The 57,380-nt window shown below is 66.1% G+C and carries 49 protein-coding genes, 1 tRNA gene and 2 pseudogenes (1 of these 52 running past the window's edge); 29 read left to right on the top strand and 23 right to left on the bottom strand.

Going from position 1 to position 57,380, the window contains the following annotated elements; translation table 11 throughout:
• The 6 genes from BW970_RS17035 to BW970_RS17010 all read right to left on the bottom strand — a co-directional run.
• On the bottom strand, window positions 1-346 hold the 5' portion of the coding sequence (locus BW970_RS17035) for a GNAT family N-acetyltransferase (RefSeq protein WP_076533694.1). It extends 107 nt beyond the left edge of the window; 346 of the gene's 453 nt are visible here — the first part of the coding sequence; the start codon lies at window positions 344-346; its stop codon lies off the left edge, out of view.
• Window positions 339-1,127, bottom strand: coding sequence for an ABC transporter ATP-binding protein (locus tag BW970_RS17030; protein ID WP_076533693.1), 789 nt, complete (start codon window positions 1,125-1,127; stop codon window positions 339-341). Before BW970_RS17030 ends, BW970_RS17035 begins: the two co-directional genes overlap by 8 nt.
• Window positions 1,124-1,546, bottom strand: a complete 423-nt coding sequence (locus tag BW970_RS17025; protein WP_076533691.1) for a VOC family protein — start codon at window positions 1,544-1,546, stop codon at window positions 1,124-1,126. The genes BW970_RS17030 and BW970_RS17025 overlap by 4 nt, the downstream gene beginning before the upstream one ends.
• A complete protein-coding gene (locus tag BW970_RS17020) occupies window positions 1,546-2,241 on the bottom strand; it encodes an SDR family oxidoreductase (protein WP_076533690.1) in 696 nt (231 codons plus the stop codon). Before BW970_RS17020 ends, BW970_RS17025 begins: the two co-directional genes overlap by 1 nt.
• Window positions 2,242-2,334: 93 nt before the next feature.
• On the bottom strand, window positions 2,335-3,786 hold the full coding sequence (gene hydA, locus BW970_RS17015) for a dihydropyrimidinase (RefSeq protein WP_076533688.1): 1,452 nt from the start codon (window positions 3,784-3,786) through the stop codon (window positions 2,335-2,337).
• A 117-nt stretch (window positions 3,787-3,903) separates the two neighbouring features.
• Window positions 3,904-5,154: a Zn-dependent hydrolase gene (locus BW970_RS17010; protein WP_076533687.1), complete on the bottom strand. Its 1,251-nt coding sequence runs from the start codon at window positions 5,152-5,154 to the stop codon at window positions 3,904-3,906.
• A 127-nt stretch (window positions 5,155-5,281) separates the two neighbouring features.
• Here BW970_RS17010 and BW970_RS17005 point away from each other — a divergent pair, with 127 nt between their 5' ends.
• The 9 genes from BW970_RS17005 to BW970_RS16965 all read left to right on the top strand — a co-directional run bounded on the left by BW970_RS17005 (window position 5,282) and on the right by BW970_RS16965 (window position 15,592).
• Window positions 5,282-5,914: a TetR/AcrR family transcriptional regulator gene (locus BW970_RS17005; RefSeq protein WP_076533685.1), complete on the top strand. Its 633-nt coding sequence runs from the start codon at window positions 5,282-5,284 to the stop codon at window positions 5,912-5,914.
• 85 nt (window positions 5,915-5,999) lie between these two features.
• A complete protein-coding gene (locus BW970_RS17000) occupies window positions 6,000-7,070 on the top strand; it encodes a patatin-like phospholipase family protein (protein WP_076533684.1) in 1,071 nt (356 codons plus the stop codon).
• Between the two features lie 101 nt (window positions 7,071-7,171).
• Entirely contained in the window at window positions 7,172-7,807 is a 636-nt protein-coding gene (gene maiA, locus BW970_RS16995; RefSeq protein ID WP_076533682.1) for a maleylacetoacetate isomerase, read from the top strand.
• 4 nt (window positions 7,808-7,811) lie between these two features.
• Entirely contained in the window at window positions 7,812-8,987 is a 1,176-nt protein-coding gene (locus BW970_RS16990) for an acetyl-CoA C-acyltransferase family protein (RefSeq protein WP_076533681.1), read from the top strand.
• Between the two features lie 158 nt (window positions 8,988-9,145).
• Window positions 9,146-10,732: a gamma-glutamyltransferase family protein gene (locus BW970_RS16985; RefSeq protein WP_076533679.1), complete on the top strand. Its 1,587-nt coding sequence runs from the start codon at window positions 9,146-9,148 to the stop codon at window positions 10,730-10,732.
• A gap of 112 nt (window positions 10,733-10,844) precedes the next feature.
• A complete protein-coding gene (locus tag BW970_RS16980; protein ID WP_076533678.1) occupies window positions 10,845-12,278 on the top strand; it encodes an FAD-linked oxidase C-terminal domain-containing protein in 1,434 nt (477 codons plus the stop codon).
• A 63-nt stretch (window positions 12,279-12,341) separates the two neighbouring features.
• Window positions 12,342-13,409, top strand: a complete 1,068-nt coding sequence (locus tag BW970_RS16975; RefSeq protein WP_076533676.1) for an FAD-binding protein — start codon at window positions 12,342-12,344, stop codon at window positions 13,407-13,409.
• 4 nt (window positions 13,410-13,413) lie between these two features.
• A complete protein-coding gene (gene glcF, locus BW970_RS16970; protein WP_076533675.1) occupies window positions 13,414-14,706 on the top strand; it encodes a glycolate oxidase subunit GlcF in 1,293 nt (430 codons plus the stop codon).
• 73 nt (window positions 14,707-14,779) lie between these two features.
• Entirely contained in the window at window positions 14,780-15,592 is an 813-nt protein-coding gene (locus BW970_RS16965) for a trypsin-like serine peptidase (RefSeq protein ID WP_076533759.1), read from the top strand.
• 4 nt (window positions 15,593-15,596) lie between these two features.
• On the opposite strand, the gene BW970_RS16960 is transcribed toward BW970_RS16965, so the two are convergent.
• From BW970_RS16960 to BW970_RS20945, 5 genes are all read right to left on the bottom strand, one after another.
• A complete protein-coding gene (locus BW970_RS16960; protein ID WP_076533673.1) occupies window positions 15,597-15,974 on the bottom strand; it encodes a hypothetical protein in 378 nt (125 codons plus the stop codon).
• A gap of 10 nt (window positions 15,975-15,984) precedes the next feature.
• Window positions 15,985-16,758: a DUF6478 family protein gene (locus tag BW970_RS16955; RefSeq protein ID WP_076533672.1), complete on the bottom strand. Its 774-nt coding sequence runs from the start codon at window positions 16,756-16,758 to the stop codon at window positions 15,985-15,987.
• A 91-nt stretch (window positions 16,759-16,849) separates the two neighbouring features.
• Window positions 16,850-17,509, bottom strand: coding sequence for a hypothetical protein (locus BW970_RS16950; RefSeq protein WP_144038998.1), 660 nt, complete (start codon window positions 17,507-17,509; stop codon window positions 16,850-16,852).
• Window positions 17,490-19,226, bottom strand: a complete 1,737-nt coding sequence (gene ilvD / locus BW970_RS16945) for a dihydroxy-acid dehydratase (RefSeq protein WP_076533668.1) — start codon at window positions 19,224-19,226, stop codon at window positions 17,490-17,492. Before ilvD ends, BW970_RS16950 begins: the two co-directional genes overlap by 20 nt.
• A gap of 84 nt (window positions 19,227-19,310) precedes the next feature.
• Window positions 19,311-20,039 (bottom strand): hypothetical protein, encoded by a 729-nt coding sequence (locus BW970_RS20945; protein WP_188475573.1) that lies wholly within the window; start codon window positions 20,037-20,039, stop codon window positions 19,311-19,313.
• A 122-nt stretch (window positions 20,040-20,161) separates the two neighbouring features.
• Here BW970_RS20945 and BW970_RS16935 point away from each other — a divergent pair, with 122 nt between their 5' ends.
• Window positions 20,162-21,025 (top strand): peptidoglycan DD-metalloendopeptidase family protein, encoded by an 864-nt coding sequence (locus BW970_RS16935; protein ID WP_076533664.1) that lies wholly within the window; start codon window positions 20,162-20,164, stop codon window positions 21,023-21,025.
• A 102-nt stretch (window positions 21,026-21,127) separates the two neighbouring features.
• On the opposite strand, the gene BW970_RS16930 is transcribed toward BW970_RS16935, so the two are convergent.
• From BW970_RS16930 to BW970_RS16915, 4 genes are read right to left on the bottom strand one after another with little or no spacing between them, the layout of a single operon-like run.
• Window positions 21,128-23,197 carry a DUF7408 domain-containing protein gene (locus tag BW970_RS16930; RefSeq protein WP_076533663.1) on the bottom strand — a complete coding sequence of 690 codons (2,070 nt, stop codon included), beginning with the start codon at window positions 23,195-23,197 and terminating at the stop codon, window positions 21,128-21,130.
• On the bottom strand, window positions 23,194-25,947 hold the full coding sequence (locus tag BW970_RS16925) for a DUF4159 domain-containing protein (protein ID WP_076533757.1): 2,754 nt from the start codon (window positions 25,945-25,947) through the stop codon (window positions 23,194-23,196). The genes BW970_RS16930 and BW970_RS16925 overlap by 4 nt, the downstream gene beginning before the upstream one ends.
• On the bottom strand, window positions 25,947-26,816 hold the full coding sequence (locus BW970_RS16920) for a DUF58 domain-containing protein (RefSeq protein WP_076533662.1): 870 nt from the start codon (window positions 26,814-26,816) through the stop codon (window positions 25,947-25,949). Before BW970_RS16920 ends, BW970_RS16925 begins: the two co-directional genes overlap by 1 nt.
• Window positions 26,813-27,814 (bottom strand): AAA family ATPase, encoded by a 1,002-nt coding sequence (locus tag BW970_RS16915; protein ID WP_076533661.1) that lies wholly within the window; start codon window positions 27,812-27,814, stop codon window positions 26,813-26,815. The genes BW970_RS16920 and BW970_RS16915 overlap by 4 nt, the downstream gene beginning before the upstream one ends.
• A gap of 71 nt (window positions 27,815-27,885) precedes the next feature.
• Here BW970_RS16915 and BW970_RS16910 point away from each other — a divergent pair, with 71 nt between their 5' ends.
• Both BW970_RS16910 and BW970_RS16905 read left to right on the top strand, forming a co-directional pair.
• Complete coding sequence (locus tag BW970_RS16910) at window positions 27,886-28,473, top strand: DUF1285 domain-containing protein (RefSeq protein WP_076533660.1); 588 nt, start codon at window positions 27,886-27,888, stop codon at window positions 28,471-28,473.
• A 200-nt stretch (window positions 28,474-28,673) separates the two neighbouring features.
• On the top strand, window positions 28,674-28,910 hold the full coding sequence (locus BW970_RS16905; RefSeq protein WP_076533659.1) for a DUF2798 domain-containing protein: 237 nt from the start codon (window positions 28,674-28,676) through the stop codon (window positions 28,908-28,910).
• 6 nt (window positions 28,911-28,916) lie between these two features.
• On the opposite strand, the gene BW970_RS16900 is transcribed toward BW970_RS16905, so the two are convergent.
• Both BW970_RS16900 and BW970_RS16895 read right to left on the bottom strand, forming a co-directional pair.
• Window positions 28,917-29,570, bottom strand: coding sequence for a YggS family pyridoxal phosphate-dependent enzyme (locus tag BW970_RS16900; RefSeq protein WP_076533658.1), 654 nt, complete (start codon window positions 29,568-29,570; stop codon window positions 28,917-28,919).
• Window positions 29,571-29,648: 78 nt separating this feature from the next.
• Window positions 29,649-30,848, bottom strand: a complete 1,200-nt coding sequence (locus tag BW970_RS16895; protein ID WP_159441459.1) for a porin — start codon at window positions 30,846-30,848, stop codon at window positions 29,649-29,651.
• A gap of 46 nt (window positions 30,849-30,894) precedes the next feature.
• On the opposite strand from BW970_RS16895, the gene BW970_RS16890 reads away from it, so the two are divergent.
• The 5 genes from BW970_RS16890 (at window position 30,895) to BW970_RS16870 (ending at window position 36,237) form a co-directional block, all read left to right on the top strand.
• Window positions 30,895-31,446, top strand: coding sequence for a DUF3576 domain-containing protein (locus BW970_RS16890; RefSeq protein ID WP_076533656.1), 552 nt, complete (start codon window positions 30,895-30,897; stop codon window positions 31,444-31,446).
• 83 nt (window positions 31,447-31,529) lie between these two features.
• Entirely contained in the window at window positions 31,530-34,085 is a 2,556-nt protein-coding gene (leuS, locus tag BW970_RS16885) for a leucine--tRNA ligase (RefSeq protein ID WP_076533655.1), read from the top strand.
• Window positions 34,072-34,557 carry an LPS assembly lipoprotein LptE gene (gene lptE, locus BW970_RS16880; protein ID WP_076533654.1) on the top strand — a complete coding sequence of 162 codons (486 nt, stop codon included), beginning with the start codon at window positions 34,072-34,074 and terminating at the stop codon, window positions 34,555-34,557. The genes leuS and lptE overlap by 14 nt, the downstream gene beginning before the upstream one ends.
• Entirely contained in the window at window positions 34,554-35,582 is a 1,029-nt protein-coding gene (locus BW970_RS16875) for a DNA polymerase III subunit delta (protein ID WP_076533653.1), read from the top strand. The genes lptE and BW970_RS16875 overlap by 4 nt, the downstream gene beginning before the upstream one ends.
• A gap of 67 nt (window positions 35,583-35,649) precedes the next feature.
• Window positions 35,650-36,237: a glutathione S-transferase family protein gene (locus BW970_RS16870; RefSeq protein WP_076533652.1), complete on the top strand. Its 588-nt coding sequence runs from the start codon at window positions 35,650-35,652 to the stop codon at window positions 36,235-36,237.
• Between the two features lie 142 nt (window positions 36,238-36,379).
• On the opposite strand, the gene BW970_RS16865 is transcribed toward BW970_RS16870, so the two are convergent.
• Complete coding sequence (locus tag BW970_RS16865) at window positions 36,380-38,920, bottom strand: hybrid sensor histidine kinase/response regulator (protein ID WP_076533650.1); 2,541 nt, start codon at window positions 38,918-38,920, stop codon at window positions 36,380-36,382.
• Window positions 38,921-39,062: 142 nt separating this feature from the next.
• Here BW970_RS16865 and BW970_RS16860 point away from each other — a divergent pair, with 142 nt between their 5' ends.
• Together BW970_RS16860 and pbpC are read left to right on the top strand one after the other, a co-directional pair.
• Complete coding sequence (locus BW970_RS16860; protein WP_076533648.1) at window positions 39,063-44,486, top strand: alpha-2-macroglobulin family protein; 5,424 nt, start codon at window positions 39,063-39,065, stop codon at window positions 44,484-44,486.
• Window positions 44,483-46,522 (top strand): penicillin-binding protein 1C, encoded by a 2,040-nt coding sequence (gene pbpC, locus BW970_RS16855; protein WP_076533646.1) that lies wholly within the window; start codon window positions 44,483-44,485, stop codon window positions 46,520-46,522. The genes BW970_RS16860 and pbpC overlap by 4 nt, the downstream gene beginning before the upstream one ends.
• Before the next feature lie 54 nt (window positions 46,523-46,576).
• Here the strand turns inward: pbpC and trhO are convergent, their stop codons facing one another.
• Entirely contained in the window at window positions 46,577-47,497 is a 921-nt protein-coding gene (gene trhO / locus BW970_RS16850; protein ID WP_076533644.1) for an oxygen-dependent tRNA uridine(34) hydroxylase TrhO, read from the bottom strand.
• A gap of 120 nt (window positions 47,498-47,617) precedes the next feature.
• Here trhO and pncA point away from each other — a divergent pair, with 120 nt between their 5' ends.
• From pncA to BW970_RS16830, 4 genes are all read left to right on the top strand, one after another.
• Window positions 47,618-48,226, top strand: a complete 609-nt coding sequence (gene pncA / locus BW970_RS16845; protein ID WP_076533642.1) for a bifunctional nicotinamidase/pyrazinamidase — start codon at window positions 47,618-47,620, stop codon at window positions 48,224-48,226.
• On the top strand, window positions 48,227-49,516 hold the full coding sequence (gene pncB / locus BW970_RS16840; protein ID WP_076533639.1) for a nicotinate phosphoribosyltransferase: 1,290 nt from the start codon (window positions 48,227-48,229) through the stop codon (window positions 49,514-49,516).
• A 149-nt stretch (window positions 49,517-49,665) separates the two neighbouring features.
• Window positions 49,666-51,633: an aspartate--tRNA ligase gene (gene aspS, locus BW970_RS16835; protein ID WP_076533637.1), complete on the top strand. Its 1,968-nt coding sequence runs from the start codon at window positions 49,666-49,668 to the stop codon at window positions 51,631-51,633.
• Complete coding sequence (locus BW970_RS16830; protein ID WP_076533635.1) at window positions 51,633-52,403, top strand: BglII/BstYI family type II restriction endonuclease; 771 nt, start codon at window positions 51,633-51,635, stop codon at window positions 52,401-52,403. The genes aspS and BW970_RS16830 overlap by 1 nt, the downstream gene beginning before the upstream one ends.
• Before the next feature lie 63 nt (window positions 52,404-52,466).
• Here the strand turns inward: BW970_RS16830 and BW970_RS16825 are convergent, their stop codons facing one another.
• Window positions 52,467-53,099, bottom strand: a complete 633-nt coding sequence (locus BW970_RS16825) for an MT-A70 family methyltransferase (protein ID WP_076533755.1) — start codon at window positions 53,097-53,099, stop codon at window positions 52,467-52,469.
• A gap of 237 nt (window positions 53,100-53,336) precedes the next feature.
• Window positions 53,337-53,915, bottom strand: a pseudogene (istB, locus tag BW970_RS16820) (IS21-like element helper ATPase IstB); the annotation flags it as partial.
• 37 nt (window positions 53,916-53,952) lie between these two features.
• Here istB and BW970_RS16815 point away from each other — a divergent pair.
• Genes BW970_RS16815 through BW970_RS16800 form a run of 4 tightly spaced genes read left to right on the top strand, consistent with a single transcriptional unit; the run spans window position 53,953 to window position 56,171 of the window.
• Window positions 53,953-54,849, top strand: coding sequence for a S49 family peptidase (locus tag BW970_RS16815; protein ID WP_229740546.1), 897 nt, complete (start codon window positions 53,953-53,955; stop codon window positions 54,847-54,849).
• Between the two features lie 53 nt (window positions 54,850-54,902).
• Window positions 54,903-55,226: a head decoration protein gene (locus BW970_RS16810; RefSeq protein WP_083701343.1), complete on the top strand. Its 324-nt coding sequence runs from the start codon at window positions 54,903-54,905 to the stop codon at window positions 55,224-55,226.
• Window positions 55,227-55,237: 11 nt separating this feature from the next.
• Entirely contained in the window at window positions 55,238-55,552 is a 315-nt protein-coding gene (locus BW970_RS16805; protein WP_076533633.1) for a head-tail joining protein, read from the top strand.
• Window positions 55,553-55,556: 4 nt separating this feature from the next.
• The gene (locus tag BW970_RS16800) at window positions 55,557-56,171 is read left to right on the top strand and encodes a DUF6441 family protein (protein ID WP_076533631.1); all 615 of its coding nucleotides are present in this window, start codon (window positions 55,557-55,559) and stop codon (window positions 56,169-56,171) included.
• Here BW970_RS16800 and BW970_RS21140 read toward each other — a convergent pair.
• A pseudogene (locus BW970_RS21140) lies at window positions 56,087-56,335 on the bottom strand (phage tail tube protein); the annotation flags it as partial. The gene BW970_RS16800 and the pseudogene BW970_RS21140 overlap by 85 nt on opposite strands.
• Window positions 56,336-56,578: 243 nt before the next feature.
• Between BW970_RS21140 and BW970_RS16790 the strand changes: the two are divergent.
• Together BW970_RS16790 and BW970_RS16785 are read left to right on the top strand one after the other, a co-directional pair.
• On the top strand, window positions 56,579-56,833 hold the full coding sequence (locus tag BW970_RS16790) for a ribbon-helix-helix domain-containing protein (RefSeq protein WP_076533753.1): 255 nt from the start codon (window positions 56,579-56,581) through the stop codon (window positions 56,831-56,833).
• A 4-nt stretch (window positions 56,834-56,837) separates the two neighbouring features.
• Window positions 56,838-57,149, top strand: a complete 312-nt coding sequence (locus BW970_RS16785; RefSeq protein ID WP_076533629.1) for a type II toxin-antitoxin system RelE/ParE family toxin — start codon at window positions 56,838-56,840, stop codon at window positions 57,147-57,149.
• 138 nt (window positions 57,150-57,287) lie between these two features.
• On the opposite strand, the gene BW970_RS16780 is transcribed toward BW970_RS16785, so the two are convergent.
• Window positions 57,288-57,364 (bottom strand) — tRNA-Met (locus BW970_RS16780).
• Window positions 57,365-57,380 lie beyond the last annotated feature (16 nt).

The following is a 57,380-nucleotide window of genomic DNA, read 5'->3' as shown; positions in this document are numbered from 1 at the left end:
CAGCGCCATTGGCGGCAAAACACCACAGACTCAGCCCTGCCGTGCTGCGCACCCGCGCAAGCGCCAGCAACCGATGCCCCACCCTCTGCCCGCGCGCGCCTTCGGCCACCTGCAACTGCAGCACCTGTCCATCGGCATCCACGGCGACAAATCCGACAAGCCCGGCCTGCCCCTGCGCGACGATGACCTGCGTGGAGGGGAACAGATGGCCCGTCACCCAGCCGTGCGTCGCATCGCGGCCATGCAGGTCGGGCATCCAGTCGGTTGCCTCCAGCCAATCCTGCAACAGGTCGGCGCAGGCCGGTGCATCGGCAGGCGTCGCATCGCGGTAGAGCACCTCAGTCATCGACATGCCCCGCCCGCAGCCCCTCGCGCACACGATGTGCAATCTCGATGAATTCGCGGCTGTCGCGGATATCCAGCGGGCGCTCGCGCGGCAGGGGGCTGTCGATCACATCGGTGATCCGGCCTGGACGCGGCGACATCACCACGATCTTGGTCGACAGATACACTGCCTCGGGGATCGAATGGGTGACAAAGCCCACCGTCTTGCCGGTGGCAGCCCACAGCTTCAGCACCTCTTCGTTCAGACGGTCGCGGACGATTTCGTCCAGCGCGCCAAAGGGTTCGTCCATCAGCAGTATATCGGCATCAAAGGCCAGCGCCCGCGCGATGCTGGCGCGCTGCTGCATTCCGCCCGAAAGCTGCCAGGGGTATTTCTTGCCAAAGCCCGACAGTTCGACCAGATCCAGCACGCGCTCGACCCGACGGTTCTGCTCTGCGCGGTCAAAACCCATGATCTCCAACGGCAGACGGATGTTGCCAGCGATGGTGCGCCACGGATAGAGACCCGCCGCCTGAAAGACATACCCATAGGCCCGCTTGCGCCGCGCCTCGTCCGGGGTCATGCCGTTGACGGTCAACGTACCGCCCGTGGCGGTTTCCAGCGCCGCGACACAGCGCAGAAAGGTGGTCTTGCCACAGCCCGACGGCCCTATGAACGACACGAAATCGCCTTTGCGGATGGTCAGGTCCACATCCTTGAGCGCATGGACCGGCCCGTCGGCGGTCTGGAACACCAGGTTCAGGCCCTTGGCCTCGATCACCGGCGGGGCGGTCGTCGTCATTCAGGCATCTCCCACAGCTTCGGTGAGGCAAATTCGACCGAATTCCCTGCCGGATCGCGGACATAGACGGACCGCGGCCCCCAGGGCCAGCAAAAATCGCTCTCGATGTCCACGCCGGCCCCGGTCAGGCGGTGCACCATGGCCGCAAGCGCCGCCTCGGGCACGGCAAAGCAGACGTGACCCGCGCCCACGGTGCCATGGGGAGGCACCGGAAGGGCGTCGGGCGCAGGCGGTTCGCGCGTGGCCTCGGCCCGGAACACCAGCAGCACGGTCGATCCGCAGCGGAAAAACACGTGCCGCCCGTCCTGAGCCATGATCTCGGACAGACCCAGCACCGCGCCATAGAACCGCCGCGCGGCGTCCAGGTCATCGACATAGACCGCCGTTTCCAGAACGCCGGTGATCGGGCTGCCCACCATCACACCCCCCGCATCAATCCGCCATCGACGCGGATGTTCTGCCCGGTGATATACCCCGCCCCGTCCGAGGCCAGAAAGGCGACCGTCCGCCCGATCTCCTCTGCCGTGCCATAGCGACCCAATGGAACGGCAGCGGCACGCTCGTCCTTTTGCGGCAGGCTGTCGATCCAGCCGGGCAGGACGTTGTTCATGCGAATGTTCCGGGCGCCATAGGTGTCGGTGAAGATCTTGGTAAAGCTGGCCAGCCCCGCCCGTGCAAAGGCCGAGGTCGGGAACATGTCCGACGGTTCGAACGCCCAGGCGGTCGAGATGTTGATGATCGCGCCGCCGCCCTGCCATTCCATCACCGGCGTCACGGCCCGCACCGCCCGCACGACATTGAGGAAATAGACCTCGACCCCCTCGTGCCAATCGGCATCGGTCAGGTCCAGCAGCGGCCCCTTGGGGCCGTGGCCTGCGCTGTTGACCAGCACATCGACGCGGCCCCATTTTTCCTGCATCGCCTCGACCAGGCCCTTGATGTCGGCTTCGGACCGATTTGTGCCGGTCATGCCGATGCCGCCCAGTTCCTCGGCTAGTGCCACGCCCTTGCCCGACGACGACAAGATGCCCACTGCAAACCCGTCCTCGGCCAGTGCGCGCGCCGAAGCGGCGCCCATGCCCGAGCCACCGCCGATGATCAATGCCGTTTTCATGTTGCTCTCCTTTTGGGGTCTGGCGCAACATGGCATCGGTATGGTTGGCTCGGCCAGTCGGAAACGTGGCTTGGCTGCGGGATCATGGCCGGATCAGACCCCCGTCGCCGGAATCCCGCTGCGCTTCACGGGGCGCGGTGCGGTCAGCTCTTTCCACTGGCTCAGCGCGCGGTTGACGGCGGGGCGCGGGGCGCGCGGGGTGAACTGGCCCCAGCCCTCTTGCGGCTTCATGGCGCCGTCTTCCACCGCGACGCGACCGCGCGTCAGGGTATAGCGCGGCATCCCCTTGAGCTTTTGGCCCTCGAACACGTTGTAATCAATGGCGGACTGCTGGGTCGCGGCGGAAACCACGCCCGTTTTCTCGGGGTCCCAGACCACAAGATCGGCATCGGCCCCCACCAGAACCGCACCCTTCTTGGGGTACATGTTGAGGATCTTGGCAATATTGGTGCTGGTCACCGCAACGAATTCGTTCGGCGTCAGCCGCCCGGTGTTCACCCCTTGCGCCCAAAGCACTGGCAGCCGGTCCTGCAACCCGCCGGTTCCATTGGGGATTTTCGAGAAATCGCCCACGCCATAGCGTTTCTGGTCGGTGGTAAAGGCGCAGTGATCCGTCGCCACGCAGGACAACGACCCAGATTGCAGCCCGGCCCACAGGCTGTCCTGATGCTGCTTGTTGCGGAACGGCGGCGACATGACCCGGCGCGCGGCATGGTCCCAGTCGGGGTGGAAATATTCGCTTTCATCCAGCACCAGATGCTGGATCAGCGGCTCGCCCCAGACGCGCTTGCCCTGTTGGCGCGCGCGGCGGATCGCCTCGTGGCTGTCCTCGCAACTGGTGTGCACGACATAGAGCGGCACGCCCGCCATGTCTGCAATCATGATGGCGCGGTTGGCCGCCTCGCCCTCGACCTGCGGCGGGCGGGAATAGGCGTGGCCTTCGGGGCCGGTGTTGCCCTCGGCCAGCAGGCGGGCGGTCAGTTCGGCCACCACGTCGCCGTTCTCGGCATGGACCATCGCAATACCGCCCAGATCGCCCACCCGGCGGAACGACTGGAACATCTCGTCGTCGTTCACCATCAAGGCGCCCTTGTAGGCCATGAAGTGCTTGAAGCTGGTCATGCCGGCCTTGACGCTGGCCTCCATGTCTTCCCACACCTTTTCACCCCACCAGGTGATGGCCATGTGATAGCTGTAGTCGCAATGGGCGCGGCCCGACTTGTTGTGCCACATCTGCGCGGCATCCATCAGGCCCTGGCCCTGACCGGGCAGCACGAAGTCCACCACCATCGTGGTGCCCCCCGCCAGCGCGGCCCGCGTCCCGGATTCGAAATCATCCGCCGAATATGTGCCCATGAAGGGCATCTCCAGATGGGTATGCGGATCAATCCCGCCGGGCATGACATAGCAGCCGGTGGCGTCAAGCTCGGTGCCACCTGTCAGGTTCTGCCCGATCTCGGTGATCACGCCGTTCTCGATACGGACGTCGGCCTTGGTGGTCAGGTCTGCGGTGACGATGGTGCCGTTACGGATGATGGTGGTCATGTGCGGCCTCTGCTGGATGAAGGGCAACCCGCCCCGGCCCGGAGCCGGGGCCTCTGGTACGATCGGGCGCGGAATGCGGGACGAGGCATCGGGCCGGGGCGGGGTTGGTGTGTCCGATCACCCCACAACCTCCGCCACCTCAAGCGCCGCATGAAGCAGCACATCGGTGCCCGCCGCCGCCCATTCCGGCGAAATCTCCTCGGCCTCGTTGTGGCTGAGGCCGCCGACGCAGGGGCACATGATCATCACGGTCGGCGCCACGCGGTTGATCCAGCAGGCGTCGTGGCCGGCGCCGCTGACAATATCCATGTGGCTGTAGCCCAGCCGTTCGGCCGCGCCGCGCACCACCTGGACCAGACCGGGGTCGAACGTCACCGGATCGAAATGCCCGACCGCCTCGATCTCGCATCCCAGGCCCAGTTCGGCCGCCACGGCATGGGCGGCGCGTTCGACCTCGGCGCGCATGGCGTCAAGCTTGGCCTGATGCGGGGTGCGGATGTCAACGGTGAACACCACCTTGCCGGGGATCACGTTGCGGCTGTTGGGGAACACCTGCACATGGCCAATGGCGCCCACCGCATCGGGCTGATGGCTCATGGCGATCTGGTGGACACGTTCGGTCACCCGCGCCATGCCAAGGCCCGCATTCACCCGCATGGCCATCGGGGTGGACCCGGTATGCGCATCCTTGCCGGTCAGGGTGATCTGCAACCACCACAGCCCCTGGCCATGGGTCACCACGCCGATATTCTTGCCCTCGGCCTCCAGGATCGGGCCCTGTTCGATGTGCAGCTCCAGCATGGCGTGCATCTTGCGCGCGCCGACGGATTCCTCGCCGACCCAGCCGATACGGGCGAGTTCGTCGCCGAACCGCTTGCCTTCGGCATCGACGCGGTCATAGGCATAGTCCTGCGTGTGCATTCCGGCAAAGACGCCACTTGCCAGCATGGCCGGGGCAAACCGCGTGCCCTCTTCGTTGGTCCAGTTGGTGACAACGATGGGGCGGCGGGTCTGCACCCCCATGTCATTCATCGTGCGCACGACTTCCAACGCCCCCAGAACGCCCAGAACGCCGTCATATTTGCCGCCCGTCGGCTGGGTATCCAGATGGCTGCCCATATAGACCGGCAGGGCCTCCGGGTCGGTCCCCGCCCGCGTGGCGAACATGTTGCCCATCGTGTCGACGCCCATCGTCATGCCCGCATCGGCGCACCAGCGGGCGAACAGGTGGCGCCCCTCGCCATCGGCATCGGTCAGCGTCTGGCGGTTGTTGCCGCCCGCAACACCCGGCCCGATCTGCGCCATCTCCATCAGGCTGTTCCACAGCCGCGCGGAATCGATCCGCAGATTCTGTCCTGCTGGCGTCATCGCTTGCTCCCTGTCGACAGGGGTCTTTGCGCCCCTTGCCTGGAATCTGTTCCTGACCGTATGGTCAGATAGGAAGGCACCATAACCTGACCATCCGGTCAACGACTTTCTTGAACCGCGAGGCGCCATGACCGAAACCGCACGCCCCATGCGCCGGCAAGAGATCCGCGAGCAGAATGAACGGCTCATTTTGCAGGCAGCCGAAAAAGTCTTTGCCGAGGCGGGGTTTGGCGGTGCAACCATGCAGTTGATCGCGGATATGGCCGGGTTGCCCAAGGCAAATCTGCACTATTATTTCACCACCAAGGAAGATCTCTATCGCCGTGTCGTGCAGGAGATCTTCGAGATCTGGCTGCACGCCGCCGATGCCATGGACCATGCCGAAGACCCCGCCCAAGGCATCGCAGCCTATATCGACGCCAAAATGGAGATCAGCCGCCAGCATCCGCACGGATCCAAGGTCTGGGCCTCCGAGGTGATGCACGGCGCCCCCGTGATCCAGGACTACCTGGAAACAACCTTGCGCGATTGGACAGAAGGGCGCGTCGCAGTGATCAACCGATGGATCGCGGACGGACGCATGGCCCCCGTCGATCCGCGCCATCTGCTGTACATGCTGTGGGCCACGACCCAGCACTATGCCGATTTCGGCCATCAGATCGAAACCCTGAACGGTGGCCGGGCCTTGACGGATCAGCAATGGAGCGATGCCAAACAAAGCGTCAAGGATATCGTCCTGCGCGGAATCGGGGCACTCTGAAATTTGCTGCGCCGCAGCATTTCCTTGTTGTGCAGGTCGGTTTCGGGCATGGTGGTGCCAGACATGCCCGCAGGAGTCGCAATTCATGGCAAAGCCAGAAAACCAGCTTCCGATCCGCCTTGCCCTTCAGGGTGGCGGCTCGCATGGCGCCCTTGCCTGGGGCGTGCTGGACCGCTTGCTGGAGGATTCCCGCCTGCGGATCGACCAGATCAGCGGCACCAGCGCAGGCGCAATGAATGCGGTGGTTCTGGCCGCCGCCTATGAAACCGGCGGGGCCGAAGGGGCCCGCGCGGCGCTGACCCGCTTTTGGCAAGCGGTCAGCGAGGCGGCGCGGTTTTCCCCCATGCAACCCTCGCCATGGGACCGGCTGATGGGCAACGATTCGCTAGACAATTCGCCCGCCTATCTGATGCTGGATGGCCTGAGCCGGATGTTCTCGCCCTATGAATTGAACCCGCTTGGGCTGAACCCCTTGCAGGATCTGGTTGCCGAACAGGTGGATTTCGCCGTCCTCAACCGCTGCGAAGCGATCAAGGTGCATGTCACCGCCACCAGCGTGCGCACAGGACAGGCCCGCACCTTTTCCACTGGCGACCTTTCGACAGAGGCGGTCATGGCCTCGGCCTGTCTGCCACAGATGTATCAGGCGGTGGAAATCGACGGCGAGGCCTATTGGGATGGCGGGTTCTCCGCCAACCCCGCCTTGTTCCCGCTTGTCATTGACCGGGGCGAGCACGACGTGCTGATCGTCCAGTTGAACCCGATGCTGCGGGACGAGATCCCGCGTTCCGCGCGCGAGATCATCAATCGCATGAACGAGATCAGCTTCAACACCAGTCTTATCAAGGAACTGCGCACGCTGGACCTGTTGCGCCAGCTTGCCGATCAGGGCCGGGTGGATCTGCAAGGCGAGGTCCGTCTGCACATGATCCACTGCGCCGAGGATCTGCGGGATCTGGCTGCGTCCAGCAAGCTGAATGCCGACTGGGCCTATCTGCAAAAGCTGTTCGAGCGCGGGCGGGAATGGGCGGACGACTGGCTGAACCGGCATTTTGACGATCTCGGCAGGCAATCCTCCTTCAGCCTGGAAAAGCTGTTCACCCCCCATACGCGCCCCTCCGGGCTGGCGCCGCTCAGCGACAGCGACGCGGCCTGAGTGTTCCAAGTGGCGCAACGTCGTTTGCACATGCAGCACGGCGCCCCTTGACGCTGGGTCCGGCCCCGCCAATGATCCGCGCCGGGCAAAGGGGGGAGATCATGGGCGTCGTGCTTTACGACTACTGGCGATCATCGGCCAGCTACCGGGTCCGCATCGCGCTGGGGCTTGCCGGGCTGGACTGGCAGGCGGTCTCGGTGAATCTGCTGACCGGAGAACATCGGGATACGCAAAACCTGGCGCGCAATCCGCAAGGGCTGGTTCCGACGCTGGAGATTGACGGCCAGACGCTCACCCAATCGCTGGCCATCCTCGAATATCTGGACGAAACCCGCGGGCTGGGCCTCTTGCCCGCCGATGCGGCCGGGCGTGCACGGGTGCGTGCCCTGGCTCATGCCGTGGCGATGGAGATCCATCCGGTCTGCAATCTTTCCGTCGCGCGCCATGCGGTCGACGCCTCGGGCGGGGCGATCACCATGGAAAGCTGGATGCAGCGGTTCATTCCTCCCGGCCTTGCCGCAGTCGAGCGGATGCTGGGGGATACGGCCACCGGCCGGTATTGCCACGGCGATACGCCCACCCTGGCCGACCTGTGCCTTGTGCCGCAAATGTATAATGCGGCGCGCTGGGGCATCGACACGTCTGCCCTGCCGCGCATCACCGCCATCATGGCGGCGCTGAATGACATCCCGGCCGTTCAGGCGGCCCACCCCGACCATTTCAAACCAGAAGGCTGAACCCATGTCCGATATCGTCATCCTCTCCGGCGCACGCACCGCCATTGGCACCTTTGGCGGCAGCCTGGCGGGCCTTGCGCCCATCGACACCGCAACCGTCGCCACCAAGGCCGCGCTGGCCCGCGCCGGGGTCGAGGCCGGGCAGATCGGCAGCGTGGTCTTTGGCCATGTCATCAACACGGAACCGCGCGACATGTACCTGTCGCGCGTCGCAGCCATCCAGGCCGGCATCCCCGAAGCGACGCCTGCAATGAACGTGAACCGCCTGTGCGGATCGGGCGCGCAGGCCATCGTTTCGGCAGCGCAGGCCCTGATGCTGGGCGATGCCGAGTTCGCCGTGGCCGGTGGTGCCGAGGCCATGAGCCGCGCGCCCTATGCCCTGCCCGCCGCGCGTTTTGGCCAGAAGATGGGCGATACCAAGGCGGTCGACATGATGACCGGCGCGCTGTCCTGCCCGTTTGGCACCGGCCATATGGGCGTCACGGCGGAAAACGTGGCCGCCGAACATGGCATCAGCCGCGCCGATCAGGATGCCTTTGCGCTGGAAAGCCAGAAGCGGGCGGCAGCAGCCATCGCAGCCGGGTATTTTGCCGATCAGATCGTGCCGGTAGAGTTGAAGACACGCAAAGGCGTCGAAGAGTTCAAGGTTGACGAGCACCCCAAGGCCACGAGCGCCGAGGCGCTCGCGGGACTGAAGACCGTGTTCCAGAAAGATGGCACCGTGACCGCAGGCAACGCCAGCGGCATCAACGATGGTGCGGCGGCGCTGGTTCTGGCCCGCGCGGATGCCGCCGAAAAGGCCGGGCTGAAACCCCGCGCGCGGATCATCGGCTATGCCCATGCGGGCGTTGCACCGCGCATCATGGGGATCGGCCCGATCCCCGCAGTGGAAAACCTGCTGGCCCGCACCGGCCTGACCATCGGCGATTTCGATGTCATCGAATCGAACGAAGCCTTTGCCGCTCAGGCCATCGCCGTGAACCGCGCCCTGGGACTGGATGCCGCCAAGGTCAATCCGAACGGCGGCGCCATTGCCCTTGGGCATCCGGTGGGTGCCACCGGCGCGATCATCACCGTCAAGGCGATGTACGAGCTGGAGCGTATCGGCGGCAAACGCGCCCTGATCACCATGTGTATCGGCGGCGGTCAGGGCATTGCACTGGCCATCGAGCGGCTCTGACGGCGAAAGGGGGGCTGTCTGCCCCCCTCTGGCCCGTACCGGGCCATTCACCCCCCGAGGGTATTTGATGCAAGATGAAAGGCAGGTCGGGAGTACCGATCTGCCCTTTTCGCGTGATCAACCGCTGGCTAGTCTGCCCGCGAAACACGGAGGACAGGATGCGGGATTTCCAGAAGCCGGGACGGTCGGCGGTATATGCGTTGAACGGAATGTGCGCGACCTCGCATCCGCTGGCTGCACGGGTGGCGGTGGATGTGCTGCGCGACGGGGGCAATGCGGCGGATGCGGCGATTGCGGCCGGGGTGGTGCTCGGCCTGTGCGAGCCGCAGATGACGGGGTTGGGCGGCGATTGCTTTGTGCTGCTGAAACCGGCGGGGGAGGAGCGGATCGTCGCGCTGAACGGTTCGGGCCGCGCGCCTGCCGCGCTGTCGGCCGCCGAGATGCGCGGGCGGGGTATGTCGACGGTGCCGCTTTATGGCGTCGAGGCGGTGACGGTGCCGGGCGCGGTGGATGCCTTTTTCCGGCTGAACGCCGACTGGGGCCGGATGGAGATGGCGCGGCTGCTGCAACCTGCCATCGACGCGGCGGAGCAGGGCGTGCCGGTGGCCCCCCGCACGGCGCGCGACTGGGGCGAAGCCGCGCATCTGCAAGGCGACGGACGGCGGCATTTCCTGCCCTGGGGTCGGGCGCCGCAGGTGGGCGAGGTGTTCCGCGCCCCAGGCCAGGCCGAGGTGCTGCGCCGGATCGCGCAACAGGGCCGGGCCGGATTCTACGAGGGTGAGGTGGCCGAGGACATGGTCGCCAGCCTGCGCGCTCTGGGGGGCGTGCATACGATGGAGGATTTCGCCGCCACCGCCTGCGATTATACCGACCCGGTCAGCGGCGGCTACAACGGCGGCGAGGTGGTGGAGCATCCGCCGAATGGCCAGGGCGCGACCGCGCTGCTGATGCTGAACATTCTGGCGCAGTTCGATCTGGCCGCGATGGACCCGTTCGGCGCCGACCGCGCACATCTGGAGGCCGAGGCGACCAAGCTCGCCTATGATGCGCGCAACCGCTTTCTGGCCGATGCCGATCATACCACGCGGCTCGACCATATGCTTGGGTCCGAAACCGCTGCGCGGCTGGCCGCATTGATCGACATGCGCCGCGCAATGCCCGCAGCGGCCCCGCTGACCGAGGCCATCCACCGCGACACGGTCTATCTGACGGTAGTGGACCGTGACGGCATGGCGGTGTCGCTGATCTATTCGGTGTTCCATGCCTTCGGGTCGGGGCTGGCCTCGGGCCGGTTCGGGATCGGGTTCCAGAATCGGGGCGCCGGCTTTGTGCTGACCGCGGGCCATCCGAACGAGGCCGCAGGCGGCAAGCGGCCGATGCATACGATCATTCCGGGGATGCTGCGGCAGGGCGGGCGGCTGGTGATGCCGTTCGGCGTGATGGGCGGGGCCTATCAGCCGGCGGGCCATGCCCGGCTGGTGTCGAACCTGCTGGACCACGGCATGGACATGCAAGCCGCCATAGACGCGCCACGCAGCTTTACCGGGCCGTTTTCGGGGCGTGACGGGCTGCGGCTGGAAACCGGCTATTCCCGCGCGGTGTTTGACGATCTGGCTGGCCGGGGCCATGCCGTTTCGTGGTCCGAGGAACCGCTGGGCGGGGCACAGGCGATCTGGCTTCATGGCAGCGGCGTGCTGGAAGGCGCATCCGACCCGCGCAAGGATGGCTGCGCGCTGGGATACTAGGCCTCAAGGGCGGCAAGGGAGGTGCATGGCGGTCAGGCGGCCTGCGGGTTTGCGCTTGCCGATCTGGCAAAACTGGTTATTTAATCTTACCAGTTAGCCTGAGAGGCCCGCCATGGACATGCCTGCCCCGAATGCCGTCGTGCTGGCGCGCAAGGACCGGATCGTCGAGCGTCTGCGCGCCGTGCTGCCCGCCGATGCGGTGATCTCGGCCGAAGCCGAGTTGCGGGTCTATGAATGCGATGCGCTGACCGCCTATCGCTGTGCGCCGTTGGCCGCCGTGCTGCCCCGGACGACCGCCGAGGTCGCGGCTGTGCTGAAGGTTTGCCATGCCGAGGGGGTGCCGGTGGTGCCGCGCGGGTCGGGCACCTCGCTGGCCGGGGGGGCGATGCCGACGGCGGATGCGGTGATCCTGGGGGTGGCGCGGATGACCGGCGTGCTGGAGGTGGATTATCCCAACCGCTTCATCCGGGTGCAGACCGGGCGCACCAACCTGGCCGTGACCGGCGCGGTCGAGGCAGACGGGTTCTTTTACGCCCCCGACCCCAGCAGTCAGCTTGCCTGCGCGATAGCCGGCAATATCGCGATGAATTCGGGCGGAGCGCATTGCCTGAAATACGGGGTGACGACGAACAATCTGCTGGGGGTGACGCTTGTGCAGATGGATGGCACCGTGGTGGAACTGGGCGGCCCGTTCATGGATGCGGGCGGGATCGACCTGCTGGGGGTGATCTGCGGTTCGGAAGGCCAACTGGGCGTAGTGACCGAGGCGACCTTGCGCATTCTGCCCAAGCCCGAGGGCGCGCGGCCGGTATTGATTGCCTTTGACTCGAGCGAGGTGGCCGGGGCCTGTGTGTCGGACATCATAAAGGCGGGTGTGCTGCCCGTGGCGATCGAATTCATGGACCGGCCCTGCATCGAGGCCTGCGAAGCCTTTGCCAAGGCGGGCTATCCGATGACCGAGGCGCTGCTGATCGTCGAGGTCGAGGGATCGGAAGCCGAGATCGCCGCGCAACTGGAGCTGATCGGAGAGATTGCCCGCCGACACGCGCCGGTGGAGTTCCGCGAAGCGCGATCCGAGGACGAGGCGAAACGCATCTGGCTGGGCCGGAAATCGGCGTTTGGCGCCATGGGACAGATCAACGATTACATGTGCCTGGATGGCACGATCCCGGTATCGGAACTGCCGCGTGTCCTGCGTGGAATCGGCACGCTGAGCCGCGAATTCGGGCTGGATGTGGCGAATGTCTTTCATGCCGGCGATGGCAACATGCACCCGCTGATCCTGTTCAACGCCAATACGCCCGGCGATCTGGAACGATGCGAGGCGCTGGGGGCCGAAATCCTGAAGCTGTGCGTGGAGGTAGGCGGTTGCCTGACCGGCGAACATGGAGTTGGGATTGAAAAGCGCGATCTGATGGGGGTGCAATATGCACCCGACGATCTGGAGGCGCAGATGCAGGTCAAGGACGTGTTCGATCCGGGCTGGTTGCTGAACCCGGCCAAGGTGTTTCCGCTGGCCGCCTCGGCCGGGCGGCGCGCGGGTTGAGCGCAGGCGGGGGCCCTGCCCCCGCACCCCCGGGGTATTTGGAGCAAGATGATGAGGCAGCCGATGCGGCCCGAGACCGAAGACGAGATCGCCGCTGCGCTGCGCGATGCGACAGGCCCGCTGGTGCTGCGTGGCGGGGGGACGCGGGCGCTGGGGGCGGCTTCGGGTACAGTGCTGGAGACTGGCGGGCTGTCGGGGGTCACGCTCTATGATCCTGGTGCGCTGACGCTGGTGGCGCGGGCCGGAACACGGCTGGCCGAGCTCGAGGCGCTGCTCGCGTCGGAAGGGCAGCGGCTGGCCTTTGAGGTGCCGGATCTGCGCGGGGTGCTGGGGCGGCAGGGCGACAGCACGCTGGGCGGGGTGATCGCGACCAATGCCAGCGGACCGCGCCGGGTGCAGGCGGGGGCCGCGCGCGATTTCCTGCTGGGGGTGCGGTTCGTGGATGGCACCGGCCGCATCGTCAAGAACGGCGGACGGGTGATGAAGAATGTCACCGGCTATGATCTGGTCAAGCTGCTGGCGGGTAGTCACGGCACATTGGGGGTGCTGACCGAGGTCAGCCTCAAGGTGCTGCCTGCCCCGGCCGCGCAGGCCACGCTGGTGCTGGAGGGTCTGGACGATGCGCAGGCGGTGGCCGCCATGGCGCAGGCGCTGGGGTCGCCGTTTGACGTGACCGGGGCCGCGCATTGGCCCGGACGCGGCACGTTCTTGCGGGTCGAGGGGCTGGCGGCGCAGGTTGCCTATCGCGCGGGCCGGTTGCAGGCGCTGCTGGGCGGGCAGATCGCGCCAGACGGGCCATGGGCCGAGATCCGCGATGTGGCGCCGTTTCACGACCAGCCCGGCGATGTATGGCGGCTGTCGGCAAAGCCTTCGGATGCGCCGGGGCTGGTGGTCCGCGCCGGCGCAGAGGCGGTGCTGTATGACTGGGGAGGCGGGCTTGTCTGGCTGCGGATGGCGCAAGGGACCGACCTGCGGGCGCGGCTGGGCCGCTTTCAGGGCCATGCCACGCTGGTGCGCGGCACCGGCTGGCCGGTCTTTCACCCGGAACCGGCCCCTGTTGCGGCGTTGACTGCGGGCCTGCGGGCGCAGTTCGACCCGCGCGGTATTCTGAACCACGGCCTGATGGGGTAGCGCGATGCAGACATTCTTTACCCCCGATCAGTTGGCCGATCCCGGAATCGCCCGCGCGAATGACATCCTGCGGTCCTGCGTGCATTGCGGGTTCTGTACGGCGACCTGTCCCACCTATCAGGTGCTGGGCGACGAGCTGGACAGCCCGCGCGGCCGCATCTACCTGATCAAGGACATGCTGGAACAGGATCGCCCGGCGGATGCGGACACGGTCAAGCATATCGACCGTTGCCTCTCCTGCCTGGCCTGCATGACCACCTGCCCCAGCGGCGTGCATTACATGCATCTGGTGGACCATGCGCGCGCGCATATCGAACGCACCTACAAGCGGCCGCTGATGGACCGGATGCTGCGCGCGGTGCTGGCGCGGATCATCCCCTATCCCACGCGGTTTCGGCTGGCGCTGGGGCTGGCCAGGCTGGGGCGCCCCTTTGTGGCGCTGCTGCCCGATGCGCGTTTGCGCGCGATGATCGCCATGGCGCCGAAGACGATCCCCCCGGTCAGCCGCAACGACGATCCGCAGAGCTTCCCCGCGCAGGGCGCGCGCCGGATGCGGGTGGCACTGATGACAGGCTGCGCCCAGAAGGCGCTGAACACCGACATCAACGATGCGACCATCCGCCTGCTGCGCCGTCTGGGCTGCGAGGTGGTGGTGGCCAAAGGCACGGGATGCTGTGGGGCGCTGACGCATCACATGGGCAAGGCCGACCTGTCCCATGCCAGCGCCGCCGCCAATATCCGCGCCTGGATGGCCGAGAGACAGGCCGGTGGCCTGGATCACATCGTCATCAACACCAGCGGCTGCGGCACCACGGTCAAGGATTACGGCCATATGTTCCGCACCGATCCGGCGATGGCGGCAGATGCGGCCACCATCGCGGGCATGGCGCTGGATATCTCGGAGCTGCTGGTCCGGCTGGACATTCCCGAAGGTGGGGCCAAGGGGCTGCGCGTGGCCTATCATGCCGCCTGCTCGCTGCAACATGGCCAGCAGATCAAATCCGCGCCCAAGGATCTGCTCACGCGCGCCGGGTTCGACGTGGTGGAACCAGCCGACAGCCACCTGTGCTGCGGCAGCGCGGGGACGTACAACCTGTTGCAGCCCGAGATTTCGGCCGAACTGAAAACCCGCAAGGTGGCCACGCTTGAGGCCAGGCGCCCCGACATCATCGCCGCAGGAAATATCGGTTGCATGATGCAGATAGGATCTGGCACCGGAGTGCCGGTCGTGCATACGGTGGAATTGCTGGACTGGGCGACCGGCGGCCCAAAGCCGCGCGCCTTGACTGCGGGCTGAACCTGCCCAACTTTTGCCATGCCGGATCTATACCCCGGCCGGTGAAAAGCCGGAGAATGTGATGCCGTCCGTGATGCGCCTTGCCCTGATCATCGCCCTGACGGCCCTTGCCCAACCCGCTTGCGCCGACGGGTTGCGCCGGCTGGAGACGGGTACCGACAGCAAGGGATGGGAGGCCGTGGGGCGCCTGAACCTGGGCGGCAAGGGCTTTTGCACGGGGGCGTTGATCTCCCCCAACCTGGTGCTGACGGCTGCCCACTGCCTGTGGGACCGCAAGACAGGCGAACGGCTCGATGCCTCGGCGATCGAGTTTCTGGCCGGATGGCGCAATGGCCGCGCCGCCGCCTACCGCAATGTGCGCCGCGCAGTGGCGCATCCCGACTATGTCTACGATGGCAGCGAGAGCATGGAGCGTGTGCAGTACGATCTGGCGCTGCTGGAGCTGGACACGCCGATCCGGCTGCCCTCGATCAGGCCCTACGCCACCGGGGGCCATCCGCAAAAGGGCGATGCTGTCGGTGTCGTCTCTTATGCCAGAGACCGGGCAGAAGCACCCTCACTGCAAGAGGTGTGCCATGTCCTTGGGCACCAGCCGGGCGTCATGGTGTTGTCGTGCGATGTGGACTTCGGCTCCTCCGGTGCGCCGGTCTTCAGCATGACGGGTGGGGCGCCGCAGGTGGTGTCCGTCGTCGCCGCCAAGGCGGAGATGACCGGGCAGAAGGTTGCCTTGGGCAGTGACATGACCGGCACGCTGGAAACCTTGCGGGCCGCGCTGGAAACCACGCCCGCGATGCGACTGAACGGTTCCGCCCTGCCCCAGATCGGCGCAGGTGGCGGGGCGCGCAAGGATGGCGCAAAGTTCCTCCGACCAGCGGCGGCGCCCTGAGCGGCTACATCGTTTCCAGGCAATGCCGACGGAACGCGCGTTTGAGCATGTCGAGTTCTGCGCGCAACAGATCGACCTCGGCGCGCAAATCCTCGCCACGATCCGCCCCTGTCACGATGGTGAAATGCCCCAGCGTTGCGCCACTGGTCGTGGAAAGGATGACAAAGGTCTGCACCCCGTCCGACAACGCCTGGACAGGCACCGGCACGCGCAATGCCCAGTGCCCCGGTTTGTCGGGGATAGAGGCCAGGGTCGCCCCTTCGACCCGGCGGTCCAGATGGCGCACCTCGACCTCGGGCACGGGACCGGCAGGATCGGCGCGCAGCACGCCCTCCCAAAGTCCGGCACGGATGCGGGTTTCGGTCAGCACGGGTTCTGCCATGACGGGCTCCCTACAATTCTGCGCGCGGACGGCGGCTGAGCGTGACATCGCGCAGCACGATCTGGTTAAGCTGCGGCCCTTCGAAGATCAGATCGACCCACGCCTTTTCGACACGCTTTTCGTTCAGCTTGGTATAGAACAGATCGAATTCGACCATCACTTCGGGGTCGTGCAAGGGCATTTCGCGCACGACCTGTTCCACATTCGGCCCGTGTTTCACATTCAGCCGCGCGAAAATCTCCAGCGGTTTTTCCATTTCCACGATCGTGTCCAGCCGTATCAGATGTTTGGTTCGCAGGCCGTTCACCGCCTCGGACGGCAGATCGAGAACAATGGACAGGAAGCTGCCGTCAAAATGGAACACATCCATACGCAAGCCAAAGGGCGCGATATCCTCCTCGCGGCGGTTGCGGATCTGGCGGGTGGTGATTTCCGATACCCGGCAATCGTGAAACAACGTGGCGCCATCGCACAGCGGGGTGCGACTCTCGATTCCCGCATGGCCTGCGGCGGGGACCGGGCCGCGCCACAAATCCGGGCGCCAGGCCCAGTCAGAACCTGGTGGGCGACGGATCGGGTTGGGGCCGATCACCGGAAGCGCAAGCCGGCCTTCGGCGCTGTGCAGCACGCGGTCGATGTGGTGGCGGTGCTGGCGGGCAATTCCGCGCAGCCTGCGCAGGGATTCCAGATCCTGCGTTTCGGCAGCATCAGCCGCCTTTCGCCAACGGCGCAGCGCGCGCCGCATCACCAACCGGTCAAGAACACCGTCCAGCCTGCCCGCCATACCCATTACCCATTTGCCCCGTTGCACCTGCGCCGAGGACAGTCCTTCGCCTAGTATAGAACATGCTTCCATGCGGAAACAGTAAACGGTGTCAGGCTTTCGGAATTGCCGCAGTCTCCGTGGCATTGCGCAACGAAGCGATGAATTCACGCAACAGCGACAGGCCCGCATCGCGCGAAAGCGGGCTTTCCGGTACGGCAAGGACTGCCACCGTCACCATACGCCCGCCGACCTGCAACAGCGCGCGCCAGTACTCGGGCTGAACGGCCCCCCACGAAAAGGCGGTACTATCGGTCAGGTAAAGCAGGAATGCGCCATTCTCGGCAAAGCCTTCCCGGATCCGGATCGTCGCGGCCTTGCCCGACCGGCTGAGTGCGGCGCGTCCGCGGTCCGACTGGAAATACCTGTCCAGCCCTGCCGCCGCCGCATCAATGTCGATCAGCCGCCCCTTGGCGGCAACCGCGGCGGTCAGCACGGCGGACTGCGACGGGGCAGGGCCGAGCAGGCCGCCGCCCAGACCCCGGCAAGCCGACAATACCGCCAGCGCAGCCCCGCCCTGGGCATCGCGGCTGACCTCACGGTCGATACAGAACCCGCGCGGCCCCGCCACGATCACCTGTCCCCCCGCCACGCCCATCCGGGCCGGTGGCGGGCCGGAAAACCGCGATGGCGGCGGATCGGTCATCTGGCAGGCCGCCAGCGCCATCAGCGCGGCGGCCCCCAGCAGGGATTTACTGATCCATATAGACATGCGTCTCGGCTTTGGCGCCCGGATGGGTGGTGGCGCCATAGCGCGCCTTGCCCACCAGTTGGGCATACTTCCAAAGCGCACCCGAGGCGTATTCGGTCTTGCGCGGTCCTTTCCATTCAACCTTGCGGCGGGCAAATTCCTCGTCCGACACATCGGCAGAGATTTCGCCGGTCAAGGCGTTGATGGTGATCATGTCGCCGGTCTTCAGCAGGGCGATGGGGCCGCAATGCGCAGCCTCGGGGCCAACGTGACCCACGCAGAACCCGCGCGTCGCGCCAGAGAACCGGCCATCGGTGATCAGCGCCACTTTCTTGCCCATGCCCTGCCCCGACAGGGCTGCCGTCGTGGCCAGCATCTCGCGCATACCGGGGCCGCCTGCCGGGCCCTCGTTGCGGATGACGATCACTTCGCCTTCCTTGTAGGTGCGGGCCTTGACGGCCTCGAACGCCTCTTCCTCGCATTCAAAGACGCGGGCGGGGCCGGTGAACACCTGTTCCTTTTCCGACATGCCTGCAACCTTCACGATGGCACCATCGGGGGCGATGTTGCCCTTCAGGCCCACAACGCCGCCGGTGGCCGTGATCGGGGTTTCCACCGGATAGATCACGCGGCCATCAGCCTTGCCCTCGATCATCTCCAGCTCTTCGCCGATGCTGCGGCCGCTGGCGGTGATGCAGTCCAGATGCATCAGACCGGCCTTGGCCAGTTCCTTCATCACCACCGGCACGCCGCCGACCTCGTACAGATCCTTGGCCACATATTCACCGCCCGGACGCAGATTCACGAAATAGGGGGTGTCGCGCATGATGTCGGCCACATCGAACAGGTCGAAATCAATACCCGCCTCATGCGCGATGGCCGGCAGGTGCAACGCGCCATTGGTGGATCCGCCGGTGCAGGCCACCACGCGGGCGGCATTTTCCAGCGACTTGCGCGTCACGATGTCCCGTGCGCGGATGTTCTTTTCGATCAGATCCATGACGGCCTGACCCGAATAGTCGCAATACTGGTCGCGGCTTTCATAAGGCGCCGGGGCACCCGAGGAATTCAGCAAGGCCAGGCCGATCGCCTCGGACACGCAGGCCATGGTGTTGGCGGTATACTGCGCGCCGCAGGCCCCGGACGACGGACAGGCGATGCGCTCCATCACGTCCAGCTCGGCTTCGGACATGGTGCCGGCCTGCACCTTGCCCACACCCTCGAACAGATCCTGCACCGTCAGGTCGCGGCCCTGATAGCGACCCGGCAGGATCGACCCGCCATAGATGAACACCGACGGCACGTTCAGCCGCACCATGGCCATCATCATGCCGGGCAGCGACTTGTCGCAGCCCGCAAGGCCGACGATGGCATCATAGCAATGCCCCCGCATCGTCAGTTCAACCGTATCGGCAATGGCATCGCGGCTGGCCAGCGAGGACCGCATCCCCTCGTGCCCCATGGCGATGCCGTCGGTCACGGTGATTGTGGTGAACTCGCGGGGCGTGCCGCCATTTTTCTTGACGCCCATCTTCACCACCTGCGCCTGCCGGTTCAGGGCGATGTTGCAGGGCGCGGCCTCGTTCCAGCAGGTTGCGACACCGACCAGCGGCTGATGGATTTCCTCTTCGGACAATCCCATCGCGTACAGATAGCTGCGATGCGGTGCGCGCGCCGGGCCCTCGGTCACATGGCGGCTGGGAAGTTTCGACTTGTCGAAACGCTGGTTGGTGCTCATGGGGTGATCCTCCGCAACTGGCTGGACATGGGATAATGGGCCGGGCCAGCTACGGCAAGGCGCAACGGACGCGAGCCCGCGGGTTCAGGGACAGGGTTGCCGCAACGCCTCGGCCAGCGGCGGGCAACTGGCGGCCAGCGCACCAAGGCCGACAGCCAGCCCCAGAACCGGAACGTGGCGCGTGCCGGGGAAACGCGCCTGCACTTCGGCGCCCGTCGCCACCGTTACCTCGCCCGAGGGAAGGGTCAGGCCAAAGCCCTGCCCCGCCCCTTTCGGCACAACCGGCACATCGACCAGAACCAGCGCAGTGGCCGCCGACAGGCCCGGCACTCCCAATGCACAGGCGGATCCGCGGATCTCCGAATGGACCGCACCGGGCGTGGGCTGGATCGTGCCCCCCGCGCTGCCGGTATCCGTGATCCAGCCCAGAACCGGCGCGCGGAACATTCCGTTCGTCACACGGATCGCCACCCCTTCGGGCGCGCAGGCCACGCCGATCAGGCCGTCTTCGGTCTGGACATGCACCGAAACGCCCAGCGCATCATGGGTATCCAACGCCCATTGTCCGGCCGGAGCCGCAGGCGCAACAGGTGCAGCGGCGCGGCGGGAGGGCGCGGCCCGGCGCGGCGCCTGACCCTCGCACCGGGTGCGCACACAGGCGCCATAGCGCGGATCGCTTGCGTCGCGGGCGCGGGACATGCACTGCTGGCGGCAGATCTCCATGTCGCGCGCGTCCAGTTGCGCCCGTGCGTCAGGAGCCAGCATCAATGCGCTCAGGGTCACGAGAATGGCAACGACAGCATGGCGCGGCATCAGGGCCTCCGGAATATGCGGCAAGGACGGCGCCATGGTGCCCCAATCCATCCGCGGTGCCAAGGCTTGAGGTCTGCGCCGCTCCGGCCCATGCTGCCGCCGGAACGAACCCGAGGTGCCAGATGACCAACCCGCTGCCCGACCAACCCGACCTTTACGCAGCCCTGCGCGCCAGCGGCGCCCCTGCCGAGGATCTGCCCGCGCTTCTGGCAGCCTCGTCCCCCGAGGTTCAGGCGCGTCTCGCGCAGGTGGACCAGGCCTTGCTGCGCGCAGTGCTGCGCGCGGGTCAGGGCCAAGAGGCGATTGCCGGTTCCAGCGTGATCTGTGCCGCCTTGCACAAGGCCGAGATCGCGCCGATCCTGCGCCCGGCCCCGTCGCACAGCGATACCATCGTCCTGCGGGCGGACGGCACGGATCCGGCAATGCCTGCCTATTCGGATCCGGCCTTTGACGCCTGGTTCGGCGCCACCGGCGCGCGCTATGGCCTTGGCCCCTATGGTGAAAAGCGCAGCGTCTATGCCAGTGCCCAGTTCGCCGATGCCGCCAGCCCCGAACGCCGGACGCTTCACATGGGGATCGACGTCTTTGCCCCCGCGATGACGCCGCTCTATGCCCCGCTGCCCGGTGTGGTGCGGCTTGTGCATTACAACGCCGACCCGCTGGACTATGGCCATACGCTGATCCTGGAACATGAGGTCGGCAGCCTGCCGGTCTACACCTTGTATGGCCATCTTGCCGGGACATTGCCAAGCCTGCTGCAACCCGGCGATACCGTAGTGGCCGGCGAACCCATCGCGCATCTTGGGCATTGGCACGAAAACGGGGGCTGGGCACCGCATGTGCATTTCCAGATCATGACCGACATGCTGGCACAGACAACCAACTTCTTCGGAGTGGCGCATGAAAGCCTTTGGGATGTCTGGCAATCCATCTGCCCGGACCCCGACCTGATGTTGCGGCTGCCAGCGGGGCTGTTGGACCGCTGACAGCCGCGGCGCGACGGCCCTGTCGCGGAGCCAAGGGGGCACGCCCCCTTGGAAACCCCGTGGGTATTTGGGGCAAGATGAACAGGCACCCGTCGGCCCGGACTACGCCTTGCGTGCGGGCTGCCGCCCCTCCCACAACCAGGCCGCAAGGGCGAGGCCCGCGACCAGCAGCAAAAGCGCCCAGGGCGGCAGGAAAGGACTGATGCGGATGTCCTGCGTCACGAACGCCTCGCGCGGGGTGATGCCCAGCCAGCCGCGCCCTGCGGCGACGCGGCCTTCGGCGACGCGGCGAATGTCGGGCAGACCATCAGAGAGCCGCACCACCCCGCCCCCGGTTGCGTCCAGGACCGGCTGCATGGGGACGGAGGCCGCGATGGTCTGTTCGAACTCGCGCGGGGCGGCCGGACCAAGGGCGGCCACGGCCGTCATCTCGCCTTCGGTCAGACGATACAGCCCCATGCCCGGCGCGTCCCAGGTGCCTTGCCACAGGCCCGGTCGGGTTTCGCTCAAATCCAGGCGGCTCTCGGCGCCATCGGGCGCAGTGATCGTCACCTGCCCCGGCGCATCGCCCAGAGTGCGGCGGGAAACGGTCAGCCGCAGTCCCTGTGCATCGGCGCCCAGGGTTTCCTCTTCCAGCTCGGGTTCCTTCATCGTCCAGTGCGCAAGGCGGCGGAGCAATTCCAGTTGCGGCCCGCCACCTTCGTAGCCGCGACCCCAGAGCCAGATATGATCCGACCCCAGCATGGCAACGCGCCCTTCGCCTTCGCGGTCCAGCACCAGCAGCGGGCGGTTGCCGATCCCTTCCATCACCACCTGTCCGCGAGTCGCGGTCATGTCGATCTGGCGGAACCACCGCCCCCAACCCTCTTGCGGCGCCTGTGACTGCAACCCTTCGGTGACGGGGTGCTTGCGGCCCGTATCGGTCAAGGTCGGACGGAACCCTTCCTCCAGAACCCGGCTGGTCGGGGAGATCGGCAGTATCTCGGCCAGGGGCGACCGCCACAGGCTGTCGGCAGATCCGAATTCGGGCCCGGCAGCGATCAGCACGGCCCCGCCGTTGCGCACGTAATCGCGGACGTTTTCCAGATAGGACATCGGCAGGATGCCGCGCCTGCGGTAGCGATCGAAGATGATCAGATCGAATTCGTCCACCTTGTCGACGAACAGTTCCTTGGTGGGAAAGGCAATCAGCGACAGTTCCGTCACCGGCACCCCATCCTGCTTTTCCGGCGGTCGCAGGATGGTGAAATGCACCAGATCGACCGAGGCATCGGATTTCAGCAGATTGCGCCAGACACGTTCCCCCGCATGGGGTTCACCGGACACCAGCAGCACGCGCAGCCGATCCCGCACCCCGTTGATGCGCAGCACGGCAGCATTGTTGGCGGCCGTCAACTCGCCCTCCTGGGCCGCTACGGACAGTTGCAAGACGTTGATCCCGCCATGTGGCAGGTTGACCGGAAGCTCCAGATCCTCGCCCACCGGAACGGTGAAGGTCTGCGCGGGCTCGGCCCCGATCGACACCGTCAGTTCGGCATAGCCGGCCAATGCGGCGGGAACCGCGCCCTGATCCTCGATCCGCAGGATCAACGAGACAGGCTCTCCCATGATGGCGAAAGCAGGTGCCGTCTTGACCAGCAGCCGACGGTCCCAGTCCTGTGGCTCGCCGGTCAGCAGCAGATGCAGGGGCGCGGGCAGTTCGGGCGCCAGCGCCGCATCATGGACATGCCCGTCCGAGATGACAAACACACCTGCGAGGCGCGCGCGCGGGATGTCGGCCATTGCCTCGGCCAGCCGGGCCATCGCCAACGTGCCCCCATCGGCATCGTCATCGGGCACACGAATGACCTGCGCCTCGGTCGCAGGCATCCGGGCAATGCGCGCCAGCATCCCCTCCAGCGCCGTTTCGGTCTGCGCGGGGCGGTCGGCGATGCGCTGGCTGGCGCTGTCGTCCACCACCACCAGCACGATATCGGACAGCGGCGCCCTGTCCTCCTGCTGCCAGGAGGGGTTGAGCAGCGCCACGAGGATCGCGGCCAGTGCCAGAGCGCGCAAAAGCCCCCCCGACATGCGCTGCCAGATGGCAAGGGCCAGCAGCAGCGCGGCAAACCCGGCCAGGCCCCAGATCATCGGCCATCCCAGCAGGGGGTCGAGAACCACGGCGCCCGTCATTGACCGAGCCTTTCCAGCAGCGCGGGCACATGGACCTGATCGGATTTGTAGTTGCCGGTCAGCACATGCATGATGAGGTTGACGCCGAAGCGCCAGGCGAATTCGCGCTGACGCTCTCCGGCAAAGCCGCGGCCCACCGGCATCATCGGGACGCCCCGGTCATCGACGGCCCAGGCCGAAGCCCAGTCGTTGCCACCGATCACCACGGGCGTGACACCATCGTTCAGGTTGCGAAACGGCATTCCTTCGGCCTGTTCGGCATCTGGGGGCGCGGCCTCGACCCAGACGGGTCTGCCGACATGGCGGCCAGGAAAATCCTGTAACAGATAAAACGTGCGGGTCAGCACATGATCTGCGGGGATCGGCTCCAGCGGCGGAATGTCCAGCGGCTGGGCCAGCATCTGCAACTTGCGGCCTTCGGGCGTTGCGCCACCGAATCCCGCGACATCCGCGTCGCGAGTGTCAAACAGGATCATCCCCCCGGTGCGCAGATACTGGTTCAGTTTGCGATACGCCGCAGGCGATGGCATTTGCTGGTCTGCCGTGACAGGCCAGTAGATAAAGGGAAAGAAGGCCAGTTCGTCGCGTTCCAGATCCACGCCGACGGGTTCCGCCGGTTCGATCGTCGTGCGGTTGTAGAGCACATCGCCCAAGCCCCGCAGACCCGCCCGCGCCACCTGATCCACCTGAGGCGATCCCGTAAGCACATGGGCCAGGACCACATCGACGGTGGCGCGCATGGCGAACGCATCATCCGCGCGAGCCGCGCCCGGCGCCAGCATGACCAGGGCCAGCACAACGGCAACCCCACGCCGCAGGCGGCCGGTCAACCACAGCGTCGCCAGAATGTCGGTCATCAGCATCACCAGCGCCGCAGCAAGCAGCGCACCTTTCAGCGAATGTTCATGGAGTGCCACGATCCCCTCGACAACAATCCGGTCGGGCCATTGCGTGGCCTCCAGCACGCGGTCGGGACCGATGGCATTCAACGCCAATCGACGGTCGCCGTCGGAATACAGCCCTGGCGGCAATTCTGCCGAAACGGCCCCCGATGGCAGCGCCGCGGCCAGGTCCGGGCCGGCCACCGCCCCAAGCCGCCCGCCATCGCCCAGACGGCCGAACGCATCCAGCACCTGCACGGGCTGCCATGTCGTGCCTTCCAGGTCTGCGGCAGAGGGGTGGGCGGTCCGCGCCGAAACGGCCAGACGTTCCAGCATCTGCACAAACAGCCCCGACAACGGCAGGGACGACCATTCCGCATTGGCGGTCACATGGATCAGCACCACCTGGCCATCGCCAACCGGCTTGCGTGTCACAAGGGGGGTACCATCGGCCAGCGTTGCAATCGTACGCTCGCCCAGTTCGGGGTCAGGCTGCGCCAGAACCTGTGCCGTCACCGTCACCTCCTCGGGCACGGCGAGGCCAAAGAAGGGCGACCCGGCGGCAAAGGGCGCCAGACGCCGGGGTTCGCCCCAGCTCATCGCGCCACCAACCGTGCGGCCGCCTTCGCGCAGACGGACCGGCAGCAAGGGGTCGTCCTGAGTGCGGCCAAGATCGCTGGCGGCAAGGCGGGGTCCGGCAAACCGCAGCAATAGACCGCCACGGGCCAGCCATTCCTGAACCTGTTCTTCCTCATCCACCGTCAGGCGGGCGACATCGGCAAGCACGATCACATCCGGGCTGGCCAGAACCACATCGGTCAAGGTGCCGTCGATCAGATCCGCCACCGGGGCCAGCGCCTGACGCAGATAATGGGTGGCAGACAGAAGTTGCAGCCCCTCCCGGTCCTCGCGCCCCGAAAGGAGCGCCACCTTGCGACGGCGCAGGCCATCATCGGCCAAGGCAACAGCCCCGGCGCTGCGCACACCTTCAAGTTCGAAGCGCGCCACGCGGTTGCGGATTTCAGGCGGCAGATCGAAACCGGCCTGCGCCTCGGATGCCGGCGCGTCGAACGTGACCGGCGCACGGGAAAGTTCCCGTTCGATCCCCGAGGGATCCGGGCCGATGGCCAGCACATTGGCCTCTGCCACGGAGCCGGTTCCCGCACGTCGGGCAGCGATGGTCAGCGCACCGTCCGTATGTGTCGCGGGAACAAGGCCCGTCACGGGCCGCCCGGTTTCAAACACCCGCACCGGCCCCCGCGCCTCCAGCGCCGCCAGAACCCCCTCACGGGACGGACGGTCCAGCCCGTCAGACAGCCAGAGCGTTTCGAATCGTCCGGTCTGACCACGGGCCCAGATTTCCGACAGCAGGCCCGGTTCCCAGGCATTCGGTGTGATCGACGGCAATCTCTGGCGCCATTCCGCAGCAGACTGAAACGCCAGCGGACCCGCAGGCGGATCCGACAACAGGGCCACGGCCACCGGGCGCCCCTGACGCGCGGCCTCGTCAATCGCGGATGCCACACGTTCCTGCCGGCGCGGCCAGTCACGTGCATCGGCCCAACTGCCATCGACCAGAACAAGCAGCGGCCCTGTCCCCGCCTCGCGTTGCACAGGGTTCAGCACCGGTCCGGCAAAGGCAACGATCAGCGCCGCCATGGCAGCCATGCGCAACAAGAGCAGCCACCATGGCGTGCGGTCGGTTTCCGCCTCGTTGTCCCGCAGCCCCAGCAACAGGGCAACACCGGGAAACCGCCGACGCACCGGCGCCGGGGGAACGGCGCGCAGCACCCACCACAGCACAGGCAATGCGGCCAGTGCCCACAGGATCAGCGGGGCGGTAAATCCCAGAGGCCCGATCACCCACATCAGCGCCGCCGCTCCATCGCGCGGTACAACCACAGCAAGGCGGTCTGCGCGCCCTGCCCGGTATGGTGACACGTGTACTGCCAACCCGCCGCGCGGGCGAGCGTCTGCACACGGTCCTTGCGGTCGGCCAGCCGGTCCAGGTACCGGCTGCGCAACTCGCCCGCGCGCAGCGTCTCGTGCCGCAGGCTACCGCCCATGGATTCAAAGATTGTACGACCGTCGAAGGGAAACTCCTCCTCTGCCGGGTCAAGCACCTGCACCAGCGCGCCGGTCACACCGGACTCGGCTGCCCGCCCCAAGGCGGATTCAAGCTGTGCCAAATCGCCCAGAAAATCCGACAGGAACACAGCGCGACCATGCGGCGCCAGGCCGATGGCCTCTGGCGCGCCATACTCGGCATCCTCCTCCAGCAGCCCCTCGGCGATACGCTCGACCTGCGCGCGCCCCGATCGCGGGGGGACAGCGCTACCGGACAGGCCGACACGTTCGCCGCCCCGCAACAGCAGCACCGCAAGCGCCAACGCCAGCACACGGGCCCGGTCTGACTTCGCAGGGCGCCCCTGTCCGCCAGAATAGGCCATCGACCGCGCGCCATCGACCCACAGCACCACCGACTGCGCCGCCTGCCACTCTGTTTCGCGCACATAGGGCAGGTCGCCCCGCGCGGAGCGCCGCCAGTCGATGCGACGCAGCGGATCGCCCGGCATCGCGGGACGGAACTGCCAGAATGCGTCGCCCATGCCCGCCTGTTTACGCCCGTGTTCACCCAGGATGATCGTGGCGGACAGATGCTGCGCCTCGGCCAACAGGGGCGGCAGGGTAGCGCCCAGCGCCTCGGCGCGCAGGCGAAGGGGTTGCGGCAGGGTCACGCGGCGGCCTCGACCTGCAAGACACGCATCGTCACACGGGCAATCAGGGCCGCCAGATCCTCGCCCCGCTGGCGGGCGGCAAAGTTCAGCGCCATACGGTGGATCAGCACGGGCTGCGCCATGGCGGCGACATCATCCAGGCTGGGGGCAAGACGGCCATCCAGCAGCGCCCGCGCCCGCACCATCAGCATCAGCGCCTGGGCCGCGCGCGGCCCCGGCCCCCAGGCAAGACTGTTGCCCAGATCCTTCATGCCATCGGCCTCGCCCGGACGGCAGGCGCGCACCAGATCTAGGATGCTCTCGACGACCTGATCCCCCACCGGCATCCGCCGCAGCAGCATCTGCGCCGCCAGCAGGGTTTCGGCGGTAAAGACCTGTTCGGACAGCGTATCCTCGGCCCCGGTCGTGGCGATCAGCACGGCGCGTTCGGTCTCGCGGTCAGGATAGGGCACATTGACCTGCACCAGAAAACGGTCCAGCTGCGCCTCGGGCAATGGATAGGTGCCCTCTTGCTCGATGGGGTTCTGGGTGGCCAGCACATGGAACGGCCGCCCCAGCGCGCGATGCACACCGCCGACCGTGACCTCTTTCTCCTGCATCGCCTGCAACAGCGCGGATTGGGTGCGCGGGCTGGCGCGGTTGATCTCGTCGGCCATCAACAACTGACAGAACACCGGCCCCTCGATGAAACGAAAGGCGCGGCTGCCATCGGCTGCGGTCTCCAGCACTTCGGACCCCAGAATGTCGGCAGGCATCAGATCGGGGGTGAACTGGATGCGGTTGCCCCGCAGCCCCATCACGGTGGACAGGGTATCGACCAGCCGCGTCTTGCCCAGCCCCGGCAGGCCGACCAACAGGGCATGTCCCCCGCAGAGCATGGAGGAAATCACCAGATCGACCACCTGGCCCTGCCCGATGAATCGCCGGTTGACCGAAGCGCGCGCCGCCGCCAGCGTCGTCCCAAGTGCTTCGATCTCTGCAACCAGCGCGTCAGCCATGACAAATCCCCTGAATGTCCTATGATGCAGGAAAGCAAACTAATGCCTCGGGCACAAATGGCAAAAGAGTGATGGAAGATAAACCGCAACCCGTCAGCGCCGATACGCTGGCCGCGGCCGCAAGGGCAGCCGGGCGCAAGGGGCCTCCGCCGGTCCATCTTTGGAACCCGCCCTTTTGCGGCGATCTGGACATGCGGATCGCCCGCGATGGCACGTGGTTCTATCTGGGCAGTCCGATCGGGCGGCCTGCGCTGGTAAAGCTGTTTTCCGGTATCCTCAAGCTGGAGGACGGAAAGTACTTTCTGGTGACGCCGGTGGAAAAGGTGGGGCTCATCGTCGATGATGCGCCGTTCGTCGCCGTGGATTTTGCCGTAACCGGCGCAGGCCGCGATCAGGTCATCACCTTCACCACGCATGTGGACGATGTGGTAAGCGCGGGGCCGGACCATCCGATCCGGGTGGAACGCGACCCCGCGACGGGCGAGCCTGCGCCCTATGTGATGGTGCGCCGGGGGCTGGAGGCACGGATCGACCGCAAGAGCTTTTACCGCCTGGTGGACATCGGCACAGAGGCCGACCATGACGGAGAACCCTGGTTCGGCCTGTGGTCGCAGGGCGCGTTCTTTCCGGTGATACCTGCGGCGGAACTCGACGGTTAGAACGCGCTCCCGCAGGTCGTTCGTCCTGCCGAGGCAGGACGCTCCCTTTGGGCCGGGCGCCGCGCGTGCCGCGCGGCGGGGAGATTTCGGCCAGCGCACCAAGGCGCCACAACAGTAGCGCAATGCAGCCTTGCGCCAGCGGATATGGACAGCCGCCACAACGGCACCTAGGGTCGCGGGGCCTTGTCAAGGACCCGACCATGATCCCTGCCCGTTACGCCCCCATCCTGTTCGGCTTCATCCTGTCGGGGCTGATGAGCCTGATGGTCTCGGGCATTTCCACCGTGCTTGCGACCGGGCTCGATGCGGATCTGGCGCGGCGCTGGCTCTTGGGGGCGTGGCTGCCAAGCTGGGCCGTGGCATTTCCGGCCGTTCTGGTGGTGGCGCCGATCACCCGGCGGCTGGTGGCCGCACTGACACGGCCACAGGCTGGCTGAGCAGGCTCAGGCGTAAGCACGAGCTCCGAAGATCGCCGAGCCGACGCGGACATGCGTTGCGCCATGGGCAATCGCCGTTTCGAAATCGCTGCTCATGCCCATGGACAGACCAGACAGGCCGTTGCGGGCGGCCAGGGTGGCAAGCTGTGCGAAATGCGGGGCAGGATCCTGATCTTCGGGCGGGATGCACATCAGCCCGGTCAGGGGCAAATCCAGATCGCGGCAGGCGGAAATGAACGCATCGGCCTGATCGGGCAGGACACCGGCCTTTTGCGGCTCGGACCCGGTGTTGATCTGCACGAAAAGCTGTGGACAGGCACCGCGCGTCTGCACCAGACGGGCGAGCTTGTCCGCAAGGGAGGGTCGGTCAAGCGTGTGGATCGCGTCGAACAGATCAAGCGCCTGCTTGGCCTTGTTCGTTTGCAAAGGGCCGATCATGTGAACCGAAACGCTTGCGAATCGCTGGCGGAACGCGGGCCACTTGCCTGCGGCCTCCTGCACGTAATTCTCTCCGAACACACGATGACCGGCGGTGAGAACCGACTCCACCCGGTCGAGCGGCTGGACCTTGGACACCGCGATCAGGGTGACGGAACCGGGCACACGGCCATGGGCCGTTTCAGCGGCGCGGATACGGGCGATGATATCGTCGAGGGCCATGGCAACCTCTTGCAAGGCTCTGTCACAAAAGAAAAGAGCGGGCTTGCGCCCGCTCTTTCCCGCAATGATCCCTGAGGATCAGAAGCGGAAGCTCACACCCAGGTCGGCGCGGGCTTTTTTCGCGTTGGTGCGCTCGACGCCACCAACGATCGAGGCACCACCGCCGAGGTCGTAGGACGCGCCCAGACCGAAGGTGGTTTTCGCTGCCGGAACGGCAGCAGCAGCGCCGTGGCCGCTTTCCGAAGCGACATAGCCCGAGATCGTGGTCGCGCCCATGGCGTACGAACCGTTGATCGCGAACTTGTTCACTTTGCTCACGCCTTTGCCGTTGCGGGCAGCGCCGAAGCCAACACCGAAGTCGCCGATTTTGCCACCGACGGTCAGGACGATCTTGTCCGAGCTGTCGTTGACGGCATCGCCGTCAGCCAGACCCAGAGCAACGGTCCAGCCCGAGAACTTGTAGGCACCGTAGGCGCTCAGGGTGTCGACGGTTGCACCGCCAACGCCGACCAGCTTGGTGGACGAGTACGACACGTGGCCGGTGAAGTCACCCATGGTGTAGATGACTTCCAGACCTTCGGCGCCGTTGCCGCGCGAGCTGTAAGCATCCCAGTCGAAGTAACGGCCGGTGACGTTGGTCACCATGCCCGACCATGCCAGACCGGTCAGACCAACCGACGGAGCGTAGACGCCGGGCATCGATTCGATGGCGCCCAGGATGTTGCCGCCAGCAACGGTCAGGCCACCAGCGCGAACGAAGACGCGAGCGCCGTTCACTGCGGTACCGGCAACCTCGTCCGAACGCAGACGAACGCGGGCACCGAAGGTCACGCCGTTGTCAGCGGTGGTCGACGCGTCGATGTTGATGGTGACGCGCTTTTCCAGCCAGGTTTTCGACTGGGCCGGAGCAACACGGCTGCCATCGTAGTTCATGCCCAGACGAGCGTCGCCACCGAATTTCACTTCAGCAGCGGCCACGCCAGCCGACAGCGTCAGCGCGGTGGTGGCGATCAGAAACTTTTTCATCGTTTTCCCTCGTTGTGTCAAAGGTGCGCCCAACTCAGGGGAATCCGAATTGGGTATGCCCCTTGTTTCCTCCCAGCGGCCCACGATTGCAACGCCAACGCGCAGCCCGCTGCGAACTCGAATGATGCGTGGTGCAGACATGCCACACTGCCCCAGGCCACCCAACTGACGCCGCAGCGCAGCGTTTCCGGCCTTCTTTCCGTACGCGCGTGCGAGGGCGCGGTTTTCCCCGACCTGCAAGGGCTTGTCCACCTGCGCCCCCTCGGCTAGACAGTTCCCATCGGATCGGAGGCCGCCCATGACAGTTCCAACCCGTTTTCGCCTTGCGATCACCAGCGCGGTGGTTCTTGCGCTGGCCGGATGCGGCGGCGGTGGGGGCCTGTTTTCGCGCGGGCTGCCCGGAACGGCAGCAGATCGCGCCGAAGCCGAGGCCCTGAACGAAGCCATGTCGCGCGAAGAACGCGCACAGCTTGCCCGCAGCCAGACACCGCTGACCGCGCGCCGCGGCGTGCTGGGCGATCTGTTCCGCGCCCGCAGCGAAGTGGATGTGGGCACCCGCGTGAACCGCTATCTGTGGAATGCCTCGCTGGATGCGCTGTCGTTCCTGCCTGTGGAAACGGTAGACCCGTTCACGGGCGTAATCTCGACCGGCTATGGCACGCCACCCGGCGGCGGACGCGCCTATCGCGCCACGATCTATATTTCGGACCCGGCGCTGGATGCGCGGTCGCTCAAGGTGGCGATCCAGACACGTGGCGGCGGGCCGGTGGCGCCGGAAACGGTGCGCGCGGTCGAGGATGCCATTCTGACACGCGCGCGCGAGCTTCGGGTGCGCGATTCGCGGCTGTAACCGGCACTGGCATTCGCCGCGATGACGGATATAACCACGCCGGGCCGATGTGCCCGGCGTTTTCACTGACAGGAACCCTTCGCATGTCCCGCTATACGCCCTCCGAAATCGAACCCAAATGGCAGGCCGCGTGGGACGAGGCCGGGGCCTTTACCGCCAAGGCAGACCCCGCCAAGCCGAAATATTACGTGCTGGAGATGTTCCCCTATCCGTCGGGACGCATCCACATGGGGCATGTGCGCAACTATACCATGGGGGACGTGGTGGCGCGCACCAAACTGGCGCAGGGCTATTCGGTGCTGCATCCGATGGGCTGGGATGCCTTCGGGATGCCGGCCGAGAACGCCGCGATGGAACAGGGCGGCCACCCCGGCACCTGGACCTACAACAACATCGCAGTGATGAAGGGCCAGATGAAACCGCTGGGCCTGTCCATCGACTGGAGCCGCGAATTCGCCACCTGCGACCCGGAATATTACGGCCAGCAACAGGCCATGTTCCTGGACATGCTGGAAAAGGGCCTGGTCTACCGCAAGGCGGCGGTGGTGAACTGGGATCCGGTCGATATGACCGTTCTGGCCAATGAACAGGTGATCGACGGCAAGGGCTGGCGGTCGGGCGCCCCGGTGGAACGGCGCGAGCTGGTGCAGTGGTTCTTCAAGATCTCGGACTATTCCGAAGAACTGCTGTCGGCGCTGGACGGGTTGAAGGACTGGCCCGAAAAGGTGCGCCTGATGCAGGCGAACTGGATCGGCAAGTCGCAGGGCCTGCAATTCGCCTTTGACACCGTGAACGCCCCCGAGGGATTCGAACGGATCGAGGTTTATACCACCCGCCCCGATACCCTGCTGGGTGCCAGCTTTGCCGCCATTGCCGCCGACCACCCGCTGGCCAAGGTGCTGGAGGCGCAAAGCCCTGAAATTGCCGCCTTTATCGCCGAATGCCGCAAGGGCGGCACCACCGCCGAGGAAATCGAGACGGCGGAAAAGATCGGGTTCGACACAGGGCTGCGCGTCCGCCACCCGCTGGATCCGACCTGGGAATTGCCGGTGTGGATCGCCAATTTCATCCTGATGGATTACGGCACCGGCGCGATCTTTGGCTGTCCGGCGCATGATGCACGCGACTTCGAGTTTGCCACGAAATACGGCCTGCCGATTCCCCCCGTCTTCGTCGCCGATGGCGCGGATGAAACGAGTTTGACCGAGCCCTTCATCCCGATGAAATCCGAACGTGTGCGCTATGTCCGCAACGTCGCCGGGGCCGAGGTGAAAACCGGCGAGCAGGGCATTCTGGATGCCATCGCCCTGGCCGAGGCCAAGGGCTTTGGCCAGGGGGTGACCAAGTTCCGCCTGCGCGACTGGGGCCTGTCGCGCCAGCGTTACTGGGGCTGCCCGATTCCGGTGGTGCATTGCGCAGATTGCGGCGTGGTGCCCGAGCGCAAGGAAAACCTGCCGGTCCGCCTGCCCGATGATGTGACCTTCGATCTGCCCGGCAATCCGCTGGACCGGCACCCGACCTGGCGCGACTGTGCTTGCCCGCAATGCGGCAAACCGGCCCGGCGCGAGACGGACACGATGGATACGTTTGTCGATTCGTCCTGGTATTACGCCCGCTTCACCGCGCCGCGCGCCACCACGCCGACCGATGCGGCAGAGGTCGAGTACTGGATGAACGTCGACCAGTATATCGGCGGCATCGAACACGCGATCCTGCACCTGCTGTATTCACGCTTTTTCGCCCGCGCGATGCACAAGACCGGCCACCTGCCCGCCAAGGCGATCGAGCCGTTCAACGCCCTGTTCACCCAAGGGATGGTGACGCACGAAATCTACCTGACGCGCGATGCCAACGGCCGGCCCGTGTATCACCTGCCCGAAGACGTGATCCGCAGCGAAGCAGGCGCCACGCTGAAGGATGGCACGGCGGTCGAGATCATCCCCTCGGCCAAGATGTCGAAATCCAAGAAGAACGTCGTCGATCCGATGAACATCATCGCGGAATACGGTGCCGATACCGCGCGCTGGTTCGTGATGTCGGACAGCCCACCCGAGCGGGACGTGGAATGGACGGCCGCCGGGGCCGATGCCACCTTCAAGCACCTCAACCGGGTCTGGAACCTGTGTTCGCGCGTGCTGGACATGGATGCCACAGCCACGGGCGACGACGATGCCCTGCACCGCGCGACCCACAAGACCATCGACGAGGTGACGCGCAGCATCGAAGGCTTTGCCTTCAACAAGGCCATCGCGGCGCTGTATGCCTTTACCAACACTGTGCTGAAGGCCGAAGCCTCGAAACCCGCGATGCAGGCGGCGATGCGGGTGTTGGCCAAGCTGATGTCGCCAATGACGCCGCATATCGCCGAATCGATCTGGAAAGCCCAGGGCGGCGAGGGGCTTTGCGCTCAGGCGCCCTGGCCCGTGGCGGATCCGGCGCTGCTGGTCGATGACACTGTGGTGCTGCCGGTGCAGATCAACGGCAAGCGGCGGGCGGAAATCAGCGTGCCCAAGGATATGCCCGCCTCCGAGGTTGAAAAGATCGCGCTGGCGAATGAAGATGTGATCCGTTTCATGGCCGGTCAGCCCATCAGGAAGCTGATCGTCGTTCCGGGGCGCATCGTCAATGTCGTGGTCTGACCGCCGCAAAGTTCTGGGCCTGCTGGCCGCCGCCCCGCTGGCGGCCTGCGGCTTTTCCCCTGCCCATGCACCGGGCGGCGCGGCTCATGCCCTGCGTGGCGCCGTGGTGCTCGCCGACCCCGCCGACCGGAATGGTTTCGATTTTGCCAATCGGCTGGAGGATCGGCTGGGCCGCGCCACTGTCCCACGGTTTCGGCTGGACTGGTCGGTCGCGGCCGAACCCGTCGGTGCGGGGATCACCCCGACCGGCGCCATCACGCGCTATACGCTCAAGGGCAGCGCCCGCTATGCGTTGGTGCGTCTTGAAAATGGTGAAACCGTCACCTCGGGCAACGCCGACAGCTTTACCAGTTGGTCCACCTCGGGGTCTACTGTTGCGACCCTGTCGGCGGAACAGGATGCCCATCGGCGGCTGATGGTCATTCTGGCCGATCAGGTTGTCGCCCGGCTGATCGCCGCCGCCCCGCAATGAAGCTGGCGGGGGGCGAAGCCGCGCGGTTTCTGGCCAAACCGGCGTTGAACGCGGCTGGGTTCCTGATCTATGGCGCCGATCCCATGCGGGTTGCGATGAAGCGGCAGCAAGCGGTCGCCGCCATCGTGGGCCCCGAAGGCGAAGCTGAAATGCGCCTGACCCGGATAGCCGCCGCAGACCTGCGCCGCGATCCGGCCGCATTGCAGGATGCCGTAAAGGCGCAAGGCTTCTTTCCGGGTGCGCGGGTCGCGCTGGTCGAGGATGCGGGCGACGGGCTGGTCGGGGTGATCGGGGCCGCATTGGCCGACTGGCGGCAGGGCGATGCCCAGATCGTGGTGACTGCGGGATTGCTGGCGGCCAAGTCCGCGTTGCGAAAGCTGTTCGAAACCCACCCGAACGCCCCGGCCATTGCACTCTACGACGATCCGCCGACCCAAGCCGAAATCGAAGATGAGCTGCGCCGCGCAGGTCTGGCGGCCGTGGGTGGCGGCGCGATGAAGGATCTGGTTGCCCTGGCGCGCGATCTGGACCCCGGTGATTTTCGTCAGACGGTGGAAAAGATCGGCCTGTACAAATGGGGCGACGACTCGCCTTTGAGCAGCGCCGAAGTTGCAGCCTGTGCGCCCGCAACTGTCGAAGCCGAGGTGGACGATATCCTCCATGCAGCAGCCGAAGGGCGACGCCGCGATGTCGGTGCCCTGATGCTGCGACTGGAGGGGCAGGGGGTGGCCCCTGTCACCCTGGCCATTCGCGCCTTGCAGCATTTCCGTGCGTTACATGCGGCTGCCTCGGACCCCGGAGGTCCGGCAGCGGGCATCGCCCGGATGCGCCCCCCCGTCTTTGGGCCACGGCGCGACAAGATGCTGCGTCAGGCCCGAGGGTTTGGCCCTGATCGGCTGGAACAGGCGATGGCGTTGATCGTGGAAACCGACATGACGCTGCGCTCTGCCAGCAAGGCACCGGGCATGGCGCTGGTGGAACGGATGCTGTTGCGGCTGGCCGGTCTGGCCGACGCGCGGCGCTGACGCAACGTGCCGCTTGCGCGCACGCCTGCCGTGGCGTCAGATGCCCCGACCAAGGAGGAGGGGCACCATGTACAAGGTCATCGGAACGTCCAAAAGCCGCGCCGCCCGCGTGCTTTGGATGCTGGAGGAACTCGGGCAAGCCTATGAACATGACGCAACGGGGCCACGCACCGATGCCGTACTGGCCCACAATCCGGCGGGGAAAGTTCCGGTTCTGCTGGTGGATGGTGCGCCAATCATTGATTCTGCGGCGATCATGCAGTTTCTGGCCGATCGCCACGGCGATCTGACCTATCCCGCAGGCACGCTGGAACGGGCGCGGCAAGACAGTCTGCTCCACTTCCTGCTGGATGAATTTGACGCGGTTCTGTGGATGGCCGCCCGTCACAGCTTCATCCTGCCAGAGGAGCGCCGGAAGCCGGAGATCAAGGAGTCGCTCAAATGGGAGTTCGAGCGCAGCCAGAAGGCGCTGATCGCACGCATGGGGAACGGGCCGTTTCTGATGGGCGATCGGATGACCGTCCCCGACATCCTGCTGGCGCATTGCCTGATCTGGGCCAAAGGTGCAAAATTCCCGATCAGTGAGCCGGCGTTGGAGGAGTATCTGACGCAGATGCGCGAACGCCCGGCCTATCAACGCGCCATGGCGCGCTGAGGCACTGGACGGGGGGCCAAACCAGATGGCCTGCCGGAGCGCCTCGGGCTTTGACGTCGCGCGTTCCGGTGGCGCCATGGCCCGAAGGCAGCGGCGCGGCGCGCGCAGCTACCTGCGCGACTCATCCCCCAAAGGCCCGCGTTCAGCCATCGGTGGCGACGTCGGCTGACCGGGCCTTGGCCGCTTCGATGATCACCTGCACGATGGCGTTCTTTCGCAGGGGCTTGGTCATGTAGCGGTCGATCCCGGACGCGAGGATCTCTGCCTCGTCCCCGTCCATCGCATGAGCGGTCAAGGCGATGATCGGCACATGCCCACCCGTCTCTGCCTCGGCCGCGCGAATGGCGCGCGTTGCCTCTTTGCCATCCATCTCTGGCATTGAAATATCCATGAAGATCAGATCGGGCCTGAAACTCCGCCACAGTGCCACCGCCTCGTGACCGTTCGCGGCGAATTCCAGTTCGATGTCGAGATCCCGCACCATCTTGCCGAACACCAGTTGGTTGGTCCGGTTGTCCTCGGCCGCCAGAACCCGGATCTGCCGGACCGGATCGACCGTCTCGGCCTTGGCCGGCCTGGTTTCGGCCGGTGCGGACAAGGATTGCAGGCGCCGGAACAGATCGGATCGCAGGATCGGCTTTTGGAGAGTTGCGGCCAGATGGTTCGCCCCGGCCCCGCTGCGCGCGGCAGAGGGGTTGGAGGACAGCAGCACGATAGGCGCCCTGTGACCGGCCGCCCGGATCTGCTCGGCCAGCGCCAGCCCATCCATCTCCGGCATGTCGTGATCGGTCAGCACCACGTCGATACCCGGATCGCGCGCAAGTGCATCCAGCGCCTCGGCGCCGGACCGGCAGATCACGGTTTCCACACCCGCTGTTTCCAGTTGCCGTTGCAGGATCGTGCGGTTGATGAACTGATCGTCGACCACCAGCGCACGGTGCAGGGTAATGGGGACACCCGGCACCGGCGGCGCCCCTTCGGCCACCGGCAAGGCCAGCCGGAAGCCAAAGCAAGACCCCTTGCCCATTTCGGATTCCACCCAGACCGCGCCCCCCATACGCTCGATCAGCCGCCGCGTAATCGCGAGGCCCAGCCCCGTCCCCTCGAATTTGCGGTTGGCGGCATCCTCGACCTGATTGAATTCGCCGAAGACGTGATCAAGGTGCTCGGGCGCGATGCCGATGCCGGTATCCTCGACCGCGACATGCAGCTGCTGCCGTCCGTCCGCCACCTCGACCCCCACCACGCGGATCAGCACATGGCCACGCTCGGTGAACTTGACGGCATTGCCTGTCAGATTGGTCAGAACCTGCCGCAGGCGCCCTGGATCGCCGACAAACCGGGTCGGCAGGAACATGTCATAGTCGATCAGGATGTCGATACCCTTGGGCCGTGCCTTGGGCTGAAGCAGCATGGCAACTTCGTGGATCACACGCTCCAGATCGAAGGGTTCGGGATAGAGCGTGAGTCGTTCCGCCTCGATCTTGGAATAATCCAGTATGTCGTTGATGATAACGAGAAGCGCCTCGCCCGAACTCTTGATGGTCTCTGCAAACAGGCGCTGGTCTTCGGTCAGGGTGGTATCGCACAGCAGTTCCGCCATGCCGACGACCCCGTTCATCGGCGTGCGGATTTCGTGGCTCATATTGGCCAGAAAGGCGGATTTGGTGCGATTTGCCACCTCGGCCGCCTCGCGTGCGGCTTCCAGTTCGGCTTCTCGCCGTTTCTGCTCCGTGATGTCGATGCGCAGGCCGACACGACCACCGTCAGGGGTGCGGCGTTCCAGGACGCGCAGGGAACGACCATCTGCGAAATGCTGCTCCGTGTCGATCTCGGGTAGCTGGTGCCGCACCAGACGTTCGGCCAGCCATGCATCCTCGCGCCCGACGGCATCGGCATAGACACCCTGTGCCAGGCCGTGACGCACCAGATCCTCGACTGTCGCGCCGGGTCGCGTCGCCTCCTCGGCACCGGGATAGCGGGTGCGGAACCGCTGGTTGCACATGACAACCCGGTTCTGGTTGTCGAACAGAACAAATCCGTCCTGCAATGCCTCGATCCCGGCAACGACGCGCTTTTGTTCGGTGATGTCGATTGCCAGCGTCACCATGTCGCCATCGCGGGCACGGCGATCAATCAGGCGGGCCCAGGTGCCATTGCGAAACTGGATATCCTCGGCCGGAATCGGGTCGGCCTCCCACCGGGAGCACATGCGGGCGACCCAGGCATCCGGCGATTCGTCCCCGATCAGCATCACGCCGGCCGTCGCACACAGCGCGACGAGATCCGTATAGGTGATGCCGGGCCGCACCGCCGGATACCCGGCGAAGGGTTGCAGATACGCCTTGTTGGCCATCACAAGCCGGTGATGCGAATCAAAGACGGCGAACCCGTCGCGGATGGTGTCGATGGAATCCCACAGCCGCCGTTCGGCCATGACAGCCGCAGTATGCGCCCGATCCAGGTCTGTCAGAAAACGCGAGTTCTGGCCGCGCAACACCTCTGCCTGACTGCGGGCAGAGGCGGCGGCATGGCGCTGTTCCATGACCTGCTCTGTCAGCGCGCGGGCGTGCAGGGCCAGTTTTTCGTTTGCAGCGTGCAGTTCGCGGCTTTTCTGTTCCAGCAGCCGTTCCGCCGCCAGCCGCGCGCGCCGTTCCTGAGCCAGCCGTTCCGCTATGTCCATGCCCCGATCCGTTCCGGCCCACCCGTCCGTGCCATGCGCAGAATGCCCCCCTGGGGTGAACACGACGTTAAGCTGACACCCCCGTCCTTGCTTTGCGGTGGCCTTGCTGGCAGCATTCGCGCGCGTTCCGTAGGAGATTGAAATGTTCATTCGCGCCCTGTCGTTCGCCGTTCTGGCGCTGGTTTCTGTCGCTGGGGCTGCGCCCGCCCAGACCCTGCTGCCAGAGCGACGCAGCGTGCTGGCCGAAGGATTCGATCTGCCCGGCGGCGATCTGCGAACAATCCTGGATACCACGCTGGAAGCTTGCGAGCGCGCCTGCCTGACGGATCGGCGCTGTACCGCCTTTACCTACAACGCCCGCAACGGATCGTGTTTTCCCAAGTCGGATCCCGGATCTGCCACACCTTATGCCCAGGCGTTTTCCGGCCAGATGATGACCACAGCCCCGGAGGCCGAGGCCCAGGCCAGAACACGCAACCCGGATCTGGCGTTCCTGCCGCGCTGGATGGTCAGCCGCGCCACCCAGCAAGCCGCCGAGATGGGCCGCGCCCACGTGGCTGGTGCATTCGATCCGCAGGATCTGCGGCAAGCGGCGGTCGAGGCCGGATCGTCCGGCAACCCGTCCCGTGCCATGCGGTTGTGGGGCTCGGTTGCCAACATCACCGACATGGCATCGGATTGGGAAGAATACGCCCGTCTGTCACTTGCCGCCGCCAACGCCGACAGCAACCGGGCGCGGCCATTGCGCGAAACCGCCGCGCTTGCTGCGACCAATGCCTATCTGCGTTCAGGCTCGCCGGCGCAACGTCATACCATCCTGACCGTTCTGGCCGAGGCACTGGAGGCCGGCGGCATGGGCCGCAACGCCGTAGGCGCCCTGCGCATGGCCCAGCAGATCCAGTTCCGCGACGATACCGCTGCCGCGCTGGACCGTGCGACCGGCCTCTATGGCCTGCGGATTGAAGAACATGAGGTTCAGGCCGATCTGGCCAGCCCGCGCCTGTGCGCCACCTTTACCGAGGATCTGGTGGAAAAGGGTCTGGATTACACGCCCTTTGTCCAGTTGCCTCAGGCCGGGATGACGGTGGAACCCGGCGGCTGGCGCCAGTTGTGCGTCGCCGGGATGCAACATGGCCAGCGCGTCACAGTGACTTTCCGCGAAGGTCTGCCCGCCGCCGATGGGCAGACGCTGGCAAAATCGGTGGCGATCACGGCCTATGTCCGCGACCGTGCGCCACAAGTCCGCTTTCCCGGCACCGGCTTCGTGCTGCCGCGCACCGGGGCTCCGGCCCTGCCCGTACAGTCCGTCAACACCCCCCGGCTGGAGCTGGAACTGTACCGCATTTCCGACCGCAGCCTGATCCGCGCCATGCAGGCCGACTGGATGTCGCGCCCCATGGACGCCTGGGACGCCGAGCGGTTCTCGGGCTCTGTCGGCGAGCGGATCTGGCAGGGCAGCGCCGAGGTGCCGGTCGAGATCAACCGCGACATGACCACCCGCCTGCCGCTGTCCGAGGCGTTGCAGGGCCAGTCAGCGGGCATCTATGCGCTGAAAGCCAGGGTGCCGGGCGCCGAGGACTATGACAATGCCCCCGCCTGGCAATGGTTCGTCGTATCTGATCTGGGCGTCACCACCTTGTCGGGCGTCGATGGGCTGACCGTGGTCGTGCGCGGGCTGGCGGATGCCTCTGCCAAAGCGGGGGTCGATGTCCAACTGATCGCGCGCTCGAACCGGGTTCTGGGCACCGCCACCACGGATGATCAGGGCGTGGCGCGGTTTGACGCGGCGCTGACACGCGGCACCGGAACGGCGCAACCTGCGCTGGTTACAGTGGCCGAAGGCGAGGCCGACATGGCCTTTCTGTCGCTGACCGATCCGGAGTTCGATCTGTCGGACAGGGGCGTGGCCGGGCGCGAACCCAGCCCGCCCATCGACCTGTTCCTGGCCACCGACCGGGGCGCTTACCGCGCTGGCGAGATGCTGCATGTCACCGCGCTGGCCCGCGACGGCAATGGCCGCGCTCTGCCGGGGCTGCCACTGACCGCCCGCCTGCGCCGCCCCGATGGTGTGGAACATTCCCGCCAACGGATCGCGGATGTACAGGGCGGCTTCGCCTTTGCCATGCCTATCGCCGCCAATGCCCCGCGCGGGTCGTGGAAGCTGGATGTGCTTGCCGATCCCGATGCGCCGCCACTGGCCACCGCCAGCTTTGTGGTCGAGGATTTCCTGCCGGAGCGCATCGACTTTGACCTGAGCCTGCCGCAGGGGCCGCTGAGCCTTGGCAGCACTGGCGAATTGACGATTGCGGCGCGCTATCTGTTCGGTGCCCCCGGCGCCGGGCTGACCGGCGAAGGCGAAGTGATCCTGCGAGAGGCCAAGGGGCTGGACGGTTTTCCCGGCTACCGCTTTGGCATGGCCGACGCGCCGTTCCGCCCGGAACGCTTTGTCTTTGCCGATGGCCTGACCACTGGCGAGGATGGCACCGGAACGCTGGCCGCCACGATCCCCGATCTGCAAAACCCCGGTCGTCCACTGGAGGCGGTGGTGCAGGTGCGCCTGGCCGAAGGGTCGGGGCGGCCGGTCGAACGGTCGCTGACCCGCCCGGTGGCACCATCGGCCCCGCTGATCGGCATCAAGCCGGGGTTTGACGGCGTGGTCCCCGAACGCACCGAGGCGCGGTTCGACCTGATCGCGGTGGGGGACGGGCAGATGCCCGCCACATGGCGGCTGGACCGGATCGAGACGCGGTATCAGTGGTATCAGATGTATGGCAACTGGAACTGGGAGCCGATGACCACCCGCGCGCGCGTGGCGGAGGGTACCGCAACGCTTGGCACCGCGCCCAGCGCGATCAGTGCCACCGTGGAATGGGGCGAATATGAACTGACGGTCGCTGCCGCCGATGGCCGCGTGGCAAGCTCTGTCCGGTTCTTTGCGGGCTGGTACGCGCCCGCCGACACCACGCGCAGCCCCGACACGCTGGACCTGTCGCTGGACAAGCCCGCCTATGCCCCCGGCGAAACCGCGAAACTGCGTCTTGTGCCGCGGGCTGCGGGCACGGCGCTGATCTCGGTACTGTCAAACCGGGTCGTGGCGCTCAGGGCGGTAGAGGTGACCGAGGGCGAGAATACCATTGATCTGCCCGTCACCGACGACTGGGGCGCGGGGGTCTATGTCACGGTGTCGATCCTTCGGCCGATGGATGCAGCGGCGGGCCGCCTGCCTACGCGCGCCATGGGGCTGGCCCATGCAGCCATGGCTCCGGGCGACCGCAAGCTGACGGCCCGTCTGGACACCCCCGCCGAAGCGGCGCCGCGCGGCCCGCTGGAGGTTGCACTGCGTATCGAGGGCGTGCAGCCGGGCGAAACCGCCTGGGCCACGCTTGCCGCCGTTGATGTGGGGATCCTGAACCTGACGGCGTACAAGGCGCCCGACCCCGAGGGCCATTATTTTGGCCAACGCAAGCTGGGCGTGGGCATCCGCGACCTGTACGGGCGGCTGATCGACGGGCTGAACGGCGCCGAAGGCATGGTCCGCTCGGGTGGCGATGCGGCCATGCCCCGGCTGCTGGCCCCGCCCCCGACAGAGGATCTGGTCGCCTATTTCCAAGGCCCGGTCGAGGTGGGCGCCGATGGGCTGGCCCATGTCCGCTTTGACCTGCCATCGTTCAATGGCACAGTGCGGGTGATGGCGGTGGTCTGGTCCGACAGCGGTGTCGGGCAGGCACAGGCCGATGTGCTGGTGCGCGATCCGGTGGTGGTGACTGCCAGCCTGCCGCGCTTTCTGCAACCCGGCGATACCAGCCGCCTGCTGCTGGAAATCGTTCATGCGACCGGACCTGCGGGCCGCATGGGACTGGACGTCACCGCGCAAGGCGCCGCTCTGGGCACGGTCCCTTCGGGCGTCGATCTGGAACCGGGCGGCAAGGCGGTGGTGCAGATCCCCGTCAGCGCACAAGAGGAAGGGCTCGCATCCGTCGAGGTGCGTCTGACCACGCCCGATGGCAAGGTGCTGATGAAGCCGCTTGCCCTGCCGGTACAGGCCAATGATCCCGAAACCCAGCGCATCAGCCGGCTGGATCTGGCGCCGGGCCAGTCGGTCACGCTGGACAGCGCGGTCCTGGCCGAATTCCGCCCCGGCACTGCACGCGCCATGGTCAGCGCAGGCAGTCTGGCGCGGTTCGATGCCCCCGGCCTGCTGAGCGCGCTGGACGCCTATCCCTATGGCTGCACCGAACAGATCACCTCGCGCGCATTGCCGCTGATCTATTTCGACCAGGTGGCACAGGCGATGGACCTGCCCGGCGCCGCGACGGCCCGCGAACGGATCGTCCAGGCAATTTCCGAAGTCTTGCTGAACCAGACCACCGAAGGCGGTTTTGGCCTGTGGTCCGCAGTCTCGGGCGGGGACATGTGGCTGGATGCCTATGTGACCGATTTTCTCTCGCGCGCCCGGAGCCAGGGGTTCGAGGTGCCGGATCGTGCCTTCCGGTCTGCGCTGGATAACCTGCGCAATCGCGTGAACTATGCCGGCGACTTCGAGAATGGCGGCGAGGATCTGGCCTATGCGCTGATGGTGCTTGCCCGCGAAGGGGCGGCGGCCATTGGCGATCTGCGGTACTATGCCGATGTGAAGGCAGGCGATCTTGCCACCCCGCTGGCCGTGGCCCAACTGGCGAGTGCGCTGGCCTATTACGGGGATCAGCCGCGCGCCGACGCGCTGTTCCGCCGGGCAGCCGATCAATCAATGAACCGCAAGGGGCAAGAGGCCGAACAGGTCTGGCGCGCCGACTTCGGGTCCAACCTGCGCGATGCAGCGGGGGTTCTGGCGCTGGCGCTGGACGCGGGCAGCACCGCCATCAACCGCGAGGACTTTGCCGCCCGCATTGCCGCATCGGTCGGGGAGCGCGCACTGTCCACCCAGGAACAGGCATGGATCCTGCTGGCCGCGCACGGCATGGTCGGGGGAACCGGGGCCGAAGGGCTGGTCGTGGATGGCGCGACGGTATCCGGGCCGCTGGTGCGCCGGTTTGACGGATTGGCGCCCATGACCATCACCAACACCGGCGCCGCCCCGACGACACTGACCATCGCCGCCTTTGGACAACCCGAAGGCGCCGAGGGCGAAGGCGGCAACGGCTATGTCATCGCGCGCAGTTACTATACGCTCGATGGCGCCGAAGCGGACCCCGCAAGCGTCACCTCCGGCACCCGCCTTGTCACGGTGCTGGAGGTCACGCCACTCGGGTCCGGCGAGGCGCGGTTGATGGTGGCCGATCCGCTGCCCGCCGGGTTCGAGATCGACAACCCGAACCTGCTGCGCGGCGGCCAGATCGGTGCGCTGGACTGGCTGGAGACCGAAGGCGACGTGGCGCATTCGGAATTCCGGCAGGACCGTTTCCTGACCGCCATCGACCGGCGCGATGATCGGCCGTTCCGGCTGGCCTATATCGTCCGGGCCGTCAGCCCCGGCACTTTCCACCATCCGGCGGCGACGGTCGAGGATATGTACCGCCCCACCTTCCGCGCCCGGACAGCCAGCGGCGAGGTGACGGTCACGCAATGATCGCGCGGGGCGCCTTTGCGCTGGCGGCGGGCCTGTGGCTGGCCGCCGTTGCGCGCGACGGGGTGGATGGTTGGGTAGCGGCAACCGACTTGCCCCCGCTGACCATTCCCACCGGGGCCGAGGTGGTGGCCCGCGACGGCCGTCTGCTGCGCGCCTGGACGGTGGCCGATGGCCGATGGCGGCTGGCAACCGATGCCAGCCGGGTGGATCCGTTGTTCCTGTCGATGCTGGTGGCCTATGAGGACCGGCGCTTTGCGACCCATCCCGGCGTGGATCTGCGCGCCATGGTGCGGGCTGTGGCGCAGGCGGTCTGGCATGGGCGCGTGGTCTCGGGCGGATCCACGCTGACGATGCAGGTCGCCCGGTTGCTGGAGGAAAGCGGCACGGGCAGGCTGTCGGGCAAGCTGCGCCAGATCCGCGTGGCGCTGGCGCTGGAGCGGCGGCTGACCAAGGGGCAGATCCTCGATCTGTATCTGTTGCTGGCCCCCTATGGCGGCAATCTGGAAGGGGTGCGCGCCGCCAGCCTGTCGTGGTTCGGGCGCGAACCAACCCGCCTGACCCCGGCGCAGGCCGCGCTGCTGGTCGCCCTGCCCCAGTCGCCCGAGGCGCGGCGGCCCGACCGCAGCCAATCTGCGGCCGCGCAAGGCCGCGCGCGGGTGCTGGCGCGTGCCTTGGCCGCCAGTCTGATCGACATGGACACCGCCACCACGGCCCGCACCGAAGCCCTGCCCCGCAGCCGCCAGGACTTTCCCCGCCTTGCCCCCCATCTGACCGACCGCATTCGCCGCGGCGCCCCCGAGCAGCCCCGTCATGCGACCACCGTCGATGCCGATCTACAGGCCCGGCTGGAAGCCCTGGCCGCCGATGCGGTGCGCCACCATGGCGCACGCTTGCAGGTCGCGCTGGTGGTGGCGGATCACCGCTCTGGCGAGATCCTGGCCTCCGTCGGATCGGCGGCCTACGAGAATGACACGCGGCAAGGGTTTGTGGACATGACGCAAGCCCTGCGCTCGCCGGGTTCCACACTCAAGCCGCTGGTCTATGCGCTGGCCTTCGATCAGGGGCTTGCCCATCCGGAAACCCTTATCGAGGACCGTCCCATAGCCTTTGGCCGCTATCAGCCGCAGAACTTCGACCGCCAGTTCCGTGGCACCGTCCGCGTCCGCGCGGCGCTGCAACTGTCGCTGAACATTCCCGTCGTCACACTGACCGAGGCCATTGGCCCCGAACGTCTGATGCAGGGATTGCGGCGCGCAGGGGTTGATGCGGTGCTGCCGGGGGGCGGGCCCGCAGGGCTTGCCGTCTCGCTTGGCGGCGTCGGCGTGTCGCTGGAGCATCTGACCGGGCTTTACGCCGCGCTTGCACGTGGCGGCGTCGCCCGACCGCTTTCAGCCGTACCAGAGGGCGGCAGCGAAGGCGAGCGGCTGATATCGCAGGTCGCGGCCTGGCAGATTGGCGACATTCTGGCCGGGCTGCAACCGCCCGACGGAACACCTTCGGGCCGCATCGCCTGGAAAACCGGCACAAGCTATGGCCACCGGGATGCCTGGGCGGTGGGATGGGACGGGCGGCATGTCGCAGGTGTCTGGATGGGCCGCGCGGATGGCACGCCGGTCCCCGGCGCCTTTGGCGGCGATCTGGCCGCCCCGATCCTGTTTGCGGCGCTTGCCCGCACCAGCCCGCGCCCGTCCCCCCTGCCCCCCCCGCCCGCTGCGACATTGCAGGTCGAGAACGCCAGACTGCCGCTGCCGCTGCAACGGTTCCGCCCGCGTGGCAGCATCGTGGCACAGGGCGCCTTGCCCGAAATTGCCTTTCCGCCAGACGGGGCAGAGGTGGCGCTGGACGGGGCGCCGTTGCTGGCGCGGGTACGCGGCGGCACACCACCATTCACCTGGATGGCGAATGGACAACCGCTCGACATCGGCACATCTGCGCGCGAAAGCCACCTGTCGCTGCCGGGTCTTGGGCCCCTGACACTTTCGGTCATTGATGCCAACGGCCAGGCGTCGCGGGTCAAGGTAACGCTGGCGCATTGATGCGGCCCGGCCAATCGCCCGAACAGGTGCAGGCCGCACCCTGCAAGGCAACGGCTACGCGCCCGAGATCGCCCCATCGCCCATGTGAACCGTGCCACGCGCCTGTGCCAGCCGCACCTGCCGCATCCGCTCGCGAAACCGCGCGCGGCGGGCGTCGTCGTAGTCATGGATACAGGCCGCGCAACTGACGCCTTCCTCGTAATCAGGATGTGCCCGGTCCTCGGGGGTCACGGGGCGGCGGCAGGCGTGGCACATGGCGTTGTCGCCCTGCCGCAGCCCATGTCCGACCGACACCCGCTGATCGAACACAAAGCATTCACCCTGCCACAGGCTGTCATCGGCAGGCACGTCTTCGAGGTATTTCAGGATGCCACCCTTGAGGTGGAACACCTCTTGCACGCCCTGCGCCAGCAGCCAGTTGGTCGATTTCTCGCAGCGAATGCCGCCGGTGCAGAACATGGCGATGCGCTTGTTGTGAAAGCGGTCGGCATTTTCAGCCCACCAGGCGGGAAATTCGCCGAAACTGCGCGTGCCGGGATCCACTGCCCCCTCGAATGTGCCGATCGCCACCTCATACGCGTTGCGGGTGTCGATCACGGCCACATCCGGCGCACTGATCAGGGCGTTCCAGTCCCTGGCTTCGACATAATGCCCGACACGGGCACGCGGATCGACATCGGGTTGGCCCATGGTCACGATCTCGCGCTTGAGACGCACCTTCATGCGGCCAAAGGGCATATCGGTCGCAGGGCTTTCCTTCCACTCCAGATCCGCGCATCCCGGCAGGGCACGGATATGCGCAAGCATCGCATCAATTCCGGCCCGGCTGCCTGCGATGGTGCCGTTGATCCCCTCGCCCGCCAGCAGAAGCGAGCCGCGCACGCCTTGCGCGCGGGCAAGGTCCAGCAACGGCCCGCGCAACGCTGCGGGGTCGGCAAACCGGGTGAAATGATAGAGGGCGGCCACGATGATCATGCCGCTCTCCTGCCCCCAGTGCTGCGAAAACGCAAGGCCCGCAAGTGCCGCAGGCGATTGACGCGCCCCGCAGCGCCCCTTACGCAACAGGCATGTGACGGCCATCAGGGGAGGATCCATATGCGCCCGGCCACAGACGCCCTGATCGTGATCGACATCCAGAACGACTTCTGCCCCGGCGGCGCACTGGCAGTCGCCGAAGGCGATACGGTTGTCCCGCGCGTCAACGCCTTGATGGACGCATTCTCTACCGTGATCCTGACGCAGGATTGGCATCCGTCCAGCCATGCCAGCTTTGCCGCGAACCATCCGGGGAAAGCGCCGTTCGACACGGTAGAGCTGTCCTACGGGGCCCAGACATTGTGGCCCGCCCATTGCGTGCAAGGCAGCCATGGCGCGGCATTTCACCCCGATCTGCGCACTGATCCGGCGCAACTGGTGATCCGCAAGGGGTTTCGCAGCGGGATCGACAGCTATTCGGCGTTTTTCGAGAACGACCGCGCCACACCCACCGGGCTGGAGGGCTACCTGCGCAATCGGGGGATCACCGCGATCACCCTTGTCGGACTGGCGACAGATTTCTGTGTGGCCTTCTCGGCGCTGGATGCCGCGCGGCTGGGGTTTGGCGTGACGGTGGATCTGGCCGCCTGCCGGGCCATCGACCTGGATGGATCGCTTGCCAATAGCCTGCGCGCCATGCGCGCCGCCGGTGTAGCGCTGGAGGATTGAATGGACATTGCCGCCCGCGTTCACAACCATAACTGGAAGATTGACCCGATCGTCCGGTCGCTGATCGACACCGACTTTTACAAGTTGCTGATGTGCCAGTCGATTTATCGCAACAAGCCCGAAACCTCGGTGGCCTTCAGCCTGATCAACCGCACGAAATCTGTCCGGCTGGCCGATCTGATCGACGAGGGCGAGCTGCGGGAACAACTGGATCACGTGCGCAGCCTGTCGCTGAGCCGCGGCGAAAGCACTTGGCTGCGCGGCAACATGTTCTATGGCAAGCGCCAGATGTTCCGCCCCGATTTCATGGAATGGTTCGAAGGGCTGCGCCTGCCCGCCTACCACCTGGAAAAGCGGGATGGGCAGTACGAGTTGACCTTTGAAGGCCAGTGGCCCGAAGTCATGCTATGGGAGATCCCCGCGCTGGCCGTTCTGATGGAGCTGCGCAGCCGGGCCGTTCTGAAAGGCATGGGCAAGTTCGAGCTTCAGGTGCTGTATGCCCGTGCCACCACGCGGCTGTGGGAAAAAATCCAGCGCCTGCGCCAGTTGGAACGATTGAAGATTGCCGATTTCGGCACCCGGCGACGCCATGGCTTTCTGTGGCAGGACTGGTGCGTTCAGGCGATGCAGGAAGGGCTGGGCGACAAGTTCACCGGCACATCGAACTGCAAGATCGCCATGCGCCGTGACATCGAGGCCATCGGGACCAACGCCCATGAGCTGCCCATGGTCTATGCCGCATTGGCGCAGGACGATGCCGAACTGGCCGAGGCGCCCTATCGCGTGCTTGCCGACTGGCACGAGGAACATGACGGCAATCTGCGCATCATCCTGCCCGACACCTACGGCACCGAGGGCTTTCTGAAACGCGCGCCCGACTGGCTGGCAAGCTGGACCGGCATCCGCATCGATTCCGGCGATCCCGGTCAGGCGGCAGAGGCCGCCATCCGCTGGTGGCAAGAGCGCGGCGAGGATCCGCGCCGCAAACTGGTGATCTTTTCCGACGGGCTGGATGTGGAAAAGATCGAGGAATTGTACCACCAGTTCCTGGGGCGGGTGAAAGTGTCGTTCGGGTGGGGAACCAATCTGACCAACGATTTCCGCGGTCTGGTGCCAAACGACGCGCTGGCCCCGTTCAGTCTGGTCTGCAAGGCGGTCTCTGCCGACGGGCGCCCCACGGTGAAACTCTCGGACAATCCCAGCAAGGCAATGGGGCCGGCGGACGAAATCGCGCGCTACAAGCGGGTGTTCGGCGTCGGCGATCAGGTGGCCAGCGAGGTTCTGGTCTGACCCTCGGGCCGTGTGCGGGATGGCAGGCCGGTGCCTCCGGCGGGGATATTTGGATCAGAGCGAAGGATGGGGGCCCGCCCGCCCTTGACTTCGCCCGCTGCCCGCGCTTTCACGGCGCGGTCACGAAAGCCCCGCGGAAAGGGAAGCCCATGCACGCCTATCGCAGCCATACCTGTGCCGGATTGAACAGCGCGAATGTCGGGCAGGATGTGCGCCTGTCGGGCTGGGTGCACCGGGTACGCGACCACGGGGGCGTGCTGTTCATCGACCTGCGCGACCACTACGGCATCACCCAGGTGCTGGCCGATGCCGACAGCCCGGCGCTGCCTGCGCTGGAAAAGCTACGGGCGGAAAGCTGCATCCGCATTGACGGCCGGGTAAAGGCGCGGGATGCCGCGCTGGTCAACCCCAAGCTGCCAACCGGCGAGATCGAGGTCTATTGCACGGACGTAGAGGTGCTGGGCCCGACCGATGACCTGCCGCTGCCAGTGTTCGGAGAGCCGGAATACCCCGAGGAAACCCGGCTGACCTACCGTTTCCTCGACCTGCGGCGCGAGACGCTGCATTCCAACATGATGCTGCGCTCGAACGTCATCCGGTCGATCCGCAACCGGATGTGGGAGGCGGGCTTCAACGAATTCCAGACGCCGATCATCACCGCCTCGTCACCCGAAGGGGCGCGCGACTTTCTGGTGCCGTCGCGTTTGCATCCGGGCAAATTCTATGCACTGCCGCAGGCTCCGCAGCAGTTCAAGCAGTTGCTGATGGTCTCGGGCTTTGACCGCTATTTCCAGATCGCGCCGTGTTTCCGCGACGAGGATCCGCGCGCCGACCGCTCGCCCACCGATTTCTACCAGTTGGATCTGGAGATGTCCTTCGTCACCCAAGAGGATGTGTTCGCCACCGTCCAGCCGGTGATCCAGGGCCTGTTCGAAGAATTCGGGCGGGGCCGCACCGTCAGCACCGACTGGCCGCGCATCGCCTATCGTGACTCGCTGCTGTGGTATGGCTCGGACAAGCCCGACCTGCGCAACCCGATCAAGATGCAGATCGTGTCGGATCATTTCCGTGGATCGGGCTTTGCGATCTTTGCCAAGCTGCTGGAGCAGGAGGGCACCGAGATCCGCGCGATTCCGGCACCCAAGGGCGGCAGCCGCAAGTTCTGCGACCGGATGAACGCCTTTGCCCAACAGCAGGGCCTGCCGGGGATGGGGTATATCTTTTGGCGTCCAAAAGCCGAGGCGGACGCCGAACGTGAGATTAACCGTCTCTACGCACTCAGACGCGCTGGGCAGCACGATGGCCCTATTACAATCGCGATCCAAAGTGAATGGGACGATGAAAAGAAGAACGCTGCGAACGAAATTCAAGAGACTCTGATTGAGGGCGACATTGTTCGCGCCAAGTTCTTGATTGATGCTTATTTTGGCGAACACGAGGCCAGCGGCCCCTTGGCCAAGAACATCGGCCCCGAACGCACCGAGGCGATCCGCCAGCAACTGGGCCTTGGCGTGGGCGATGCCGCGTTCTTCCTCGGTGGCAAGCCGGAAACCTTCGAGGCGGTCGCCGGCCGGGCCCGCAACGAAATCGGCCGCGAACTGGGCCTGACCGAAACGGACACCTTCCGCTTTGCCTGGATCGTCGATTTCCCGATGTACGAAAAGGACGCGGAAACCGGCAAGATCGACTTCAGCCACAATCCTTTCTCGATGCCGCAGGGGGGCCTTGAGGCGCTGAACGGCGACCCGTTGGAGGTTTACGCCTATCAATACGACCTGGCCTGCAACGGCTACGAGCTGATTTCCGGTGGCATCCGCAACCATACCCCCGAAATCATGTTCAAGGCCTTCGAACTGGCGGGCTATGGCAAGGACGAGGTGGAAAAGCGTTTCGGCGGCATGGTCAAGGCATTCCGCTATGGCGCGCCTCCCCACGGCGGCTGTGCGGCGGGCATCGACCGTATCGTCATGCTGTTGGCCGATGAGGCGAACATCCGGCAGGTCATCCTGTTCCCGATGAACCAGCGCGCCGAGGATCTGCTGATGAACGCGCCCAGCGAGCCGACGAACGACCAACTGCGCGAGCTGCGCCTGCGCGTGCTGCCGAAAGACGCCTGATGCTGGCGGGGTTGCGCGCGGCTGGGTTCGACGTTCTGGCGCTGAACCATGCCGAGGCGATCCTCAGCCATGATTTCCCCGATCAGTTGGGCGGCCTTGTGGCCGCCCTTCGCACATTCCGGGTAGGCATTGCCGAGGTGATCGGCGGGGGAGGGGGCGAAAGCGGCCAGACCCGCCGTCTGCGCCATGCCCTGAGCGATGCGGGGTGGCACAAGCACAAGTTCAGCGTGCAGACCATCGTCGACGGGAATGAACGCGCCTCTATCAGCCACGAGGTCGATCATGTGCGCTTTGCCCCTCATGGCGGGCTGGCGCTGGAGATCGAGTGGAACAACAAGGATCCCTTCTTCGACCGCGATCTGGAGAATTTCAAGCGCCTGCACGCCTTGTCCGCCATCAGCCTGGGGATCATCGTCACCCGCGGCCGCAGCCTGCAAGAGGCGATGCTGCCCCGTATCCGAGGCTGGATGGAGGTGCAGGGCCTTGCCTCGGAGGATGATCTGGACCGGCTGGGGATCTCGGAACGGACCAATGCCCAGCGACGGGCCGTTGCGGCCCAGGTCGCGCGTGGCACCGGCTTTGCCGAGGCTTTTGCGCGCAAGTTCGTGGCCGACAAGTTCGGTGCCGCCAGCACCCATTGGGCCAAGCTCGAGGATCGGGTCAGGCGCGGCGTGGGCAACCCCTGCCCGCTCTTGCTGATCGGCCTGCCAGAAGGCACCCTGTCGGATGATACGCCACGCCAAGCGCCTGAACCGGACCTGTTCGGCTGATCCTGCGGTCGTTGCGCGCTGACAAGAATATCCCCGTCCGACGCCCGGCGGACCGCAGATGCCCTATTCCGCCGCCAGCCCCGAATTGTAGCCGTAGGTTTTCCACGTCGGCTTGTAATCGGCATCGGCCTGATTGCCCCAGACCGTCCAGCCGGGCCGCACGCCACGCCCGAACAGTTCCAGATACGGCCCCCAAGAGCAGCTTTCGATCAGTTCGTACTGTTCATCGGGCTTGCGGGAATGCTCGCGCTTGCGGGTGGACAGGAAGTTCACCTGCCGCCGCCCGGCATCGAGCGTGCGGACATTCTTACCGCGCGTTCCGAACAGGATGATCTCGGTCACGTTGCGGAAATAGAACCCGACGCCGCGCCCGTCGGACCCGCCGTCCTTGCGTTCCTTGTGCCAGATCAGGTTCGACTTGTACTCGAACCCCCAGGCGGCCAGCACCCGCAGCCCGTCGGGCAGCAAGGCATTGGGCACCCACAGATAGCAATGCGCGCGGTCCTCCAGATGATCGGCAACCGGCAAGGCGCAGATATCGTCCAATGTCATCGTCGGATAGCGCGACAACCGGCGATGTTCCGGCGCCACCTTGCCGGTACGGTTGGCAAACCGCCAAGGCGGGTCGGCCATCACACAGCCGAAGCGGTCGGAGCCGAGAAACCGGCGAAGATCCAAGGCTGCATCAGAGGTCATCGGCTGGGTCGCATCAAGGGTCATGTGCGCCCACTGTGACCCGTGCCAGACCCGGAGTAAAGCACCGAATGCCCGGTCGCCGGAGACAACCGCGGGGCTTGGGTCAGGTGACCTCCCACTGGTGTTTCCTCCAGCCACGACCGGAGCCCGGTGTGTTGATTTCCACCCAGAAGTGACCCGGGTTTTTCATCGAGAATTGACCCGCCTGAAGGTTATGTTCTGCGGGTTATGCTTGGGTCAAGACATGCGAGGTCTCCCTTTTGGTTTTGGCTGCTGCTGACTGGCCTTGATGCGGAAGCTGTCGTTGCCTGTTTCAAGGATGTGGCAGCGGTGGGTGAGACGGTCGAGCAAGGCGGTGGTCATCTTGGCGTCACCGAACACCGTGGCCCATTCGCTGAAGCTGAGGTTGGTTGTGATGACGACGCTGGTGCGCTCGTAGAGCTTGCTCAAGAGGTGGAACAGCAATGCCCCGCCTGAGGCGCTGAACGGCAGATAGCCCAACTCGTCCAGGATCACGAGATCGAGCTTGGTCAGGCCTTCGGCGATCTGTCCGGCCTTGCCCTTTGCCTTTTCCTGTTCAAGGGCGTTGACCAATTCGATGGTCGAGTAGACGCGGACCTTGCGGCGGTGATGTTCGATGGCTTGAACACCGATGGCCGTTGCAACGTGGGTTTTGCCGGTGCTAGGGCCGCCGATCAGAACCACGTTCTGTGCCCCGTCCATGAACTCACAGCGATGTAGGGTCCTGACAGTGGCCTCGTTGATCTCGCTGGTTGCGAAGTCGAAGCCTGACAGATCTTTATAGGCGGGGATCCGCGGCATTGCGCTCGACATCGACAGCTTCGGTGGTGAGGTGGCAGGAGCCTTCGATCTGGCGGATCGCCTCCGCGCCGCGCGTGCGCAGAAGCCAGTTCATGCCTTCGTCGCCGATCACGCCCTCTCGGCGGCCTATGCACTGGCCTCTCAGGCCGACCGGATCATCCTGCCCCGCACCGGCGCTGTCGGCAGCATCGGTGTCGTCGCCATGCACAGCGACATGAGCGGGGCGCTGGACCAGAAGGGCATCGCCGTCACGCTGATCCATGCCGGGGCGCACAAGGTCGATGCGAACCCCTATCAGCCGCTCCCCGAGGCGGTCCGCACGCGGATCGCGGGCGAGTTGGAAGACCTGCGCCAGCTCTTCGCCGAAACCGTCGCCGAAGGTCGTGGCCGCCGCCTCGACACCCTTCGGGCGCTGGACACCGAAGCCGCCGTGTTCCGCGGCGAGGCGGCGGTCTTCGCCGGTCTCGCCGATGAGGTGGCCGATCCGGTCACCGCCTTCCGCGCTTTCGCCGCCGCACCCCGCGGCACATCCACCCCCAGAGGAAAGGGCCCGATGATGACCACTGCCCCCGAAGACCATACACAGCCGCCGACCGCGCCTTTTGCCAGCCCCCCGCCGGAACCGGCCGCGCCCGCGGCAGTCGCGCCGCCGCAGACGGCGGCGGCCGCGATGTCGCCCGAAGCCATCCGCGCCGAGGCGGCCGAGGTCGCTCAGGTCTGCGCGCAGGCCGCCCGGCTCGGAATTCGGATCGATACCGCCGATGCCGTCGCCAAGGGTGTGAAACCCGAGGCCCTGCGCGCCAAGGTCCTGGCCGATCTTGCCGCGCGAAGCGATGCTGCAGGCATCATCGCCACCGCTCCGGCACCCGGGGCGAAGGAAAGCCCCATCGTCGCGGCCGCCAAGAAATCGGCCGCCGCCTCGCGCTGACGCGCACCGCCCGGATCGGGCGCCCCCACCCCCAACATCCTGGAGTCTGAACCATGCCCGTCCTGACGGAACCGCCCAGCATGGGCGATGTCCTCAAATATGAGGTCAACCCGAACTACACCCGCGAGGTGGTGACGCTCCTCGCGGGCACGCCCTACCCCGTGGGCTCCGTCCTTGGCCGCATCACCGCCAGCGGCGAGTACAAGCTGGCCACCAGCGGCGGCAGCGATGGCGCGCAGACCGCCCCGGCGGTGCTTCTGTATACCCGACAGCATCTCGACGAGAAGGGCCGCTGGATCGACGTGATGACCGAGGCCTCGATCCTGCCGGTGAACAAGCGGCTGCGGCTGGCGATCCGCCTGCACACGTCGAACTGACGGACGCACCCATGTCCGTCTTTGCCGCCGCCATGGACCGCATCTTCACCCACGCTGACATGGCGGCCTCGGCCCTCTGGATCTCGGCCACCACCTCCGAGGAGCGCCCGATTCGCATCATCCGCCGCGCGCCCGACCGCGTCACCGACTTCTGCGCGGGGCGCTTCGTCAGCGACACGACGGTGGTGGACGTGCGCGTGGCCGACCTCCCCGCCCCTCGGCAGGGCGATGTGATCGTCATCGGCGCCGACAGCCATGTCATCCAGGGGGAACCCCTGCGCGACCGGGAACGGCTGATCTGGACACTCGACCTGCGCCCGGCGTGACCCGATGAAACTGAAGCTCGAGATCAGCCCCGACCTCGCCGCCCTGATGCAGGCGGAAATCGCAGCCGGTGAAAAGGCTGTCACCGCCGCCATGCGCGAGGCGGGCGCGGGCCTCAAATCCGCCTGGCGAGGCCAGATCACCGGCGCGGGGCTTGGCGCGGGGCTTGGCACCCGGCTTGGCAACTCGATCCGGCTTGCCATTTATCCCAAGGGCGGCGAGAGCCTGAACGCCGCGGCGCTGGTCTGGTCGAACGCCCCGGTGATCGTCGGCGCGCATGACACCGGACCACTGATCCGGTCGCGCATCGGGTTCTGGCGGGCCATCCCCACCCCGGTCGCAGGCAAATCCACCCGCGGCGGCCGCATTCCCCCAGGCGAATGGGAGTGCCGCACGGGACTGCGGCTGAGGTTCATTTACCGGCGACGCGGGCCCAGCCTGCTCGTGGCCGAGGGGCGGTTGAACAGCAAGGGCCGTGCTGTGGCGTCACGGGCTAAGACCGGCCGTGGGCTGACCACCGTGCCGATCTTCCTCCTGGTGCCGCAGGTCATGCTCGGCAGCGTCCAGTTGCCGGACTGGAAGGTGTGGGTCTTGGGCGTGGTGCCGGTGGTCGTGGGCTGACCGAAGGCCGCCTTCAGCCAGAGGCCGAAGTTCTCGACATCGATCGGCACGACGACATCCCCATCGGCCGTGACCGCATCCTTGATTGGGGCCAGCGGGTCACGCCCCTGGCCCAGCAGTTACGAGGCGATCAGCGGCTGTTCGGAGCCGAGCGTGGTGCTGGAGTGCAACCGCACCGGTCCTTGTCGGTTCCATCGTGGCCCTTGCGGCTTGCCAGATCGCCCTGTCCCTCCTGCTGAACCGAACCCGAACGGAACATCCTTGACCCTCGCGCCTTGGGGGTCCGGCTCAGGATCGTCCCTTGCGTTTCTTACGCGTCTTTCAACGGGATCGGTTCTAAGATCCCTCAGACCCTTGCTCGTGTGCTCATTCTTGCTTATCTTGAAGACAAGCGGATGGAGGCCAGCATGTCCCAAACCACGACGATGACAGTCCGCATCAGCGGCACGCTGAGCGAGTTCGTGGCGTCGAACGTAGGCGAGAACGGATCGTATGAGAACATCAGCGAATACGTCCGCGACCTGATCCGACGCGACAAGGAGCGGGCGGAGCGGGAGGCGTTTGATCGTCTGAGAGTTGAACTGACGCGCGCCTTCGCTGCGCCGGAGGAAAGCTATCGTCCGCTGACCGCTGCGGAGGTGATCGCCCGGAACCGGGGATAGCGACGTGGCCATCCGCGTCCAGGAGGCCGCATCGCTGCGACTTGACGAGATCTACCGCTACACCCGCGACCGCTGGGGGGACGAGCAGGCGGATCGATACATCACCGACCTCTTCGCAGCGTTCGACCAGATCGAAGGTCATGGCGTCGCGTCACGGCCCATCCCGGCCGAGTTCGGGGTCGAGGGCTTCTACTTCCGGCACGAGCAGCATTTCGTGTACTGGCGGCGTCTGTCGAACGGGGGCGTCGGCATCGTGACGATCCTGCACGAGCGGATGCATCAGATGGACCGGTTTCGGGAGGATCTTCCGAAGTGAAGGACGGCTCCGGCGACGATTATCCGCCCCGTCGATGGGGGGCTCGTAAAACGTTGACCAGGTGTTGACAAGAATTCGCAACGCAAAAAACCCGATTGTTTGAGTCGGGTTCTAAGCATTTGATATTGTTGAGAGATTTGGTTGCGGGGGCAGGATTTGAACCTGCGGCCTTCAGGTTATGAGCCTGACGAGCTACCGGGCTGCTCCACCCCGCGCCATTGTAGGGAGATT

It is taken from the genome of Gemmobacter megaterium, assembly GCF_900156815.1.
GTDB lineage: Bacteria > Pseudomonadota > Alphaproteobacteria > Rhodobacterales > Rhodobacteraceae > Wagnerdoeblera > Wagnerdoeblera megaterium.
This window is presented reverse-complemented; position numbering and strand designations above follow the sequence as displayed.

Coding starts and splice junctions, on each gene's coding strand:
- BW970_RS16860 (WP_076533648.1), top strand. CDS start 39,063: ATGTTCATTCGCGCCCTGTCGTTCGCCGTTCTGGCGCTGGTTTCTGTC.
- BW970_RS16960 (WP_076533673.1), bottom strand. CDS start 15,974: ATGGCAGAACCCGTGCTGACCGAAACCCGCATCCGTGCCGGACTTTGG.
- aspS (WP_076533637.1), top strand. CDS start 49,666: ATGCACGCCTATCGCAGCCATACCTGTGCCGGATTGAACAGCGCGAAT.
- lptE (WP_076533654.1), top strand. CDS start 34,072: ATGTCGTGGTCTGACCGCCGCAAAGTTCTGGGCCTGCTGGCCGCCGCC.
- BW970_RS16865 (WP_076533650.1), bottom strand. CDS start 38,920: ATGGACATAGCGGAACGGCTGGCTCAGGAACGGCGCGCGCGGCTGGCG.
- BW970_RS20945 (WP_188475573.1), bottom strand. CDS start 20,039: ATGCCGCGCCATGCTGTCGTTGCCATTCTCGTGACCCTGAGCGCATTG.
- BW970_RS16915 (WP_076533661.1), bottom strand. CDS start 27,814: ATGGCTGACGCGCTGGTTGCAGAGATCGAAGCACTTGGGACGACGCTG.
- leuS (WP_076533655.1), top strand. CDS start 31,530: ATGTCCCGCTATACGCCCTCCGAAATCGAACCCAAATGGCAGGCCGCG.
- BW970_RS16810 (WP_083701343.1), top strand. CDS start 54,903: ATGCCCGTCCTGACGGAACCGCCCAGCATGGGCGATGTCCTCAAATAT.
- BW970_RS17030 (WP_076533693.1), bottom strand. CDS start 1,127: ATGACGACGACCGCCCCGCCGGTGATCGAGGCCAAGGGCCTGAACCTG.
- BW970_RS16985 (WP_076533679.1), top strand. CDS start 9,146: ATGCGGGATTTCCAGAAGCCGGGACGGTCGGCGGTATATGCGTTGAAC.
- BW970_RS16955 (WP_076533672.1), bottom strand. CDS start 16,758: ATGGCGGGCAGGCTGGACGGTGTTCTTGACCGGTTGGTGATGCGGCGC.
- pbpC (WP_076533646.1), top strand. CDS start 44,483: ATGATCGCGCGGGGCGCCTTTGCGCTGGCGGCGGGCCTGTGGCTGGCC.
- BW970_RS16825 (WP_076533755.1), bottom strand. CDS start 53,099: ATGACCTCTGATGCAGCCTTGGATCTTCGCCGGTTTCTCGGCTCCGAC.
- BW970_RS16965 (WP_076533759.1), top strand. CDS start 14,780: ATGCGCCTTGCCCTGATCATCGCCCTGACGGCCCTTGCCCAACCCGCT.
- BW970_RS16790 (WP_076533753.1), top strand. CDS start 56,579: ATGTCCCAAACCACGACGATGACAGTCCGCATCAGCGGCACGCTGAGC.
- BW970_RS16910 (WP_076533660.1), top strand. CDS start 27,886: ATGGAAGATAAACCGCAACCCGTCAGCGCCGATACGCTGGCCGCGGCC.
- pncB (WP_076533639.1), top strand. CDS start 48,227: ATGGACATTGCCGCCCGCGTTCACAACCATAACTGGAAGATTGACCCG.
- BW970_RS16830 (WP_076533635.1), top strand. CDS start 51,633: ATGCTGGCGGGGTTGCGCGCGGCTGGGTTCGACGTTCTGGCGCTGAAC.
- BW970_RS16900 (WP_076533658.1), bottom strand. CDS start 29,570: ATGGCCCTCGACGATATCATCGCCCGTATCCGCGCCGCTGAAACGGCC.
- BW970_RS16890 (WP_076533656.1), top strand. CDS start 30,895: ATGACAGTTCCAACCCGTTTTCGCCTTGCGATCACCAGCGCGGTGGTT.
- pncA (WP_076533642.1), top strand. CDS start 47,618: ATGCGCCCGGCCACAGACGCCCTGATCGTGATCGACATCCAGAACGAC.
- glcF (WP_076533675.1), top strand. CDS start 13,414: ATGCAGACATTCTTTACCCCCGATCAGTTGGCCGATCCCGGAATCGCC.
- hydA (WP_076533688.1), bottom strand. CDS start 3,786: ATGACCACCATCATCCGTAACGGCACCATCGTCACCGCAGACCTGACC.
- trhO (WP_076533644.1), bottom strand. CDS start 47,497: ATGATCATCGTGGCCGCCCTCTATCATTTCACCCGGTTTGCCGACCCC.
- BW970_RS16935 (WP_076533664.1), top strand. CDS start 20,162: ATGACCAACCCGCTGCCCGACCAACCCGACCTTTACGCAGCCCTGCGC.
- BW970_RS17005 (WP_076533685.1), top strand. CDS start 5,282: ATGACCGAAACCGCACGCCCCATGCGCCGGCAAGAGATCCGCGAGCAG.
- BW970_RS16950 (WP_144038998.1), bottom strand. CDS start 17,509: ATGTCTATATGGATCAGTAAATCCCTGCTGGGGGCCGCCGCGCTGATG.
- BW970_RS16870 (WP_076533652.1), top strand. CDS start 35,650: ATGTACAAGGTCATCGGAACGTCCAAAAGCCGCGCCGCCCGCGTGCTT.
- BW970_RS17010 (WP_076533687.1), bottom strand. CDS start 5,154: ATGACGCCAGCAGGACAGAATCTGCGGATCGATTCCGCGCGGCTGTGG.
- ilvD (WP_076533668.1), bottom strand. CDS start 19,226: ATGAGCACCAACCAGCGTTTCGACAAGTCGAAACTTCCCAGCCGCCAT.
- maiA (WP_076533682.1), top strand. CDS start 7,172: ATGGGCGTCGTGCTTTACGACTACTGGCGATCATCGGCCAGCTACCGG.
- BW970_RS16980 (WP_076533678.1), top strand. CDS start 10,845: ATGGACATGCCTGCCCCGAATGCCGTCGTGCTGGCGCGCAAGGACCGG.
- BW970_RS17000 (WP_076533684.1), top strand. CDS start 6,000: ATGGCAAAGCCAGAAAACCAGCTTCCGATCCGCCTTGCCCTTCAGGGT.
- BW970_RS16905 (WP_076533659.1), top strand. CDS start 28,674: ATGATCCCTGCCCGTTACGCCCCCATCCTGTTCGGCTTCATCCTGTCG.
- BW970_RS16925 (WP_076533757.1), bottom strand. CDS start 25,947: ATGTGGGTGATCGGGCCTCTGGGATTTACCGCCCCGCTGATCCTGTGG.
- BW970_RS16805 (WP_076533633.1), top strand. CDS start 55,238: ATGTCCGTCTTTGCCGCCGCCATGGACCGCATCTTCACCCACGCTGAC.
- BW970_RS16975 (WP_076533676.1), top strand. CDS start 12,342: ATGCGGCCCGAGACCGAAGACGAGATCGCCGCTGCGCTGCGCGATGCG.
- BW970_RS16990 (WP_076533681.1), top strand. CDS start 7,812: ATGTCCGATATCGTCATCCTCTCCGGCGCACGCACCGCCATTGGCACC.
- BW970_RS17020 (WP_076533690.1), bottom strand. CDS start 2,241: ATGAAAACGGCATTGATCATCGGCGGTGGCTCGGGCATGGGCGCCGCT.
- BW970_RS17025 (WP_076533691.1), bottom strand. CDS start 1,546: ATGGTGGGCAGCCCGATCACCGGCGTTCTGGAAACGGCGGTCTATGTC.
- BW970_RS16930 (WP_076533663.1), bottom strand. CDS start 23,197: ATGACGGGCGCCGTGGTTCTCGACCCCCTGCTGGGATGGCCGATGATC.
- BW970_RS16875 (WP_076533653.1), top strand. CDS start 34,554: ATGAAGCTGGCGGGGGGCGAAGCCGCGCGGTTTCTGGCCAAACCGGCG.
- BW970_RS16800 (WP_076533631.1), top strand. CDS start 55,557: ATGAAACTGAAGCTCGAGATCAGCCCCGACCTCGCCGCCCTGATGCAG.